Genomic DNA, 43,877 nt, shown 5'->3' with positions numbered 1-43,877 from the left:
GCTGAGGGAGCGTGAACTTCTTCGGGGCACGGTGATGCCAGTAACGACGCACCGTCCGACGACCCAGCTCGTGGGCGGCAAGCAGCAACGCGATGGGAGACTTCGTCGTTCGCACCCACACCGTACGGAAACAACACTACCTACAGTTTAGCTAGCAACGATAAGATTTCTACAGAGCTACTTTTGTCCCTAAAAATCGATAGCGCCAGAAGGGACAAAAGTCGGACAAAAAGGGGAGTGCGACAGGGGAAAGGGGGAAGGCCGGCTGGCGCTTGAGTGCCTGCCGGATCCCTGGCATTCGCCCTGTGGCAGGCTTCTTCCGGACGCTTGTCAGTCGCCGAACCAGGGGCAGGTCTTGCGGCGGAGCAGGATCAGCAGCCAGTCGATCACCAGGCCGGTGGCGCCGAGCAGCGCGAGGTAGGTGTACACGATGTTCATGTTCTGCAGCCGCGACTGCATGCGGAGCGTGTAGCCGAAGCCCTGGTCGGCCAGCGCGAACTCGGCCGCGATCAGGAACACCATCGCCGGGCCGATCTGCAGCCGCGCGTTCTCGATGATGCGGGGCAGGATCTGCCGCAGCACCACCTCCCACACCACCTCGAAGTTCGACGCGCCCAGCGTGTAGGACTTGTACAGGGTGTGCTCGTCGACGTCTTTGTGCGCGGCCTGCGCGATGGACTGCGCGAGCGTGGGGAAGATGCCGAACGCGATCAGCGCGACAAAGATCTTGATGCCCGTGACGCCGAAGAACACGAAGTAGACCGCCAGCATCGCGGTGGGGGGGATCTTGGCGAAGAACGAGATGGGCGGCATCAGCACCGCGTCGACCGACGAGAAGCAGCCCATCGCCAGCCCGACGACAAACGCCAGCAGCACGCCCGCGCCCACGCCGACCGCCAGCCGGCTGGCCGAGGCGCGCACGTCGGCCCAGAAGTCGATGCCGCCCTCGCCGGCGGCGATGCGTGACCAGCCCTCCTGGAACTGCGAGAGGTTGGGCAGGGTCTTGTTGCGGGGGTTCTCGACGTGAGCGCGGTGGGACATCCACGCGTACACGCCGAGCAGCACGGCGACGCTCGCCGCGCCCAGCAGGACGCGGCTCTGGAGGCTGATGGGCCGGCGGATCATGCGGGTCGGCTCGGGCGGGAAGAGGAGCTGGGAGTCAACGCGCGAGGGCACGGGGAAGGTCCCCGTGCCCTGGGCGGTTGGGATTGTAGCGGCGGCGTCGGGCTACTCGGCGGCGCCCGACTTGACCGCCTTCATGTACGACGCGTCGAAGTTGAGCTGCGCGTCGGCCTTGCCGAAGCCGACGGTCGGCTTCTCGGCCACGATGTCGTGCGAGGCGCAGAAGTCGACCACCATGGGCATGGTTTCGTTCTGGAACTTCTGCTGCTCGAACAGGCCGATGCCGGCGTCCGGCGTGGCGTACATCTGGGTCTCCTCGACGACGATCTCCATGTCGTCGACGCCGAGGCTGGAGAACTTCTCGCCGAGCGCCTTGAGCGTGTCGGCGCGGGTGGCGTCGTCGGCCAGGTGGGCGTTGACCTGGTAGAAGGCGTCGATCAGGGCGTGCGCGAACTTGTCGCCGCCGGGCTTGGCGAGCGACGCCTTGCTGACCACCACCATGTCGATGATCTCCTCGGGGATCTTCCGCGAGTCGAACAGCCGCTTGGAGCCCTCGCGGTCACGCAGGGTCTGCAGCACGAACGGGTTCCAGACCATGATGGACTTGATGTTCTCGTCGCCGCCCTGCATGGCCTGCGCGGCCACTCCGGGGTCCATGTTCTTGAACTCGAACTCCGAGGGGTCCTGGCCCTCGAGCTCCAGGCAGCGTTCGAACGCGTACTGCGACACCGACTTCTCCAGGCCGTAGGTGGGCTCGCCCTTGAGCGCGTCGATCGAGTCGACGCCGACCGCGATGCACGCGTCGGCGCCGACGCTGGTGGAGGTCGGCAGGATCGCCACGGAGTCACGCCCGGACGCGGGCGCCAGGCTGTCCATGTTGGTCATGCAGACGGCGTCCACGGTGGAGTTGCCGTACTGGGCCAGGCAGGGGTCGTAGTCGGCCTGGACCAGCACGATGTCGACGCCCCACTTCTTTTCGATCTCGCCGAGCTTGCCCTCGTCCTTGTCGAGCAGGCCCTTCTCGTGGGCCACGCCGAACACGGACCAGCTGGGGTACTCGCTCCAGGCTAGGCTAAAGACGGGGGTGTCTGCGGGTGCGGCGTCGCCGCCGGAGGAGTCGGACTTTCCGCCGGTGCAGCCGACCATCAGCGAGATCAGCGCCAGGCACGCGAGGGGTTTCAAGTTACGCATGGGTTGGTTCCTTTGCCCACGGGGAGTGTGGTGGATGACGAGTGTGATTCGTTACGCCTCGGGGATTCTTGTCGGCTCCGAGCCGTCGGAATCGGATTCGGCGGACTTGTTGGTCAGGCCGATCAGCGCGTCGAACTCGTCGTTGGCCTGGCTCGTGGCGGCGAAGTCCATGAACTCGGCCTCGGCCTGCTTGGTGTCGAGCCCGGCCAGCTCGCGGCTGACGCGAGCCTTGGCGGAAGCCTTCTGTCGCAGCTCGCGGAGCTCGCGGAGCTCTTCGCTGGTGCGGTCCTCGGACAGGCCGGTCATGAGGTCGGCGATCTGCTGCTCCTCCTTGGCCGAGAGGATCGTGGCCACCGCGTCGTGCTTCTCCTCGGCGAGCTTCTCCAGGTCGCGCATCTGGCTCTGGATCTGCAGCTTGTGGCGGTTCACGTTCTCCATCAGCTGCTCGATGTCGCCCTCGATCTCGGTGGCGCGGGCCTGCTTCTCGTTGAGGGTGCTGGTGAAGTCGGAAAAGGCGGTCTGGCACTTCTGGTACTCGGCGTCGGCGCGGGTGGCCTCGACATCGCCGCCGTGCTTCTCGGCCACCTGCCGCGCCTTGGCGGCGGCGCCTGCCTTAAGCTTCTCGAGCCGTTCGATCTCGTCGGTAAGGCCCTTGAGCTTCTCCTTCTTAGACTCCTCCTGCGCGATCATCGCGGCGATGGCGTCCTTGTACTGGTTGATGCGGCTGCGCTTCTCGTCGATGATGCGGTCGTAGTTCGCGGAGACCACGCCCGGGTTCATGCGGAGCGTTTCGCTCGCCTTGTCGATGCGGAACGTGACCAGGTACCACAGGGCCCTGGTCAGCTTGCTGACTGCCTTGAACATCTAAACCCTCGCTTTGCGTTGGGGGCGATTAACGGTTGGCGCGGGAGAGCCGGGTTAGCTCTCGAACTCGGCCTTGTCGTACATGGTTGGGGAATCGAGCGAGTCGATGACCTCGTCCGCGCGGCGAGCGGCCTCGATGGTCTTGCCCAGTTCCTCGCGGAGCGTGGCGAGCTCGTCGTCGGTGTCCTTGAGTTGGTAGGCGTGGAACTGCTCGACGGTGCTGGCCAGGTGATTAACCGTCAGCACCACCTCGTTCACCGCCTTCTTGCGTTCGTCCAGCAGCGGCCGCCCAGTTCCCACGGGCAGGCGTTTGGCCTTCTCCCACAATTCGAGCGAGCGCTGCAGCTGCCGCACGGCCGCGTGGAACAGCTTGTCCACTTTTTGCCGGAACGCGACCGCGGTGTGCCCGGTCGGCGGGTCGGCCTCGAGCGAACCGTACAGCGAGCGGAGCCGCCGCAGGCATTCTTCGGTCCGCGGGTCGTCGTCTTGGCTCAGGCGGGCGGCCAGCTGGTCGAGTTTTTCGGTTTGTTCCCGTTTCTCCTTTTCCGTGAGGTAGCCGTGGGCCTTCTCGGTCAGCTCCTCGACGCCCATGATCAGCCGCGTCGCCTGGATGCCCAGGCCGGTGAGCACCGAGCCGACGCCGAACAGGCTGAGCGCCGTGTTGCCGTCCATCCCCCAGGAAACCAGCAGGGCGCTGAGCCCGCCAACAATCGGCGCCAATGTCCAGGGCGAGACAAACAGATCAAGCAGGACTTTTTTCTTTACGTCGTCCATCTGCCGCCGCGTGGGTCGCGCCGCTTCGCATGCTGGAGTCTAGGTCGCGTACAGGAGTCTAGTAGGGTAGCTCGCCCAGCACAAACGAGACCGAGGTGCTGCCGCTGGGCTCCACGCCGATCGCCCGGATGCGGTTGGCGTCCACACCCTGACCCACCAGGTAGCGTTCGACCTGCTGGGCCCGCTGCTCGGCGAGGCGCTTGTTGGCCTCCGGGTCGCCACGGCGGGACGCGTTGCCCCGGACGATCACATAATAGCGTGTCGACTCGAGCGACGCGGCGAGTTCGTCCAGCAGCGACTGGCTGCGGCCGGTAAGCCGCGCCGTGCCGCGGGCGAACACCAGCGTGGGCGCCCGGGCCGAGCCGACCGTGACCAGCGATCCCCACTGCTGGTCGGACAGCGCCGGCAGCGACACGCCGCGGATCTGCTCGCCGTCCTCGCCGGGGTGGAACGAGGAGAGCTGCTGGAGGATGTTGTCGTTGTACAGGTAGTTGGGGCGGCCGCCGGTGGGGTCGGAATTGATGGCGCCGGACTCCAGCAGCAGCTTCGTCACGCGCGAGATCATGTCCTCGATGTGCGGCAGCCGCGTGCCGGTGCGTACGCCCATGTGTGCCAGGTTCTCCTGGGTGTTCTTCCACCAAACGCCCTCGACCAGGCGGGTGGCCTCCTCCTGGGTGAGCTTGGCACCGGCGTCGGCCGAGTCCTCCACGACCAGCCGTACTCGGTCGCTGTCGGAGCGGTGGTCGTAGTTCGCCTTGAGGTACGACCGCACCACCTGCACCACGGTCTCCGGGTTCTTCGTGACGAAGTCATCGCTGGCGACCAGCACGTCGACGATGGTCGACGGGAACCGCGAGCTGTCGGCCACCACGTGCACGCGGTCATTCTTGAGCATCTGCGTGACGTACGGCTCCCACAGCACGTAGGCCAGGTTGTCGGTGGGGCGCGAGTCCTTGTACTTCTTCACCACCGCGGCCGCGTCGGCCACGGCGATGTACGGGTCGTCGGGGAGCAGGTCGAGCTGGAATCGCGACATCACCACCCGGGCCAGGGTCTCGCTGGGGGAGTCCGGCGTGAGCACGAAGCGGGTGTCGGGGTCGTTGAGCGCGTCGACATTGGGGTAGGTCTGCTTGTACGCGAGCATCGCGTCGGCGCCGGCGGTCTCGTCGATCACGGCGACGATGGTGGCGGGCAGGTCGCCCGCCTGGGCGGACGCCTTGACCAAAGCATCGATGGTGAACACCGCCAGGTCGGCTTGGCCCTCTTTGAGCGACTTGAGCCGGGCGGGGTAGTCGGCGCCGTCGTCGATCAGGTTGAGCCGAATGCCCTGGCGCCGCAGGTCCTCCGCGAACGCGGGCGAGCGGAGCACGGCGTAGCCGCTGAAGCCGTCCAGCGCGATCGTGACCTCGGTGCGGTAGCGGCTCTCGGCGCCGCCGCGGCTCATGCGCTGCTCGCGCTCGAGCCGCGCCTGCTCGGCTTCCTGCCGCTCGCGCTCGGCCTGGCTGACGGCGGCGGCGGGTGCGAAGAACACCTTCCATGTCGCCACCCCGACCGACAGGAGCATCAGCCAGACGACGCAGACGGCAAGCAGCTTGCCCTTCGACACTCCGATGCTCCCTGGGTGATGTGAAGTGGTCCCGCTAGGCCGGCTCACGACCGACCTGCCGGACCCCTATTGTGACTCCGCTAGCGGGCCTTGCCAATCGTCGAGACGACCCTCAGCACAACGAACAGGATGAATCCCGCGATAAAGAGGGTTGAGAGGGAGAACCCATCATCATCGGGCGGCGGTACCGCCTGCCCTTGGGCGTTGCCGGCGTGCTGCGGGCCTGGCGCCGGTGGCGACTGACGGGTCTGTGACTGAGGGCTGCGGTTTCGGCGCGGCGATCCCGAGCCGATCGGCGCGTTCTCAGCGGTGGTCAGGGCGGCGATGACAGCGGTGGCGACCTCGCCCGGGATCGGCGCCAAGAGCTCGAAGTCGCTCTCGCCGGCGTCGTCCGAAGCGCCGCCCGAGCTCTCCCCGAGTACGACTGCGGAGATAGCCTTCTCCAGCGAGGCCGGGTCGTCCGCCTTGCGGTAGGTGCTGGCGCGGGTGGCCAGGCTGTGGCGGTTCGGCATCGCGACGCCGATCACGTCGACCAGCAGCCCCCGCGACTGGATCTGCGGGAGGTACCGTTCAACCAGATTGCCGTCGGTGGCTTCGCCATCGGACACCACCAACAGCTTGTAGTCGCCGTAGCGTTGGCCCTCGCGGACCTTCAGCAAGGCGTCGGCGGCGGTCTTCATGGCCCCGCCCAGCGGCGTGCGGCCGTTGGCTCGCAGGCCGCTTACCGCGGCGCGGGTGGCCTGCTGGTCAACCGGTCCCAGCGGCACGAGCCACGGCCCGCTGGGGCCGGGGTTGAGCAGCAGCACGCCGACACTGGCCCCTTCTGGGGTCTGCTCCAGCACCCGCAGCAACGCCTGCTTGGCGGCCTCGATCCGCGTGCCCCCGGTGGGCATCCGCTCGGCCATCGACCCAGAGTTGTCGAGGATCACCACGATGTTGAGGTCGCCGGCGGCGTGGGCCGTGCTGGTCAGCAGTGCGAGGCCGAGCATCGCTGGGATGTATGTGCGCAACATGCCTTGTCTCCTAGGTACGAATCACCCCGGTCGCCCAAGCCGCTAGAAGTCGAAGTCGGTCTCCGACAGCTCTTCGGGGTTGACCTTCACGATGCGGAACTCGACCCGCATGTTCTGCCGCGCCTCGGCCATGTTGGACGGCTTCGAGATGACCGGGTCGGAGATGCCAGCGCCGACCGGCTGCAGCTGCGACAGGTTGACGCTCACGCCCTCCTGCTCGGCGTGCTTGACGATCGCCTGCTTCACCTGCTCCGCCCGAGCCAGCGATAGATTTAGCGCGGCCTGCATGGTCTGCAGCGGGCTGTCGCTGGCGCCCTCAAAGGCGCCCGACTTGATCAGCCGCACCATCTCACCGGTCTGGCTGAGGTCCAGCTCGCGCGCGCCGCCCTGGGAGTTGAGAAAGTAACGGTAGTTTCCTTGCTGGCCGGTGCGACGGATAATCCCCTTCCCGAGACCCGCCTTGATAGCCTGCACCAGCGTCTTGGTCGGATCGGAGTGTCCGCGGATCACCACCGCCGCGCCGCCGAACGTGCTGGCGGACTGCAGGGCGCGGTCGAACTCGGCGCCGTAGCGGTCTACGGAGAAGTCGGTCTGATTGGGCTCAAACGAGATAGTGAAGCTGACGATGGTGCGGGTGTCGAGGTCGTCGTCCAGGAATTCGCCCAGGCCTTCGCCTTCGACGATGGTCTTGGGTTCCACGTAGGGCAGGCCGGCGCGGCTGGCGATCTTGCGGTAGTCGAACCCGGACGGGTCGAAGCCGCGGCGCCCGTCGGCGTAGCCCCAGTTGGTGGCCAGGTCCAGCGCGGCGGTCATTTTGGGGCCGAAGCCGCTGAGGTTGCCCTGCTGGTTGAAGAACGCAACCTGCCCTGGCAGGCCGACGAATCGGCAGTCGAGCAGCAGCCCGTGCGCGTCGACCTCCAGCGTGGGCAGCACGTCCTCGCCAAAGATCTGTTGGCTGGTGGTCAGCAGCTGGCGGTACTCGCGGGACATCCGCTGAGTTTTCTCGAAGTCGTCGCGGAGCTTGGTGACCTCGGGGGTCGCCTTGAGGTACCCGGCGACAAACTTCTCGACGGTCTCGCGGTTGGCCTTGTACCAGTCGCTCCGCACGGCGTAGACGTCGGCGATCGAGCGGGACATGTTCTGGGTCGAAACAAGCACGTGCGCGCCCTGAACAGTTCCCTCGGCGCCGCTCCCCTCGGAGTCGAGCCCGCCGGTCAGGCCGATCATGTCGGGGGTGATCACGCAGCAGGCGTCGATGGACTTGTCGCTGCGGAACTTCTCCGCGGCGCCGTTGGGGCCGGTCAGGTCGTCGACAAACACGATCTCCACGTCCTGGTTGCTGAGCTTGGCGGCGGCCAGCGCGTCGTACAGCAGGCCGACGTGGGGGCCGCCCTGCTGGCACGCGATGCGGACCTTCTTGCCGTCACGCTTGAGGTCGTTCAGGGTGCGCAGCCCCTTGCGGGCGACAATGTGGTCGCCGCCGCTCCAGGAGAGCTGCAGAATCACCACCGGCTTGGTGCGCGGGTCCTGCCCCAGGACGCCGCTTGCCTGGCCGAGCATGCGGAATGTGCCACGGAGAAACGGCGACTTGCCCGACATGTAGTCCTTGACCTGCTGAACGAAGTCGTCCCCCGGGGTGAGCTTCAGGTCCAGGCCTTCCTGCGCGTAGATTGAACCGGGTTCGGTCTCCAGACCGCCGTTGGCGAAGAAGGTCGTGACATCGCCACCCCAGGTGATGTACGGCACGTTGATCTGCTTGCCGGACTGCACCGGGCGGACGTTTACCGGGCCGGTGAGCTTCGAAAACTGCTCGGCGGGGAGCTGCGTGGCGAGCGACATGAACAGAGTTGTCGCCAGCAGCGCGTATATGCGATTCATGGGGTTCTCCATTGGACTGGTCTGAACGCGTATTCGGCGGATGAAAGCCGATCTTGGGCGGATTGTGATGAGAAACGGCCCGGCCGGTTTGGCTAGCGGATTCCTTCGAGCTCCAACTCGCGGGCGCGGCGGGCCCAGGCTTCGCGCGCCTCGTCGGTCACTTCCGGGTCGGGCAGCAGCGAGCGTCGGGTGCAGTTGAGCAGCGCCTGGAGCGTCTGGTACTCGCGGGTTTCCCCGATGGCGGGCGGGATCTGGTCATGGATCGCAACGCGGACCTCGTCCCAGGTCTTGGGTTCAACGGCCAGCAGCATTGACCGCAGCGACGCGAACGCCGCCGCCGAGTAGATGGCGGGCAGGAGCGACTTGTTGAGCTCCGCCACCAGGTCGTCACGGGGCGTCTGGTCGTCGTCCAGGCTGACGGCGTCGAGCACCCAGCGGATGAACGCCAGGCGGTCATCGCCGGTGGGGTCGAGCACCGGGATAATGAGGTCGCCAACGCGGCCCGGCCGGCGGATGTCGGGCGATAGCAGGTGGATCCGGGCGGTCATCAGCAGCCACAGCACACGGCCGCGGAGCTGCGGGTCGCTCATCATCGCCTGGATCTTGCCGGTCAAGCGGCGCTCAGTCTCGTGGGCGTTGGCGTCGACGCGGCCGAACTGGGTGTCGGCCTCGTCGACAAAGATCACCACCTTGTCCAGGGCGTCGAGCACGCGCCGGAGCCGCTCGAAGATGACGTCGGTCTGGCCGAACCACTGGCTGCGGATGTTCTTCAGAACCAGCACGGGCAGGTCGAGCTCCGCGGCGACCGCTTCGAAGATGAACGTCTTGCCGCTGCCAATCGCTCCCGCGACGCCCGCCCCGGGCAGCGCCTTGGCGCCTTTGGCCTTGAACCGGGGGATCAGCTCGCGGGAGAGGAACTCTTTGAGCGAGGAGAACCCAACCACGTCTTTCAACGCGTGACTGGGCTTCTTGAAGTCCACCACGTCGTCGCCCAGCTGGGAGCGGATGTACTCCTCAACCTTGTCGAACACGCTGTCCGGCGTGACGGCGTCTCCCGTGTAGGCGGCGCCGGCGAGCAGCTGCCGCAGCGCCTGCAGCGATAGTCCGGCCGTGCAGGCGCCAAGCGCCTGCGGCGAGGACCAGAGTTTGGGCTTAGGCGACGCGCTTTCCAGGTAGTGCTCGATGAAGCCGGTGCGGCGTTCCGTCGACGGCGCCGGCACCTCGACGCTGAGCACCTGCGGCATCCGCGAGACGCGGCTGTGGATTAGCGCCCGCGACTCCGCCAGCAGGCAGACCGAGTCGCCCCCCTCGACGAAATCGGGGTCGCCGAACCAGTCGTGGACGATGCTGATGCGGTGCAGCTGCCGGTCGTTCAGCGACGATAGCTGCCCGGCCTCCGGCAGCAGCATATCGGCGGCCTCGACGATGATCATCAGGTTCTCTCGCAACGCCTCCCGCGAGCAAATCGTGAGCTGACGGAGGAATTCGAGCGCCAGCGTGGGGTTGCCGGTCGCGTCGCGGAGGTGCCGGTCGAACTCGTCCTGCAGCTGCTCGAGCCGCGACCCCTTCTCGCGGAGCTCCCGAAGGGCGAGCGTGTTGGCGTCCACGCCCGACTTCCACTCGACCCAGGCGCCGCGCAGCTTGTCGCGTGCCTCCTCGCTCATGCGCACCGGGCCGTTCAGCTCGTAGACCAGCTGCAGCAGGCCGGGGGTGCTGGTCTTCTGCAGCAGGTAGTCGTTTAGCGGGACATACGCGCCACCGTCGAACTGCAGGTCGTAGATGGCGCCGCAGAGGATCACGCTGCGGGATTGGCCTGAGTTCAGCAGCCGCGCTAGACGCGGGAAAAAGTCTTGGCTCTGGCTTGTTGGGTGGGAGCTCATTGCGTGAGGTCGTCCTTGATTTCGTCCCACAGAATGGCGTGGAAGGCGTGCACCGACTTTTCTAGCAGGGAGGAGTAGCGGCCCGAGTGGAACGACATCGACCGCAGCCCCTGCTGGGTGGATTCGCAGATCTCGATGTCTTCTTGCTGAATAACGTGCGACTGGCTAATCGACTTGCGGATGGTGCGCTTGGCCTCCCATTCTTCCGCGTCGTCATAGTCGACGTAGAAGTCGAACACCACCTCGCACGTGTCCACGCCAGTGGGAAGCACCAGGTTGGTGTCCATCATCCGGCCGTAACGGTTGATGAAGAAGTTGGGGTAGAGCCAGGCGTAGGTGACCTTCTTCCCAAGGCGGTCGTCTTCGCCGCTGGCGCCGCAGACCTGGACCGAGCCGCGGTCGAAGATGCTGGTGGCGTAGCCGTCAAACTCTAGGCTGCCGGCGAGCTGCTCGTGCGCGTACGCCACGTGGTAGCCGCCATCTAGCGAATTCTCGACGAACACCTTCCAGTTGCAGTTGATGGTGTAGGTGCGCCGCTCGACCCACTGCATGTGCTGAAACCCCAGTTCGTCCAGCGGCGGGTTCAGCGGCCCGACGTCCGCGGCCAGGTCCCGCGGATTGCCCGGGCCGCCCTGGGGCCCGTCGAGGTCGATCAGCACGAACGGACCCCACTGCTCGACGCTGATCGGCGGCAGGCCGAGGTCGCCGACGTTGACGCCTTCCATCCGGCCCATGTGCGGCGCCCGCTTCAATCGGCCGTCAAGGCGGTAGGTCCAGCCGTGGTAGGGGCATACCAGCTCCGACGCGCGGCCGCACTCCTGCGCCACCACCGCCGCGTGGTGACGGCAGACGTTGTGGAACGCCCGGAGGCCGCCATCGTCGTCCCGCAGCACGATGTAGGGGTTGCCTACCAGGTTGCCGGTGAAGTAGCTGCCGGGCCCGGCGAGCTGGTCGGCCCGGCCCACGGCGATCCACGCGGTCTGGAAGACCCGCCGCTTCTCGGCCGCCAGCACGACAGGCTCGGTGTACCAGGACGAAGGGGGCGTCGGGGCCGACTCGATCGGGATGTCGGGGGCAAATCGGACGTCCATGGCGCCGATTATAGCGGGTGAGCCTCTGGTTCCGGAGAGTCGCCGGGGGAATAATCGACCGCGGCGAACGAAGTACTCGCTCCCCACACCCCGAACTGGCGCCATGTCGAACCTCGAGATTACTGGACTGTCCCACGCGTACGGCCCGAAGCGGGTGCTGAACGACGTCAACCTCCGCGTTGGGGCAGGGCAGGTGGTCGCGCTGGTTGGGCCCAGCGGTTGTGGCAAGTCGACGCTGCTGCGGGCGATCCTCGGTACGCACCCGCCCACGGAGGGAACCGTGATGGTGGGCGACAAACTGGTCGACTGCCCGACCCGCGATGTTGGCATCGTGTACCAGCACTACAGCTTGTACGAGTTCCTCACCGCAAGGCAGAACGTCGCGTTTGGACTGAAGCTGGACCAGACCAGCACCCCGTTCCGGTGGTTCAACCCGCTTGCGTGGCGGAAGCTGCGACGGCGGCACCTGGAGGAAGCCGATGACTTCCTGGCCAAGGTCGGGCTGCTGCCGGCGCGTGACCAGTACCCAAGTGAAATGTCCGGCGGCATGCGGCAGCGGGTGGCGATCGCCCAGGCGCTGATCATGAAGCCGCGGGTGCTGCTGCTGGACGAGCCCTTCGGCGCCCTAGACGAGGCGACCCGCGAGGAGCTGCAGCTCATGCTGCTCCGCTTGTACGCCGAGAATGTGCGTGCGCGGGAAGAGAATCGGGAGCCGCCCTACACCGTGATCATCGTTACGCACGAACTGAACGAGGCGCTGTTTGTCAGCGACCGCGTGATCGGCTTATCGCAGCACCACGCGGACGGCGCCAATGGGGCGACCATCGTGTACGACCGCCCCGCGCCGGTGTTCAAACCAGAAGACCCAAAGGACCTCACGCGGTTTATTGCGCAGAAGGAAGAGCTGATCGGCTGCGTGTTCAGCGAGTCGCAACGCCGCGACCACCGCGACTTCATCACGTTCTGGGAAGAGCACGACAAGGCGCCCGCGGTCGCCGGCGCGCCGATGTGACGCCTGCGTTCAGCGCGTTTCGGCCGAGACGGCCGGCGAGGCGACCTCGGCGCTGGGGCCTTCACCCTCGAGCAACCGAAACTCTGCGTGCAGTGTGGCGTTGCTGTCGCCTCCGACCCAGACGTCAAACTCGCCCGGCTCTATCACGTGGTCGCGTTGGTTGTTGACGAACCCCAGTTCGTCAGCCGCGACCGCGAACTCTAGCACAACCGACTCGCCCGGCTTGAGCGTGACCCGTCGGTGGTCGTGCAGCTGCCTGACCGGTCGGACGACGCTGGCCACGCGGTCGCGCAGGTAGAGCTGAGCGATCTCCGCCGCCTCGCGGTCGCCGGTGTTGGTCAGCCGAGCGCGGACGCCCAGTACGCCGCTGGGCGGCAATTCGTTGTGCGAGAGCTCGATGCTGTCGTACTCGAAAGTGGTGTAGGACAGCCCGAAACCAAATGGGTAGAGCGGCGTTGGCGGTTTGTCGACGTAGTGCGACCGGTACTGAAACTCCTGCGGCAGGTCCTCGGCGCCTGAGCCGACGAGCGGCGCGTAATCTTCAGGGGCGGGCCGTCCCGTGTTGTGCCGCGCGTAATACAACGGCACCTGCCCAACCGATCGGGGGAACGTGATCGGCAGCCTGCCACTAGGGACGTGGACGCCGAACAGCAGGTCGGCGATGGCGGGCCCGGCCATCGAGCCGGGGTGCCACGCGTAGAGCACCGCGTCGACGGCCTCTGCCTCGCGTTCGATCGCCAGCGGGCGCCCGGCCATCACCACCATGACGATTGGTTTATCGAGTGCGGCCATCTCTTCCACCAGTCGCGGCTGTACGCCGGGGAGCGAGAGCTCGGCGCGGCTTCGGGCCTCGCCGCTGAGCACGACTTCTTCGCCGACGAACAGCAGCACTGCGTCCGCCTGTCGTGCGGCCGCGAGCGCGGCCATGATGCCGTCATCGCTTTTGGCGAAGCTGCTTTCGGCACCGGCGGCGTAGACTACCTCGGCTTGGCCCTCCAGCCGTTTGCGGAGGTGCGCCAGTGGCGTGATGCTGTGCTCAGCGTCGGCGTCGAGCGACCAGCACCCCAGCTGGTCCACCGGCTTGTCCGCCATCGGTCCAATCACGGCCACTGTGGCCAGCGACTCCTCGTCTAGCGGCAGAACGCCCTTGTTCTTCAGCAGCACCATGCTCTGGCGGGCGAGGCGGCGGGCAGCTTGGCGGGATTCGGCGGTTGGCGCCGGCTGCCCGGTCGCGCCGCCCTGTAGGGCGACCTTCATCCGCAGCACGCGGCGGACGGCGTCGTCGATGCGCCGCTCAGAAACCTGCCCCTCCGCGACGAGGCCCTTCAGGTGGTCGGCGTAGGCGGGGCTGCACATGTCCATGTCGACGCCCGCGTTGACCGCCGCCCGCGCGGCGGCGCGATTGTCCGGGACGAAGCCGTGATTCACCATCTCGGTGACCGACGCCCAATCGCTTACGACGACACCGTCGAACCGCCACGCGCCCTTCGCAACGCCGTTAATCAGGTCGTCGTGCGCTGTGCCTGGCACGCCGTTGACCTCGCTGAAGGTGGTCATGAGCCCCAGGCATCCGGCGTCGAGCGCCGCCCTGAACGGTGGCAGGTAGGTGTTGAACAGGTCGTACTCGGACAGGCTTACGCGGTTGTAGTCGCGTCCCCCTTCGCTCAGGCCGTAGGCGGCGAAGTGCTTCACGCAGGCCGCCACGCCGTGGATCTTTCCGTCGCGTTCAAGTTGAAAGCCATCGACCATTGCGGCCGCCAGGTCCGAAGCGAGGCGTGGGTCCTCGCCCAACGTTTCCGCGACACGGCCCCACCGCGGGTCGCGGCAGACGTCGACCATCGGCGCAAAGGTCCAGTCCACTCCCTCGGCTTTGGCCTCCAGGGCGGACAGCCGCGCGGCATCGCGGACCAGCTCGGGGTTCCAGGTCGCCGCCTGTCCGAGGGGGATCGGCATGATGGTTCGAAATCCGTGGACGACATCGCGAGCGATGATCAGCGGGATGCCGAGCCGCGAAGCGGAGGCCTCGCGCTGGGCGTCCTCGGCTAGTGACGCCTCGCCGGCGAAGAACACCGACCCGATCAGCCCGCCGCGGATCCGGGCCCGCAGCTCGTCGGTGAGCTGGTCTCCCTCTGGGTAGAGTTGCACAAGCTGGCCAATCTTCTCGTCGAGCGTCATCTCATCGATTAGACGATTGATGCGGTGGTCAATGCCGCCGGCGACCAGGTCAAACCGGATCGCCGCCTCAGCCGGTTCCGCGGTGGGCTCCAGCGCCGCGGCGCGGCTTGCGCCCGTTTGGGGGCCCGTGGCCTGCGCGTACGCGGGGCGACTCGGGAGCATGGCCGTGATGAGCAGCGGCAGAAGGATCCAGGTGCAGTGAGCGGGTCGCATAATCGGTAGCTAGTTCTTACGCGGGGAACGTCCGTAACAGAGTGTGAGTGCTGCCGCGGCAAGCACCGCTAAGCCGCCAGGGGCAGGAACCGTAGCCGTGGCCGAAGATGTGGCGCCGTAGTTCTGCCGCCAGACCACGTAGTCCGAGGCGCCGACCTCACCGTTGCCCGATCCATCGGCGGCCAGTCCCAGGCCCGTTGAGCCCAGCGAGTCACGCCAAACGGTGTAGTCCGTGGCGTCGACCTGCCCGTCGGCGTTGTAGTCGCCAGACAACTCCGCCGCGGTGATGCGGTTCCAGTAGCGGACGTAGTCGACGTACATCGTCTGCGGGAACTCGGTCGACCCGTTGGGGTCGCCGCCAAAGTGCCCGCCCACCGCGACGTTCAGGATGATATTCTTGGCAGTCTCGAAGATCGGCCGGTTGGGCGTCTCGGTGACGGTGAAATGGAGGTTGCCGTCAACGTAGAACCGCAGCAGCGTTGCGTCCCACTCGGCGGCGTAGGTGTGGAACCCGGAGTGGAAGTTAACTGGCTCGCCGCCTTCGGTGGCGGTGTACTCTTCGAACACGTACTGGTGCTGGTTGCAGCAGGGGCCGGGGTTGGTCTGCCAGTGGTAGGCGCTGCTGGTCAGTTCCGGTTGGCTGCCGCGGTTCTCCAGGATGTCGATCTCCCCACCCTTCGGCCAGTCGACGTGGTTGGCGTTGAGCCAGAACGCAGGCCACATTCCCTGGGTCGTGGGCAGGTCCATGCGTGCCTCAAACCTACCCGGGCCGAAGATTTCCCGCGAGGTGATGATGCCCGACTGGTAGTCCTTGCCGTCACGCGGCTCATCAATTGCCGTTATCTGAAGCATCCCATCGGCGACCGCCACCTGGTCCGGGTGGTAGTATTGCTTTTCGTTGTTGTAGCTGTCACGGCGGTTTAGGGCTTCCCATTTGGATTGGTCGAGCGAGTCGCCGTCGAACTCGTCGTGCCACGTAAGGCGCCAGCCAGGCACATCAGTAACGGCGGCCGTCGCATGGGGCTGCGCGAACGCAAGCGCCAGCAAAGCGCCCGCGATTAAGGCGGCGGTCGGTACTAGGTCCGTGCGTTGGCGCATAGAGGTCCGGGCGAAGCTGGTGGTTGTTGCTGTCGTGGGGAGCTAGGGGCAGTCGGCGGAGGGCTTGGAGGCGGTGAGCTGGGCGTCGTCAACAAACAAGGCGCCGGCTTCTTGATTGGGCTGGTGGAACACAATCGCCAGCCGGGCCTCGACCGCCCCCTCCGGCGCGACGGCATCGAGCATGTGGCGGCGCCAGCGGCCCGGCTTCGAGTCACCGGTGGCGATCACCACTTCTTCGACGCCGATCAGGTCGGGGGACTCGAACCGGGCGGCGAACCTCCTATAGAACTCAATCTTTGCCACCGCGGTGTTTCCGCCGCCGGCGATGCTGTCGTCCGGCGAGACAAACGTCTGGACCGACGCCCGTACGTGCTGTCCGGCGGTGACATCAATCCCCTGTGAAACCCCGGAGTACTGTGATCCCGTTCCGAAAGTCCCAAACAGCTTCAGCGCGGCGCCGCCGTCGACGCCGGTTTTCGGGGCGGCGGTCACGTTAGGGTTGTCGCGGAGGTCGACTCCAAAGTTCGTCCAACCGCGGAGCGACCCACCGTCGGCGTCGAAGCTGCCGTTCACTAGAGCCTTCCTCGCGGGGGCGCCATCCCGCTCGTAAACGCGGACCCAGTCGATTTCAAACCGTTGTGGCCAGACGGTCGAGGTATCCGGGTCAGGCAGAAAGTCTCCACCGATCGCGGTATTCAGCACCAGCTGCATCGGCGCGGCGTGCTTCGACAAGAAGTCTTCCACCTGGCTGTCGTCCACTCGGAAGTGGCTGACGCCGTCCACAGAGAAGGTCAGCCCGTGCTCATCCCAGTCGACGGCATAGGTGTGGAAGTCCTTCGTGTAATCGACTAGCTCGCCGTTGCGGCGCGTTTGCTGTTCCTCAAACACGAACTCGTGCCGGTAGGGCGGGTTCGTGCCGTAGTGGAACGCACTGCTGGTGAGGTGCGGCTCGTTGCCGCGGTTCTCCATGATGTCGATCTCGCCGCCGCTGGGCCAGCGATACTTGTCGACGTCGGGCAGCAACCAGATTGCCGGCCAGACGCCGCGTGTGGCCGGCAGCTTCGCCCGCACCTCCCAGCGTCCGTGCTTCCACGCCCGCTTAGAGATCACCTGGCCTGAGCGGTACGGCAGATCCTGTGACGGGACCGCCTCGGAGAGCAGCACCAGACGCCCGTTTTCCACGCTGACCTGACTCGGCAGGTACGCGTGTCGCGAGTTGTTGGTCGGTCTGTGGCTGTCAACCAGCGTCCAGCGGTCCTTGTCGAGCGTCTCGAAGTCTTCGCTCCAAACCAGCTTCCAACCGTTCCCGTCGGGCTCTGCGGCAAGCGAGGGCGTCGGCACGAGCAGCACTAGTGCAGTCGTCAATAGGCGGCTGTACTGCATGCGTTCCTTGGGCGGAATGGTCGGGCGATATGGCATGCGATGCTAGGGACTGTCCGAGCTGAGTGCAAAATCAATCTGATTGCCGCCCGGTTTCACGGTCGCGGTCAATCCGGACTGGTTGGGATCGCCGTAGGCGGCAGGGGTGAGCCGTTTGCCGCTGCGGGGAACGCCTGGCTGCGCATCGCCTACTAGTTGAGACGCCGAGACTGCCACCTTGTACTCGCCGGGCTCGACGCCATCGACGGCGCCGGTGCCGAGCTCAAACTTGCCAGCCTCGTCTACCACGCCGGACGGGGTCGCCCCGGTGCCTCCAGCGGGGTAGAACGTTACCGTGCAGCGAGTGTCCGCATCCGCACGGATCGGAGACCCGTCGAGGGTCACCGTGCCCGAAACCCGGCCCAGGCCGTCGCCGCAGCCGACAAGGAGCATTACGGCTAGCAGGCAGCACGACGCACGACGCCGACTACTGCGAGTCATCCGTTACCTCCTCGCCGTTGCGGGTGCAGCTGGTCCGGTAGAACTCATTGTCGACGCCATCGGCTATAAAGCGGACGGAGCCGTCCGCCGAGCAGAAATTGGCGCCGCCCGGGTGCAGGCTGCGGAACCCACGCTGGTCCCACCAGAAGTCGGCATTGACCGAGTCGGGGGGCAGGTTCATCAGATTATTGATCGGTGTGTTGCAGCTGCACCAGTCGCCGTCGGCGTAGAACGCGGCCGAGTGGTAGTTGTACTTCGGTACGTCTTCGCCAAACAGCAGTGTGTTGCTGGTCCCGTCGGTAACCTTCGAGATCTTGACCGGCCGGCGCCACGCCTGGCGGAAGAAGATGCCGCGGCAGCGGGTGTCGCGGTGACAGTCGCGGGCCGTGGTGCCAACCCCGGCGGGCACGCCTTGGTCATAGTTCCCGCTGGGGAATTGGGAGTTGGAGTTCGTGAAGGTGGTGCCGTCCGATTCGCCGACCACGGTATCACCCAGCACGCCCTTGTAGCTCGTGACCGCCACCTGGCAGCCGCCCCAACCGAACTGCTGGTCGGAGAGCTGTTGGGCGTTGGCGTCGGACGGGCAGGCGAGCACCTCTAGCTGCGATTTCATAAGCTCTGGGACAGAGATCCCGTTGTTCCGCGACGCAAGGCCGCGTTCGCCAGGCAGCCCGCCGCGGAAGCAGACCCCCAGGGTGAATACGCCCTCGAAGGCGCCCGCGTCCTTGAACCGGTCGTACAGCGGCTGCTGCTCGAGCTGCGGCAGCATCTGCGGTATCCAGCCGGCGGCGGGGCCGTCGCCGTCGGAGCCGTCGATCCCGGCGTACATGCCCATGCTGGCGGGGAAGTGCCCGGCGGTGTCGTGATAGTTGTGGGCGGCCAGGCCCAAGTTCTTGAGCTTGTTGACGCAGCTCATCCGCCGCGCCGCCTCTCGGGCCGACTGCACGGCCGGCAGCAGCAACGCGACCAGCACGCCGATGATCGCGATCACGACGAGCAGCTCGACCAGCGTAAACCCGGGCTGCTTGGACGTAGTTGAGGGTCGCATGCTTCAATCGCCTCCAGTGAAGATGAGTGACGCGGTCCGTTCAACGGCGCCGACGCCCGGTCAGCGGGCCCGGCGGACCGACGCTCCCGCCGCCGCCATGGCCAGCGCCAGCAGGGCCGCAGCCGGTTCGGGGACATTTCCGGTCTGCAGCCCTGCCGAGGCGGCCTGGCCGTAGTTGGCGCGCCACAGGTCGTAGTCGGCGGAGTCGACTCCGTCTGCGCCGTTGCCGGCGCCGTTCAACGCAGACTCGTCGGCCGCTCCTAAGTTGTCTCGCCACACGGTATAGTCCGCTGCGTTGACAATGCCGTCCGCGTTGAAGTCGCCGCCCAACACAGTCACCGACTCGGGCATAGGGTTCGTGTTTGGCGTATTGTTAAGGTCTGCCTCAGTCGCAAACACTTCCAGCAGCACATTGTCTACCCACACGCTTCCCGCCCCCGTCAGGTCGGTCCCAGCATAGTCGCCCAGGAACATGACGGCCCGGACCTCCTCGATGTCGGCCGCGGTGAAGATGTCGGAGCCGATGGTCCAGTTGAACCCATCGTCAAGCGGGTCATCGTCAATAACGATGGTGGCCTCGACGAGCCTCCACTCGTCGGCCACAAGGGATTGGGCGACAGGCTTCTCGAAGGAGGTGGTTCCCGAGTTGTTCATGTCGATCCACGATGCCTGGCTCTGGTTGAACCCGTTGAAGGTGGCGTTGCCGGCGTTTTGGTCGGTGTCCCAGATCCGGTCACCGAACGAGGGGAACGCCGCCGGATTGAAGTCCGCGTTTCCAGATCCGGCTTCTTTCCACAGCTCGAACTTCACCACCGGCTCGATCTGGGGCACCGCGCTGACCGGGTCAGCGGGGTCCTGCCGCATCCACATCGACAGCCGGAAGGCATTCCCATTCTGAATCTTGCCGCCGCCGTTAACCGACGCGATTGCGGAATTGACCGGAGCCGCGTTAGGCACGTCCGTATTCGCTCCACCCTCCGAGCTATCGAGACCATTCTCTCCGTTGGAGATCCCAATCGCGAAACCGGCGCCGTTGTTACCGCTTACGCCGTCCATGGTGTAGACGGCGATGTTGTTGCTTCCTTCGAGGGCCGTGACGTCCACGAAGAATGGCGATGCGTCCGCAAAATAGTTGACCTCACCGAAGGCGGTGCCGAGGTCGGTCTCGGGGTTCTCGAACAGCGGGAAGACCTGCACCGCCGCCGCCGGCGAAGCCGCCGCACCAACTAGGAACAACACCGCAAGGTTTCGAAGAGTCATTGAGGTACTCCACTGTATGGGCCGCCCGGAAGCCGCCAAGCTAGGTCATGAAAGATGCTTCAGTGTCAGAACAGAATCGTCACGCCCGCGCCGCCGCTGTTCGCTTGTTGGGTGGCTCCCGCAGCCGCCCGTTCACTCTCGGGAGGCTGCGGGCTGCCCCGCCACCCGCTCCAGTCAATCTCGCCGCGCCGTCCGAGGTCGCTGTCCACCGAGACGGCAAGCTGGCAAAGATGGAGCCAATAGTCAGTCGCCACTCGAGGAGTCTCCGTCGATGGGTATTCGAGCCGTAGCTCGTCAAGGCCCGGGTCTGGTCGATCGCCTCTCTCTTGGCTTCGCCGCGGGGCGAAGGAAAGGGGACGACCGGCAGTTTTGATAAGTAGTCGCCCGGAGAATCGGGCGAACGCCTGGTAACGGATGAGTAACTGTTAATAACGAGTGTCCCCGAATCGGCTGATCGGGTCAAGCAGATTCCTCATGTTTTTCTGCACTTGAGCCGCTCAAGCAGGCTCATGCGAGAATGTTGTTGCATAGATGGGCTGCAGGCGTATACTGAAAGAAACTGTTACTCACGATTTCTCCAATAGCTGCGGGTCCCGAAGAATGGCCTCAATCAGAGATGTCGCCAGGCAGGCGGGGGTTTCCATCGCGACCGTATCGCGCGTTGTAAATGGGGTGGAGACTGTTGCTCCCAAGCTCCGCCGTGACGTGCTTCAGGCAGTGGAGGTATGTGGGTACAAGCCTCCCGAGCAGCGTCGTGCCGGCAATGGCATTGCGTTGGTCTACGCCGGTCCGTTCACGATTGGCTCACCCTACGACTCCGCATGCGTGGAGGGCATCGTGTCGGCGATGCGCGAGTCTCGGTACGATCTATCCGTTATCGACGTGCGTCGCGACAGAACCGACAACGAGTCGATGAAGCAGTTGTTTCAGCGGAAGGGGCTGCAAGGCGCCATTGTGCGATGCACACTGGCGGACCGGCCGCTGGTCATTGAGATGGCGGAAGAAGGCCTGCCGCTGGTGGTGCTCGGGGACCACTTCGATCACCCGTCGATTGCGTTTGCGTACACCGAGTCGGGGCAGGCCAGTCGCGAGGCGATTGAGTATCTGGTGTCTCTTGGGCACCAGCGGATCGCATTTGTGTCGTGCCATCGTGAGGACGGCGACCACGCCGACCGACTCCGGGCGTACCGTGATGTCTTAAGGGAGCATGGCCTGCTGGATGAAACGCTGGTTTATCGTGTTCCACCTTCACGCCGCGACGGCGGACCGGTGCTACGCAAGCTGGTCGGCGGAACCGACCGCCCGACGGCCGTTTACATCGCGGACCCACTGATCGCCGCCGGTGCCATTAACGAGGCGCACCACATGGGCGTCCGCATCCCAGATGATCTGTCGATCGTCGGCTTCGACGACACCGACCTGCGGCACATGATCTACCCGCGAATGTCGGCCGTCTGCCAAGACTCGGAGGAACTGGGCCGGGCCGCATTCAATCTTGTTCGCTCCCTGGTGGAAGGCGACGCATCGAGCAACTCGACGCTCCAGCAGGCCTGGCTAGAGGTGCACGGCAGCACAGGGCCACCACCAGTAAGCGTCGACCGCGTGATGCCTTCTGGTTCAAGGCTTCCCGTAGCGTAACAATTCGCTGTGCCGACTGGCGAACCGTCATTCGATTCTTGCATTAGACGGCCGCTCCGTGAGGTTATTAATTGAGCGGAGCGGGTGCCAACTTTTTCCCAGCCCGTCGTGCCACCAAGCTTGCTCGACCTCTGGCGTCCTGGTGGGCTTTTGGCGAAGGGGACGACACAACTCATCGAGCCGCTTACCGGCGTAGCGATTTGAGTCATTGCAGGGTTAGGGGGCGGCGATCTGCAACTGTCGCGAACAAAGTACTCCGCTGTCGGCGATTGTGCGCCGATAGGCGTGTTATCGTTATTAGCGGTGCCGTTCGAACGGCCAGAGCTTCTGGCGATCTTGGCGTCGCAGCCATCCCCGCGTAAACTGTCGCAGCAGCGTCGTTTGCGCCCATAGCTCAGTTGGATAGAGCAACGGACTTCTAATCCGTAGGTCGCTGGTTCGAATCCAGCTGGGCGTGTTCACTTTACCCGGGGTTTACTGGGTTCTTGCCCGTCGACCTGTGCCTCTTCCGGGCTGGTGTCAACCAAAGTGTCAACCAGCTTGCCCCACAGGGCCGCCGACGTCGCCCGGGCATCGTGCCCCACGTAGTAGGTCATCGTCGTCTCAATGCTGGCGTGACGCATCAGCTCTTTCAGCTCGGCAGGCATGATCCGCCGCGACCACCGAAAGCCGAACGAACGGCGCAGGTCGTGAGCCGTGGCCGTTTTGCCCTTCTCCGTGTCGGTGATGATGCCCGCCTTGCGGCCGATCTTCCCGACCACCTTGCTCACCTTCACGGCGTCCCGAACCATCGGCCCCTCACCTCGCATACGCTTGGGGCTGAACACATAGCCGGACGGCTCGGCGCGCCCCTCAATCAACAACATGGCCTCAGGGGCCAGCGGCACGAGCTCGACCTTGCCTGACTTCTGCGAGCCCGCGTCGAAGGCGAGGACGCTCTGCTGGCCGTCCAGACGCACGGACACGCCGCCAGGCGTCTGATCCCACCGCAGGGCCAACGCCTCGCCGAGGCGCAGTCCTGACGTCCACAGACCCCGGAGCAGGAACTTCCAGGACTCGGCCGCATTCTCGCCGACGACCTTCGGCACGGCCGCGATCATACGGTCGAATTCCTCGCCGGTGATCGGGCGTCCCTTCATGCGGGCCGCGTTGGCCCGCTTGGGCATCTCGAATTGTGGAACTTTCGGCAACATTCCCTGGCGACTCGCCCAACGCGCGACTGCCTTCAGGTGTCGCAGGTGGCGCCCGACGCTCGCCTCGCTCAGGCGGTAGGACTCTTGTACCTCTTCCCCGCCGCGCTTGATGGTGCGGGTCCGCTCTCGTCTCAGGTGGGCCGCGTAGGCCGTGACCCGGGGAGTGGTAAGGTCGCCCACACGTTGAGGGTTGCAGAAGTCCTCGAACGCATTGAAGGTGGCCGCGTAGTTGACCATCGTCGCGGGTGCCAGGTCATGCATGTGGGCATCTTCCCACGCTTCGCGGAACTCGGCCCACGGCATCCGCGCGGACCGCTCGTAGCGCCCCTCCTGGAGCTCCGCCTCCCACTTGGCAGCGACCTTCGCTGCCTCCTTCTTGCTCGCCGTGCCCGTGCTGCGTGCGACCTGCCGATTCGTGATCGGGTCGCGATAGAGCATGTAGAGGTACTTCCGACCCTTGTCGACAACGTGAACTTTGATCTCTTCCATCAGAAGATCGCCTCCGTGAGCAGCTTTGTCAGAAATGAACGAAGCACTGCAAGGGTAAGCCCACCTCCCGCTCCGGCGATTTGCTCTTTCGCCTTCTTCCAACGATCGTCGTCTCTGGCGGAGTCGATGAAATCGTGCCCAGCCCACGTTAAGCCGATGGGGGGGGTGCTATAGATCATCGTAGTCGGGTTGTCGTCGATCGAAGTTATTACCCCTATGCCGTGCACTAGCTCCGATTCGGAAAGGAGGCGAACGTGATATTTGAAGAGTGCGGAATCCGGATCTGCTCCATCAAATCCCTCCAACTTGTCGTGCTCTTCGATGTACAGCAGTATCGATCTGATCAGGTCCCAGTCGCGTTTCATCGCAGCCTCCTATCGGTTTTCGGGAAGGCATCGCCGGTGAGTCCACTCGTCGAGGTCGCCCACGTGAAAGAAGGTGTTTTGGCCGTCGCGCCAGTGAGGGCAGGGCCCGGCCGGGCCGTCGTACTTCAGCCAATGATTGATGATCCAGCGCCGCTCGACCCTGAGATGCTCCGCCAGGGTGTCGATGTGGATCACGGGAAGGCGGCAAGAGTCGAGGACGCGAGTAGTCTGCTGCATGATGACTCCGAGGTCATTGACTAGGCGCGGCCGGCTTCTGAGACCGAACCGCGCGTGACTCCGCTCGGCCCGGCAACGCGTTCAGAAAGGAGGACACGGAGCCCCCCCGCGCAAACCTCGCTCCCCCGCTGCCGGGATCGATGCTTGTGAGTGCGCACGCGCTACCGGGCCGAGAGGCCGTGTTTGCATCCACCGTAGACTCCGTGTTGTTGCCGAGTTTCTGAGGCTCGGGCCGGCCAGGTAGAGACCTCGCGTAGCCAGCGGTAGAAATTGTGCCGGCGGGGCGTCAGCATGTCAACTCGCTATACTGCTAGCCCCACCCATCAAGCTAAGGATTGCAAGCATGCCTGACGACGTCCCCAAAGGGTTGCAGCCAGTCTACGCGAGGAGCCGCCGCGCATCGAAGAACTCTACCCCGCGCATGCTTTCACACGCTACCCTCAGGCTAGTTTGCCAGGGCGAGGATGCGGAGGTGTGGGGAGGCACGGGCTTCCTCTTCGACTTTGCGAAGGATGGGAACGCCGACGGTCTCGCGGTGGTCACCAACCGCCACATACTTGAAGAGGCGGTCCGAGTGACGACAAGGCTTACTCATGTGAAGGCCGGGACCGACGAGGCTGACTACGGAAACATCACGTCGGAAGTCCTCGCGGACGTGGAGGGTGCCTGGATCGACCACCCGGACGATGACATCGACCTAGCTGCATTGCCAATCAGCGAATGCCTACTAGAAGCGCGGAAGCGACGCCTGCCCTATTTCGTATCGGCGCTGACACCCCAAGACATGCTCAGCGATGAGGAACTGAAGACCACCGACGCGATGAGTGAGGTCATCATGGTCGGTTACCCAGACTTGATTGAGGACTCGGTTAACAATATGCCAGTCTTTCGCAAAGGAATCTGCGCTACGCACCCGCATCTCAACTACGACGGCAACCCAGACTTCTTGACAGATATCGCATCGTACCCTGGATCTAGTGGCTCTCCTGTGTTTCTTCATCGATCACTCTGGCCGCTGGCGGGCGGAAAAGCACTCGGCCCGTACACCAAGCTACTTGGGATTCACCACAGCGGGATGGAGTTCACGACATCAGGAGACGTAGACGTGGTGACTCCCGAGGCATTTGTGTCGCAGTCGAAAGTCCCGATGCACATTGGAATTGCGGTGCGCTGCGAGAAGCTTCGTGAGCTTGGAGAGGCGATTCAGAGTCAGTTCGGCTTCGAGCTTGCCTTTTAGTGAGGCGCGACCAGTCGGGAGAATTCCCAACTGGGCGCGCGCCCAGTTGGAATCGATTCCAACTGGCTCCCCCGATACCTCAGGAGGTGTCCACGACCTCGCGCGATCAACTGGGGAATTCCCCAGTTGATCGCCGGCCGCGTCCCGCTCTTCTGGTAATTCACCCAAAGGGTCCTCATCGTCGGCGATCCACAGCCGCCAGCCCTCGTCCCTGGCCGCGGCGGCCACCGCGGCCGCGTCCTTGGTCGACCCGCACAAGGCGACCATCGCCTTCCGCCACCGCTCGAACGCGTCCCGGAACCGCATGGTCAGGACGAGCGTCGCGTAGGGCTTCGCCTTCAGGTCGATCAGGAGCCGCTCGGCGGGGCTCTCCTGCGTCGCGAACTTCAGCAAGCCGCCATGGCTCAGCGGGTCCCGGAGACGCTGACAAGCCGGCTCGAGCATCGCGAGGAACTCCTCCTCGGTGAACTCGTCGAACTTGGGGCAGGTGACCTGCAACCGATTCACCGCGTTCTCGACGGCGACGTGGCTCGCGCGCTGCAGGTGGAAGACGTACTCCTTCAGAGCGGCGACCCCGCGCGGCCCGATCGCCGCGATCGCCTCCGGGCGGCGCCGAACGCGCCTGTCCGTCTCGATCCAGTACCAGACAACAAGGATTGAGGTTGCGACATCGGTGAGGTCGGCCGTCGCGTCCAGGAGCTCCCGGCGACTCCGGAACCCGCGCGACTCTACGCCCACGGCTTGACCTCCCCGGCCGCGCTATCGACGAACGCGTCCGTCTCGAGGTTTTCGAGAATGCCCTCAACGAGGTCCTTCATCTCGCCGGTGTTCTGGCGATCTCGTCCTCCTTGGTCTCTCGGTTGCGTCTGAGGTCCAGAGAGCGTTCCTCACGCGATCCCTCGCGAAGGGCGCCCGACAGCCAGCCGGACGTCGTCTCGGGCCCGAGGCCGTCCTGAAGCGCCTTGATCGCGGCCATGTGCTGCCCGCTGTTGATTAGGCCGGCGTCGCGGACAGGGTCGACCCGCTATTGGCCTGGCACGAGAGCGGTGTCAGGGGCGGCTGCTTAGACTAGCCTCCATCGGATCGAATTTCGCTACTGCCTTCTGCGGGGTCACCGAAGTATGGAGGGGACAGATTCTAAGTCCGTCGACGGATGCCTCCAAGGATACGGCCTTCGGCAGTGACAAACGGAGCTGAGACTCATTGTGTGTTCGCATCGGTGCCTCTCACCTCAGCGACTTTCCGTCGATGCTACGGCCGTTCGGTCGATGCAACTTCGCTCATTTGACGCCGCCGCAGATGCGCCAAGGTTGAGGTGACCGATGAGGAAGCTCAAGGTCTGATCAGCCCCGGAACCCCGCAGAACATGGCGAACGCAAACAATGCCCCAGCGCTTCAATGAGGCCGGGGCTGATTAGCCCCGGAAACGATCGGCGAGTCTGTGGACTGGGCGGCCATGATCGCGCTTCAATGAGGCCGGGGCTGATTAGCCCCGGAAACGATCTCGATGCGGCGGCCGAGCTTGATCGACTCCCACGGCTTCAATGAGGCCGGGGCTGATTAGCCCCGGAAACGTTGCTTGGCCACTGCCTAAAACTTGCGCACTGGCAGCGCTTCAATGAGGCCGGGGCTGATTAGCCCCGGAAACGTGGGGCGTCTCCACGATCCCGTCGATGCACCTGTAGCTTCAATGAGGCCGGGGCTGATTAGCCCCGGAAACGGGAACGCTGATCGTCCCCGGGGGCGACGGTGAACAGCTTCAATGAGGCCGGGGCTGATTAGCCCCGGAAACGAGCTTAAGCGAAGCAGGATCAAACCCATGTCAGACCGGCTTCAATGAGGCCGGGGCTGATTAGCCCCGGAAACTTTGCCGCCCGCGATCTTGTGTTTCATGCCGCGATTGCTTCAATGAGGCCGGGGCTGATTAGCCCCGGAAACGTTCGCGGCGGCCCTGTCACTCGCCAGCTAATCGCGTGGCTTCAATGAGGCCGGGGCTGATTAGCCCCGGAAACCGGCCGGCAGGATGACGCGGCCGTTCGCGAACTGGAGCTTCAATGAGGCCGGGGCTGATTAGCCCCGGAAACGCCCTTGCGACCGACTCCGACGCCGTGGCCGTGCAAGAGCTTCAATGAGGCCGGGGCTGATTAGCCCCGGAAACTTGCAGTCGGCCCACAGGTCGGGCTGGCGGCGGTAGAGCTTCAATGAGGCCGGGGCTGATTAGCCCCGGAAACGACAGCGAGCGACGCAAGAAGGTCGCCGCGTGGGTCGCTTCAATGAGGCCGGGGCTGATTAGCCCCGGAAACGGGCAGCGAAGAGACGTGGTTCGGCGACTTCCAGTAGCTTCAATGAGGCCGGGGCTGATTAGCCCCGGAAACACCCGGGCATCGCGCTGACCCCCGCCGCGGGCGACCTCGAGCTTCAATGAGGCCGGGGCTGATTAGCCCCGGAAACCGCCCGCTTCCCAAGTCGGTTGCGGGCAAAGGGTCGCGACACGCTCTGCGAGAGCTGCCGAGTCGCCGAGCTCGGCTACGATCGAACTCGCTGTGCAGGTTGCCAAAGACCTTGCCTCCCAGTGGGTTGCGTCCGCGAGAGGTCCCCGGAGTTTTCGCATCACCCGAGCACTCGCGGTGCGTCGTTACACGATTGTAGGGCCTCGATCCGGGGCGAGCGAGAGCGGCGCCCCCCAGAACTCGATCGATTCGTCGCCGCGGCCATTGATCGGGCCGAGGTTGGCGATCATCACCCGGTCCTCGTCGTCGTGCAACACGCCCGCCAGCCGTTCTCGGAGGTCATGTAATTCGAGCTTCGTCAGCTCGCAACGGAAGACCGAGAACTGCAGCGGGTCGCCGAACCCCTTCAGCGTCTTGTGGACGATGCGGAGGCGTTTGGGCGTCGCGATGTCGTAGCAGATTAGGTAGGCATGACGCATGGCGACAACCTCAGCGAGTCGTGAACGCGGGGTAGTGTTCGATCTCGCCCGTGACGGCGCGGGCGAGCAGCCGGGCTTGGACCTCCAGCACGCGCCGGTACACGATCCGGTAGCCGAAGATTGGGTGGGTCACCTCCTGGGCGAGGCGACGCTCGAATGCGGCGATCACCGACCGGCGGCCGGCGTCGGTCAGGGCGACGGCGCCGGCTCGGCTCAGGAACGACTCTTCGGATAACTCGCCGTTGTTGAAGAGCATGAGCGTCGCCGAGTCCGCCACGAGCGGCCGGAATTCCTCAGCCAAGTCGAGCGCCAGCGACGGGCGGCCGTAACGCGGTCGGTGGAACACGCCGAGCATCGGGTCGAAGCCGACAGACTGCACCGCGACGTGCAACTCCTTGGTGAGCAGGCTGTAGAGGAACGACAACACGGCGTTCGCCGGGTCGGTCGGCGGCCTGCGGTTGCGGCCGTTGGTGTCGCCGCGAGACCAAGGAGGCAGCAGGCCGAAGAACTCGGCGAAGTAGGTCTTGGCGGCCATGCCTTCCAGGCCGAGAAGCGACCCGGCCTCGGTCGTATGCTCCGCACGCTGGCGGTAGTCGTCCAGGGCCGTAAGGGCGGGGTGGTTGCGGTCGCCCTTGTCTCGCTCCTTGAGCTGACGCCGGAGAAGCGTGCGTTGGTTGCGGACCTTGCCGGCGACGATGCCGCGAGCGATCCCCAGCGAGGCGGCCGGGTCGGCAGCGACCTCAAATTGCCGAATCCGCAGGGCGATGTTTTTGTGGGCGAGGCCGGTTGTGATTGCGTTCAGCCAGCCGCCGTAGCTGAAGTGGCAGATCGGCGTCCCGCGGCGGGCGAGCTCGCTGATCGCCGGCGCCGAGAGCATCACGTTGCCGAACAGGCAGATCTGCGACACGTCCAGGAGCCGGGCGTCGGTGAGCTTTTTCCCTTCGAGCTTGACCGTCAGCCGGTCACCGCTCTTGCCGACGAAGGCGCCTTGCTGCTGCACGTAGAGCGGCAGCGCTTCGGAGAGGGCGGGGAGCAGCTTGCGTGGCTTTCGGTGCAGAGCGCCGCCAGTGTGCTCATCCGCGGCTTCCGCGCTCAGCAGGTTGGTTTCGTCGGGCAGGCAGATGCCGACCAGCGAGCAGCGGGGGCACTTCGGGCTGTCCTTCAGCGGCGGGGGCAACCGGTCGTTGGCGGCGGCCAGGCGGAACGCGGCAGCCAGCTCGCGAGTGCGCTCGACTAGGGCGTCGTCGAAGGGGATCGAGACGCGGCGCCGCGAGCCGGCAAAGTAGAGGACGCCCTCGTCGCAGCGGTAGCCATTCTCGCGGAGGATCAGCCCCTGAGCGCAGAGCTGGACCCGCTCCGGCTCGTAGGCCCCCTCGGGCAGGTCTGGCGCCTTGCCCTTCTTGTAATCGACCGGCGTAGCGACCGGTCCGTCGAGCTCCAAGAGGTCGAGCTTCGCAGTGAGCCCCTCGCCCGGCGCCGAGAGGGATACCGAACGGGCGTGCAGCGGCTCTTCGGGCGGGGCGTCGCTCTCGGGGACCGCCCTGCGGTCCCCCTTGTCGACGCGGCGGTGGGTGAAGAGCCCCTGGCGGGTGTCGAGCGAGGGGGCCCATTCGCCATCGGCCCACATTAGCGTGCCGAGCCGCGGGCAGTAGGCGAACTCGTTGAGCATGCGGACCGGCAAGAGGTCCGGCTGGGCGTCGCCGGCGCCGACCGGCGGATCACTCGACGGCACGGCGGATTCGGTTTCTGCGGCCACGACGCACCTGTCGTGAAGAGTGGAACGGGGGAGTCCTCCGTGCCGGGAAAAGTCGGCTTACTACAGGGTAATTGGGAGTTGGGGGCGACTCAATGAGCAGGAAACACCTACGCCACGCGTTCTGCCGGCGTGAAGTTAGGCGTCTTGCCGACAAGGATCTGCCGAGTGCAACGGCGGACTCCTTGGAGCGTGCTACAAGATCGGCTCTGATTGGCCGAAGGCCCATTTGTAGTTTGCCCCGTCGCCCATCTTCTTCTTCTCCGCCCGCAACACACGTGTGAGACCTCGTTCCTCCGAGTGCTCTCGAAGGTCATCGACGGAGCTGCGGAGAAGCGATTGCATGGTTGAGATGCCCAGGAACCTGTTCCACAAAGGCCAAACTAAGAAGGTCTTGCGATCTGCGCGCGTGAAGCCCATTGTCCGCAGCTGTGTGGCGGACGAGGGTACGCTCGCCAGCATCTGAGTCACGCCGAAGAAGGCCAGGACGTTGGCGCCCCAAACGGTCCGAGTAGTCTCTCCGCCCGGGTCGGCCCAGCGATACGCGTACTCGCGAGCGTCTTCTGGGTCCCATCGAAAAGACAGCTTCTCGTCACGGTAGCGCCAAGGGCCTTCAATGGCTTCTTTCAGGTGTTCGGGGGTGCAGTTAGCAAGCAGCTTGTTAGCCGTTTCGAGGTAATGCTGGTGGCCGGACCCGAAAATGAAGTGCAGTTCGGTCGGTTGGATGCGCGGTAGCTTCTCGTGGACGACGGCGCTGCACCCGAAAGACGCGATCGCATCCGCGGCCGACCGCTGATCCCACGTCGACTCGGAAATGGCTCGCGTTTCGGCCTCGCGAAACACGTTCGGATCAATCGACAGGTTCTTTCCTAGGTGCAGGTAAAACTCGTTACTCGACGGCGGGGAGCCGAGCCGTAGCGCATCCGTTAGAGCGGACACGACTTCATCGACACTATTGAAGCCGGTCACGGCCGGGAAACAGCGATCAACACTGGCCTGCCAGCGAACCCCCACCGACTGCATGCCACGAGCCATCGCCACGGTTGACACGAGCCCCAACGCCGCCAGGAATCCCAGCGGGTTCGTGCCGTCGAGGCCGGGCAGCGCCAGGCCTTCTTGCTCGATGTCGCTCACGATCGGTCCTCCGCGGCGCTGGCTTGCTGATCGGCCAGTCGGAGCGTCGCCTCGAGGTACGACAGGCCCCACCAGCCGTGCCGCCGCACCAGCCGCCAGAAACGGTCGACAACTCCCGAGTCGAGCCGGTGCGGGGGGACCGCCCCGGCGCGATCGGCCGCCGAGAGCTCGGTTCCGCCGATCCGGAGCCCCGGAAGCTCGGGATCAACGACCACCGGGACGAACGGCGCCGCGTGGCCGTGGTGCGAGGCGACGAGGTGCAGCACAAGGTCGCGCAAGTGCGGGTCGTCGGGCAGGTCGTCGCGACGCTCGGCGAGTTGGAGCGAGAGCAACTCGTGGCGGAACCCCTCGGGGAGCCCCGCCCGCTCACGCGCGACCCGGTCCTCCCATCGTGCGCGGCGGACGCCCCCCGACTTGGCGAACGGGCTGTTAAGGTCGCGAGCGGTCCGCGGCTTGCCTTGCAGGTAGGCCTGGAACCGGGGGTCCGCCTTGCCGTCGTCGTGCAGTTCGGCGGCTCGCTCCAAGGCATCGGCGACGTCGCCTAGCGGCAGCGTGCCGAGCGTCTGCTTCAAGAACTTGACGACGTGTCGGACATGATCTTCGAGCGAGACGGGGTCGCGGCTGCGGGACGGGTCGTCTTCACCGTCGTCCAGAGCGGGGAGAGCGTTCTGCTCGCCGAGCCGGTTCTTTGTGCGTAGCACCAGGCCTTGCGGCTTGCCCCCCTTGGGCGGGTAACGATCGATCCACAATTTCTGCGAATCCTGATCAGCCAAACGACAGAAGCGCTCTTTCCAGTCCTCGTCGCCGATCGTGTCGGCCGCGGCGGCAAGCAACTCGAGCAAGCCCTGGTCGGAGGTTGCGTGCTCTTCGGGGTCGGCGGTCGCATAATCCATCAACGCTCGGATCGCCTCCGCGGCCGGTTCCACGTCACCGTCGGGCTCTGGGGCTCCCCATAGCGGTCGTGTGCTAGGGTGGAGCCGCAAGAGGGCCCGGTGGTTGGCGAGCGAGTAGGCTTGTTCTGCCACGTCGATCGTCTGCTCCGTGGCGTCGGGGACGTGGCCCAGCACGTCCCAGCCGCCCGCCGCGGCGGGCAGAACTAGCGTGTCGCCCGGCCGCAGGTCCTTGAGCGACTGCAGCGCCTCACTCCCCTCACGCCCCCGCCACAGCACCGCGGCCCGCTGGACCGATGACGACGCGATGGGCGCGTCGTCCGTCGCGGTGACGCCGAGTAGGTCGGTTTCGATGGCTCTATCGGGTTTGTCGTCCTCCAGACGCTCGCCCGCGAGCCAACGCTTCAGCCTGCCGATCGGCACGCTCAGGCACTCGGGCGACGTCGGGGGCACGAGGGACACAATGTCTGCCCACTCTTCCTGGGCGCCTTCATCAAGGTCAGCCCGCCAGCAGACGCGGACGTCGGTCGCGGTTCGCTCCGGCCCATGCAGGAAGAGGCCCACGTCCGGGTCGGGCGTCGGCCGGGGCGAAGTCTGCCGCCAGAAATCGACGTAGACCGGCAGCATCACCGGCGCGTCAGCGTGCGCGGACGGAGCGAGCAGCTCCGGCGGGATCACGGCCGCCTCGCCCTCGCTACGCAGAAGGTTGTTGAACGCGTCGATCCCGAAGTCGACGACTCCGTCGTCGTTCTTTCGCTCGTGGAGCCAATCCCAGGTCGCCTTCTGAGCGTCGCCGTAGATGGGGTCGTCCTTCTTGGCGCCACCGGACAGGATCGTCGCGCGAGCCTCGATCAACCGGCCGCCGCGATTGAGACGGCCGAACCGTTGCCGCAGCGCGTCGAGCGACGCGCACTCGGTCACCAGGACGTCGAAGTCGTAGTCGGCGCCGACTTCAAGACACTGCGTCGAAACGACGATCGACGCATGCGGCGTGTGACCGCCTTCTCTACGGTCTAGGAAGCCATTGATGCGTTCAGTCTGGGCGTCTCGGTCGATCGGCCGCATCGAGCCGATGACCAGCTCAAGCGGGAACGCTTCGCCGAGCTTCTTTCGTAACTCCGCGTGGATCGCTCGGGCGGTGGCGACTCGGTTGACCATCACGGCGACGGCGGTGGGCGTATCGCCTTCGGCCAACTTTTTGGCCCTCTCGATCGCTTTCCCGACGGTGTCTTTGGCGTTCTTCGTCGCAACGAGTTCCGCCGGTTTGAGAGCCTCCAGGCGTCGGGCGAGCCCCTTGTTCCCTCGATCTTCGAGCGTCAGCGCGAAGCCCTCGGCGCCATCCGCGGGCGGCGTCGCGGTCATCGGGACGACTCGCATTGGCGCGACATCGATCGGCTGCTCGTTCCACTCTTTGGAGAGATAGCCCCCGACCCCCTTGAGTGTCTGCGAGAACGGGCGGCTGATGTGGGCCTCGTCGAGCAGCACGAGGCTGTCATAGGCGATGAGGGCTGCCTGGATCGGGGCCGCCGAGTTCGAGACGCCGTACCCGCGGAACAGCAGCCGCGAGCCGAGCTGATCGACCGTCGTGGTGACAATCGTGGGCTGTGTGACCGACCGGGCCCACCGGTTGTCGCGGTAGGCGCCGCCGCGGAGTTGAAGCACGTCGAGCGCGGGCGCCGTCGGGTTGCTTCCCTCACCGGCAATCCGTCGTAGAGCTGCGGCGACCTGGCCGAGCGGTCCGGGGTTCCCCTCGGCGTCGGCGAGCTTCTTGGCGATGTCGAGCGACCGACGGTACGCCTCGTCGACGATGACGCGGCGGTTGACGCAGAAGAACAGCCGGCGGGGCGCCCTGCGTTCGGCGGACGGCAGTTCGGCCTGCCGCGCCAGGGCGTAGACGGCGATGTCCAGGCAGGCCGTCTTGCCAGCGCCGGTGGGCAGGTCGATGTAGTCGGGCCATTCGCCTGCCACCGTCGACTCGGCAAGCCGGGTCTGCCAGTCGTAGGGCTCGCAGCCGTCGTGCAACGCCTTGAAGAACTCTCCAAACGTACCGGCGCCCATTAGCCTCCCCCCGCGAGCGGCTTGAAAAGGCCGTACCCAAGGAATCGACCGGCGCCGAGCAGCACCGGGCCGACAACGGGCTCGGCGAACTCGACCCGGGCGTGGACCTGGGGACGCGAAGCCGACCCGGTCTTTGCTGGGAAGAAGGGATAGCCGTCGCCGAGTGGAGCGTCGCGATCGACGCCAGGCTGCCCGCGGAGCGATCGCCGCTTGGAGTACGCCCGGGGGGCGCCACTCAGCCAACTCGTGGTGTCGATCTCGACGCTCAGCGGGGGGGGCAACTCGATACGCTCACAGGCGGAGATGATCAGTGCAGCGACTTCGTTGGTCCAGCCGACGCGGTCTTTCGATCGCTCTGCCTTCGGGAAACGGTCGAGCACGACCGGCGTCGCCGACGCCCAGACCCGGGCGCCACGGGGCGACGACGTCCACGCTTCGGGAGCTAGCGTCCAACGCGTTTCGTTGAAGTCGATCGGCTGGAGAGTCGCGACGCGCGGTCCCTGCTTGACCTTCAAGACGATGCCCGCGTCGCTGCCCAGCAGAGGGCTGAACACCTCGTCACGTTCCTCCAGGTTCTTCCAGGCATTTGGGAAGACAATGGCTATGCCGAGCAGCGCGCCGTCGGAGTGCTCGTGGCCGACGTTCACCAGCGGTGCGTAGGCGACGTGGCCGTCGTCGCCGGTCTGTTTGCCGCCATTAGGGTCGTGGCCGTTGATCCAAGCCAGCTTCCTGTGTTTCTCCTCGACCCTCTTGATCACGGTCTTGCGGAGCAAAGACGTGACGCGTAGCGTGGCGGCGGCGGGGAGCATGCCGGAGGTGACCCGCAGGATGGCGAGGTGGTGATCGAAGCCGGAATGTTCGGCATCGGCCGGCGGCTGCCGCTGCAGTGTATAGGCCGACTCGGTGCGGACGTTCGGGCGCCCAAACGGTGGCGGTTTCGTCGCCGACCGCCAGGGCTCGCCGAAAGCCGCCTCGAACTCTGCTTTGGCGGATTTCTGCTCCTTGCCTCCGCCGCTTCGGATGGCCAGGTCAAGTTCCGCGAAGCGTTCGATCTCACGCACGCGGGTTTGCGCGGGCAAGCTGTCCAGAAGCCCCGCTGAAGCAACGCGGAGATGGCCGAGGGCCGCGCCGCGATTGGTCGTCGGGGCGTAGTGGTCAGATTGTTCATCCAGACCTAGGGCGTCACTTGGCTCAATCCACATCCGGACCAGAGACGATGAGTGCCCAAGGCGAGTCACCTTCGCACACAGCCGATCGAGGGCTTCAACATGCGGTCCGATTGCGTTGGCGACCGGCCACTTAGCGCGGCAGGGGAAATGGCCAATCCAGTTGCGGGGCAGTGTTCGAGCCTGCTTGTTGCGAGTGACAGCCGGCGCCGACTGCAGCTTCGCCGCGGACGCCTCATTCTTATCATTGACCGGTACGTAGAGGGTGACGCTCGACCTCTCGAAGACATTGCTCCGCGCCGGCAGGATCAACTCCGGCGGGCCGAGCCGCTCCAGCTCGCGTAGCGCCGCGCCCTCGTCCTCGGGCTCACCGGTCTCGAACCAGGCGGCGGCAAGCGCCATGAAGACCCGTGCCGGGTGGGGTGGCCACTCCGGTCGGTTGCGGTCCACTGGGTCGGTCGAGACGGCGTAGCCAGTCAGATACTCCCAGGCGATCGTCAGGCCCGCCATCACTCGGCCTCGCTGCCTTCGTCCACCGTGAGCCGTTGGCTATTGGCGACCAACTGCACCAATTGCTCCGACGGCTGAAGTACCAAGGGATCGTCACGCCACGGGAGGCCCTCGTTCTTGGCGGCTTCAACCGACTGGTTGAACAACTCGACCGCCTCGTCCGCCGTGAGCGAAACCGCCTCGGCCTTGCCTCGTTGGAGCAGTTCCCACGAGAGGGACTCTTGCGTTGGCCATAGCAGGCAGCGGCTCCGTAGGTCGAGCCCCGACTCGTCGGCCAGCGCCGCCGCACAGAGTCCGAGCGCCGCAAGCACGGTCCGCGCTGCCGCGTCGCGTTCCGGCATGCAGTCGCCATTCACCGGAAACTTCAGGCGGCGCAATGCGGGGAGTGAGAGGACGATAGATTGCTCTGCGCAGTCAATCGTGACGCCACCCGGAGCAATCTGCCCTTGCCGTGCGTCGGTATCCGTGAGTGGGTTCAAACCTTCGGCACCCTTCGTAAACTTTCCGAAAGATGGCGTGACGTTACTGTGATTCGCTTTTGATGGATTGCCTGGAGTGCCTTCGCTGTTGCCGCTTCGATTGTACGGAACAGGATTACCCTTTTTGTCTTTCACTACCGCCGGGTCGTCAGTGTCGGACGTCCAGTCCAATCCACCGTCCGCATTTCGGTGGTAGATCGTTGCCCCAGCCTTAATCGACAATGGATCGAGACGGCTGCTCGTCTTCACTCCGAACACGGCGTTGAGGCCGACGATCTCGCTGACCATCGCCCGCTCGAACTTGGCCCCAAGGCCCCCTTTCGGTCCAGTCGAGTCCCACATGCCGAAGAGTAATGCCGTCGGGCAGAGCTCGAACAGCACGGTCGCGTCTTGGGCGGAGACACGCCGCAGCCGCTGACCGTAAGACGACTCTTTCTTGAGGTCCTTGTGGCGGAACTGCTTGTCTTCTTCGGTGACCACGCTGTCACGCAAGATCGCGTCGGCGATCCGGTGCGGCACCTGAAGCGAGGTCACCTTCCCGATCGGGTCGAGAAGCGGCTGCTCGTCGGTGGGGTCGCCATCCCTGGAGAACCGATCGGAGAAATCGACCTCGATCACCGGCAGGCGGATTCGCCCCTCATCTACAGCCGTCTGGAGGGCCTCCTCCATCCGGTTTGCTTGGCTCTGAACGCTGTCAAGCAAGACGCAGGTGATCGGCTCAACTTTGTCGGGAAGCCGTCTCTTCTCGACCGCGTAGACGGCGCCCGCATAGGTAGGCGGAAAAACCTTGGTTCCCGGCCCTCCGGCCGGCTGCAGCTCGACCTTCGTCCGGAATGCCGCGGCCCGACCGGCGACGGCTTCGCGTAACTGCTGCAATCCGAAGTCGCCCATCGCCCGTGCCTCCGAAAAAGTGCTGAGTATACTCGTTCCCGACCGAGAAATGCGATACCCCGTAACGCCGAAAGCGGCACTCGACTAGCGTTGGCGCCCGTCATCTCGGCAGGAGTCGGCCTTTCCAAAGCTGGACCATCCACAGCTGCTTTGGTTCCGACCCTATCCGCAGAGGTCACCTGCACCGCTGCGCAATGGCCCCACGGCCGGAATCGCTCCCGCCACAACCCCCGATCGATGTAACCCGCCGGCGGCCGCGTACGCACTGACCCGACGGGCGCCGACTAAGTTGCCAAAGACCCAGCACGTCAGGGCGTCGTCGAGTACGCCGCGGCGAACTCCTCGACGGATTGCCAATCGGCCCAATATCGCTAGCAATTCATCGCCGCCGCGAGGTACTGCTCGAATCGGTTCCCCGTCTCGACCGTCGAGGTCTTGGCCGCGACGTCCAGGCGGTCCCGCGCGACCGGGTTCATCCCGTAGTCGCGGGCGATGTCGAGGATCATCTTCTCCGCCCCGTTCAGTTGCCCTACCGCCGGATGCTGGTAGGGCGCGCCGTTCTTGCTCTCGCAGGTCCGGCCCTCCTTCTTGAGGATCTTCCGCAACTCGTTGCGCTCGGCGACCTTCTCGCAGAGCAGGCCGAGAACGAACGCGTCGACGTCGGCGAGCAGGCCCGGGACCGAGTCGAGCAGCTCGACGACCTCCCGGAACACCGCCTTCTCCGCGGCCGTCAGCTTCAGGCAGCGGGGAGGCGAGAGCGTCGCCACGGTCCGCGGCGCCTTCACGCCGCCCCCGTGGCGGTCCTTCCTCGCCGTCCCTTGCATCTCGTGAACCGCGGACGGCTTAGCCCGCGGACCTGATCGACCTTTAACCCCCGCCATGCGGAAACCCCCTCGCCCCATTTAGTGACGGAAAATCTACACGGTGGGGGAAACGGTCTAGCGTTTCTCAATATGAGAGAATCCGCCCGCCCCCCCCTCGGGTGGCCACGGTGGCCACTTCACCCGCCCGCCGCCGCCGGCGCGCTGGCCACGGTGGCCATTCCTCGCCGCTGGCCTAGCGACGTGGGCGCTGCGCCCACGTCTCTGCTCGCCCGGAGACGTGGAATCCGATTCCACGTCTCCGGCCTCAGGTGGATCCGACGCCTCCGATCCACTGCTCTGGCGACGTGGGAACCGTTCCCACGTCTCCGGTCTCAGGTGGCCGCCGCGGCCACTTCCTCGGCCGGCTCGGCACCGCTGGCCGCCGCGTTTCGGAAACGAAACGTCTCTCCGCTACTCGTCGCCCGCCTCGGCCGATCCCAGAGCGCACGACGGCCTCCCCCTGTGAGAAATAACCGTTTCGCTGCACGCGATGGGCGTTCTCGCTAGGAAGGTGTCTGTCGCGGGAGTCTTGGTCGCTTTTCGTTGGCCGAAGTATCGACGTCTTGTGATCGAACGCCGCGTCGCTTACCCGAGTTAATTCGACTCTCACAATTGCCCAGGGCGTTGCCGTCATGCGGGATCGCCACCCGCCCGTTGCCTGGAAAACCCTTTCGGGGAACTCGGTTCGCTGTCTCGACCGCGCCGCCAGGAGCTTCTAACTGGCGGAGTCGCTTTGCACGGCCCTTTTTGGTCCCGGGGAAGCGCCGTCGCGGCATAACCGGCTGTCGAGGTTCGACAGAAGACTCCTCGTGCTCTTACGCGTCTCTAGTGGTTGTTGTGTTCGGCGTGCTACAATGGCGACGCTCTTACGTGAACCCTCGGCCGAGTAGCTTCGCGGCCGGGGGTTCTTTTCTTAGCCCCAAGATTCCTTGGCGTGCTGGGCGATCTCGTCGTTGCAGTGGTTCAACAGTTCGGCCAAATCCTGCGAGACGTTGCCCTTTGAGATCCAGTCGTCGACCGAGCGAACCCACGCCCCGAACGCCGCTCTCGCGGCCTTGCGATACCTGACAGGGTCTACCTCCTGCCCAGTCTTCTTCCGCTTGCACGGCTTCTCGGTGGCCCGCTCGCGGATCTGATCGCACTCCTTGAAGAACGCTTCGTCCTCGTCGGAAGTGCTCTGTGGCTCGGTCTTGGGCTTTGGGGTGGCCCTTTTGCGCGCTGGCTGCTTGCGGCCGAGTGAATCCTCGCGTTTCGTTTCCGAAACGTCGCCTAGTTCACCCCGCTCGCCTCGCACGCGGATCACTAGGTCGACGCTCACCCGTGCGGCCTGCGCGATCATGTTCGAGGACTTCTGGCCCCACTCCTCGTCATCGAGGAGGATCTCGACCGAACGCCGCTTGTCGGCGTTGGTCCGACGGACGCCGTGCGCCGCGTTCGCCTGCGCGGCGTGGATCCGGGCGTCCCGCTCCGTTCCCGAGCGCACGTCGCAGGTCACGAGGATCCGTCCGATCCGCTCGTAGGCCTCGAGGCGGTGCCACCCGTCGCCGATAAAGTACCGCCCGTCGGGACTCGGCCCGAACACCACCAGCGGCGGAAGGACGACGTCGGAATCCGCGGCCGCGGCGTAGTCGTCGATCGCCGCCGGATCGACAGAGGCCCGCGCCTGCGTGTCGGCGTCCTTGTCGAGGAGCTCGATCGCTAGATTCTCCAGGGCCATCAGTCCTGCTCCTGCGGGCTAGTGGCCGCCGCGGCCAGATGCGCCAGGTTCTCGATGTAGGCGATGCCGTCGCTACCGCGGACGTACTTGCGGCGGCCGACGCACAAGGTCTTGAGAACGACGCCGGCCAGCCGAGCGTTGCGAATACTGGTGTCGCCGAGGCCGGCCGCCCGCTTGAACTCGGGCAGCGTGTAAAGAGTGGCCGGCTCGATAACGCCGGCGGGTTGGGGCTTCGCCCGCCTCTGAGTCTTCATTGCAGTCTCTCCGACGGTTGGTCGTCGGCCTGAACTGCAACGAAAAAGCGGCAGTGCGAACCGACGACGTGAATGGATAAATCCACATCGTTGGTAGGCACAGCCGCACTGGCTTCGCTCGTCAACGTCCCGTTGGCAGCCCAGTTGGGCCGCAGCTCCCGCGGAGCTGGAGACGCGGAGACTGTCCTAACCTTGCCAACCGCCGCGCTCGCTTCGCAAACGACGCTCGATCAGCACTGTTTAGGTCTAGGCTGTTGGTCGCGACAGGGCACTAATAGCCGTTTGGTCGGCGACTCTTGGCGGATTATTACCACGAGCCCCGATAAGGTCAACTACATGATATCGGGGCGTTAAAGAAACGTCGCGCGAGGTGTCAACACAAGTGTCAACCAAACCTCGGTTTCAACTAGCGAGGACCGCTTCGCGCGCGTTCGTCGTTCCCGATGAAAACGAATGTTAGCGCGATGTTAGACGCGCTATCGGCGAACTTCTAATCCGTAGGTCGCTGGTTCGAATCCAGCTGGGCGTGCTCCGAAAAACCCCTACAAAACAAAGGGTTTCTCGAGTTTCTCGCCACTCTGGCGGCATTGCCGGCGCCAGCGCGTACACCCGGTAGTACACCTGTTAGGGCCAAGCGGCCCTCCCGGATGCGCTGGATGCCCGTCCTACGCAAGGCCTTACCGATGGCGACAGCTGCCCCTGCAAAGAAGAAGACCCAACCCAAGAAGCCGTACCCCGACTTCCCCCTGTTCCCGCATGCGCGCGGCTACTGGGCGAAGAAGATCCGCGGCAAGCTCTACTACTTCGACCGCTGGGAGAACCCCGACGCGGCGCTGCAGCAGTACCTCGACCAGCGCGACGACTTGTACGCCGGCCGCAAGCCCCGCGCGGTTGGGGAGGACGGCGTGTCGCTGCGTGAGCTCTGCAACGTCTTCCTGACCGCCAAGCAGTCGATGGTCGACAGCGGCGAGCTCTCCAACCGCCACTTCCAGGACCTCCACCGGACCTGCGGGCGGCTGATCAAGGCGTTCGGGAAGCACCGGCTGGTCGACGACCTCCGGGTGGACGAGCTGGCCGAGTACCGCGCGGACCTGGCGAAGGGCTGGGCGCCCACGACCCTGGGCCCCGAGCTTGCCCGCACCCGCTCGGTGTTTAACTTTGGCTACAAGGCCGGCGTGCTGGACAACCCGGTGCGGGCCATCTCGGCCCTGGCGGCGCCGTCGAAGAAGTTGCTCCGGTCGCACCGTCAGTCCCTGCCCAAGAAGCTATTTTCGGCCGAGGAGGTGCGGGCCCTAATCGCCAGCGCCGACGACCTGCAGTTCGCGGCGATGCTGCACCTGGCGATCAACACTGGCTTTGGCAACCGCGACTGCTCGTCCATCACGCCTGATGCGTTCGACCTGGAGCAGGGGTGGGTGACCTTCCCCCGGGTAAAGACGGCGATCGAGCGGCGCTGCCCCCTCTGGCCGGAGACGATCGAGGCGATCAAGCGGGCGGCGGACGCCCGCGCGGACATCAAGCCCACCTCCCCGGAGCTGCGGGAGCTGGCGTTCCTGACGCCAGCGGGCAATTCGTGGGGCGGCGACGAGGTGGGAAGCCAAGTCTCCAAGAAGTTCTCGAAAATCGCCAAGAAGGCGGGCTGCTACCGCAAGGGCGTAGGTTTCTACGCGCTGCGCCACACGTTCGCGACCATTGGCGGCGACACGGGCGACCAGGTCGCGGTCCGCTACATCATGGGGCACGTTGACAACTCGATTGACGCCGTCTACCGCGAGGGCGTGATGGACGATCGGCTCCGGCGGGTCGTAGGGCATGTAAGGGCGTGGCTCTTCAAAGAATGTACGAATAGATGTGCGTCGCTCGCGCCAAACCATTAATGCGTGACCTAGCCCACTACGTTACCGCCGCCTATTTCGGCTACAACCCGATAGATTCAAAGCTGCGTGGGCTGTATTAGGGCAGTTCACGTCCTTCTCGAAGGTACGATGCCGAGCAGGCCTCTCTGAAGGTCGAGCTCCGGGCGCAGGAATTCCCCCCGCGGGGAAGGAGAACCTGTGCGCCCGTACCTTACTCCAAACGACGTCGCGAAGCAGCTCGGCGTCAGCACTAGCCATGTGTCGCGCCTGATCGCATCCGGCCAGATTAGCGCGACCAACGTCGCCGTTAATGGCGCCCGGCGTCCAACGTACCGAATCGACCCGGCGGACGTCGACGCGTTCCTGACGAAGGCCCTCGCTCCTTCGAACTCTTCCGCCACGACAACGCGACGGCGCCGCAGTCAACCTGGCGTTAGTGCGTTTTTCTAGTCTTCCGCGCTAAGCCGTTGTGCCCGGTAACGGGCGTGCGTCTTGCGCCACCTTGAGCAGTGCGAAGGGCGAACCCTTCGCCGTTTTCCGTAGCCGCGGTCGAGTGCGACCACGGCACATCATCTCCCAACATGGAGAAAATCGATAGAAGTAGTGTCGCAGCAAGTGGTTCGAGTACGTGGAGTCGCGTTCCGACGAAGACTGAAGTGAGTGCTTCCTACGGTTCTGTAGACCCTCCTGAGAAGCTGGTCTCTCGGGACGCATGGGTCGCTTGGTGCTTTCTGGACAACTGGGGCAACCGCGACGAGTTTGCCCCCGGGCCTTATCTCAACGCCTGCTTTGCCCGCGAGGTTGAGGGATACGACGGTATCGCAATCGATATCAATGAGAACGACAGTCTTGTAGCAATTCGGCTCACCGATTGCCGCGACGCGGAGACTGGCGAGGTCGAGAGCTGGGCCCAGGAAGTCTTGGACGAGTTCGGATCGTACGCCTACTCCAGCACCAACGGCACCTCGGTGATGATCGTCTGCGAGGGAAAGCTCCCTGACGGCTGCCCCAACAACTTTTCGGAAGTCGGCGAGTCGGGCAACTGGGTGATCTTCGATTACCTTCGTCGTATTCCGGTAACGGGCGTGAACGTCAGCTGCCGCGCTAACGGCGAGATGAAGGTGATGGACGACGTGCGTCGCCCTGGTCGTGGTCGCCCTGTTGCACGGAAGGAGGGGCCGATGATGCTGCTCCGCACCAACGCCAAGCTGGCCAAGGCCGGGCCGGACCGCTACCTGCTAGCGGGCCTCACCATCGCGCCGCACCGGCTCTCGGGCCACGAGGTCTGCCCGGCCTCGACCGTCGGCTGCCGCGCGGCGTGCAACCTGTGGTTCTCCGGCCAGCGGGTGCTGCCCGCCGCGCGGAACCGGGCCCGGCTGGACACCCGGTGGCTTCACGAGGACCGTACGGGCTTCCTGGCGCAGCTGGACCGCGACCTGGCGGCCCATGCCCGCCGCGCCGAGCGGCTTGGCCTGCGCCCGCTGGTCCGGCTCAACGTGGCGTCCGACCTCGACTGGTCCGAAACCATCGCCCGCTGGCCCGGAATCCGGTTCTACGACTACACCAAGGTCAGAAGCCGGTTCCGCGCGTACCTCGACGGCCGGCTGCCGGAGAACTACACGCTGACCTTCTCGGCTTCAGAGTCGTCGCACCCGGCCACGCTGGCCAGCTTCCTCCGCCGAGGGGGCAACGTGGCGGCCGTGTTTGCGGTAGACTACCACCCGGCTTGCGGCCGGATCGGCGCTGCCGCGTTCGGTTAGGTACTGGGGCGCGGAGTGGCCGGTGATCGACGCCGACAAGCACGACGTCCGACTGCCCAGCGTCGACGGGTGGGGCGTGGTCTGCGGGCTGCGGCTCAAGGGGACCAACGCCGCCAAGGCCCGCGGACGCGCAACCGGTTTCGCGGTGCGATGCTAGAACTGCAACAACGCGTGGCGGCGCTGCTGCTGGCGATCCTGGATCGCCAAGACGAACTGCCGCCCCAGATTGTCGAGGCGGCTCGGGACTGACCCAGCCCCTTCAAATAAGTCCACGCCGTTTGGGATAATCCCGGGCGTCGAGGACATGACCTTTGAGGAGGTAGAAGGATGCCGAAGGGTAAGAAGCACGGTCCAGAAGAGGTGATCCCGAAGC

Annotated in this window: 35 protein-coding genes, 1 tRNA gene and 1 CRISPR repeat array; of the genes, 8 read left to right on the top strand and 28 right to left on the bottom strand. The window is 65.2% G+C overall.

Features of this window, described 5'->3' with window-relative positions:
• Window positions 1-330 precede the first annotated feature (330 nt).
• From KOR34_RS26320 to KOR34_RS26280, 9 genes are all read right to left on the bottom strand, one after another.
• On the bottom strand, window positions 331-1,176 hold the full coding sequence (locus KOR34_RS26320) for an ABC transporter permease (RefSeq protein ID WP_146569138.1): 846 nt from the start codon (window positions 1,174-1,176) through the stop codon (window positions 331-333).
• Between the two features lie 51 nt (window positions 1,177-1,227).
• Window positions 1,228-2,313 (bottom strand): hypothetical protein, encoded by a 1,086-nt coding sequence (locus KOR34_RS26315; protein ID WP_146569136.1) that lies wholly within the window; start codon window positions 2,311-2,313, stop codon window positions 1,228-1,230.
• Window positions 2,314-2,364: 51 nt separating this feature from the next.
• Entirely contained in the window at window positions 2,365-3,177 is an 813-nt protein-coding gene (locus KOR34_RS26310; RefSeq protein WP_146569134.1) for a PspA/IM30 family protein, read from the bottom strand.
• A 54-nt stretch (window positions 3,178-3,231) separates the two neighbouring features.
• Entirely contained in the window at window positions 3,232-3,951 is a 720-nt protein-coding gene (locus KOR34_RS26305; RefSeq protein WP_146569133.1) for a hypothetical protein, read from the bottom strand.
• A 58-nt stretch (window positions 3,952-4,009) separates the two neighbouring features.
• Window positions 4,010-5,557: a phosphate ABC transporter substrate-binding/OmpA family protein gene (locus KOR34_RS26300; protein ID WP_146569132.1), complete on the bottom strand. Its 1,548-nt coding sequence runs from the start codon at window positions 5,555-5,557 to the stop codon at window positions 4,010-4,012.
• 80 nt (window positions 5,558-5,637) lie between these two features.
• Window positions 5,638-6,570 (bottom strand): vWA domain-containing protein, encoded by a 933-nt coding sequence (locus KOR34_RS26295; RefSeq protein ID WP_146569131.1) that lies wholly within the window; start codon window positions 6,568-6,570, stop codon window positions 5,638-5,640.
• Window positions 6,571-6,612: 42 nt separating this feature from the next.
• Window positions 6,613-8,448, bottom strand: a complete 1,836-nt coding sequence (locus KOR34_RS26290) for a hypothetical protein (RefSeq protein WP_146569130.1) — start codon at window positions 8,446-8,448, stop codon at window positions 6,613-6,615.
• Between the two features lie 92 nt (window positions 8,449-8,540).
• Entirely contained in the window at window positions 8,541-10,328 is a 1,788-nt protein-coding gene (locus KOR34_RS26285; protein WP_146569129.1) for an AAA family ATPase, read from the bottom strand.
• Window positions 10,325-11,419 (bottom strand): aromatic ring-hydroxylating oxygenase subunit alpha, encoded by a 1,095-nt coding sequence (locus KOR34_RS26280; RefSeq protein ID WP_197531771.1) that lies wholly within the window; start codon window positions 11,417-11,419, stop codon window positions 10,325-10,327. Before KOR34_RS26280 ends, KOR34_RS26285 begins: the two co-directional genes overlap by 4 nt.
• A 103-nt stretch (window positions 11,420-11,522) precedes the next feature.
• Between KOR34_RS26280 and KOR34_RS26275 the strand changes: the two genes are divergently transcribed.
• The gene (locus KOR34_RS26275; protein WP_197531770.1) at window positions 11,523-12,431 is read left to right on the top strand and encodes an ABC transporter ATP-binding protein; all 909 of its coding nucleotides are present in this window, start codon (window positions 11,523-11,525) and stop codon (window positions 12,429-12,431) included.
• A gap of 9 nt (window positions 12,432-12,440) precedes the next feature.
• On the opposite strand, the gene bglX is transcribed toward KOR34_RS26275, so the two are convergent.
• Genes bglX through KOR34_RS26245 form a run of 6 tightly spaced genes read right to left on the bottom strand, consistent with a single transcriptional unit; the run spans window position 12,441 to window position 20,085 of the window.
• Window positions 12,441-14,819, bottom strand: a complete 2,379-nt coding sequence (gene bglX / locus KOR34_RS26270; protein ID WP_197531769.1) for a beta-glucosidase BglX — start codon at window positions 14,817-14,819, stop codon at window positions 12,441-12,443.
• A gap of 9 nt (window positions 14,820-14,828) precedes the next feature.
• Window positions 14,829-15,917, bottom strand: a complete 1,089-nt coding sequence (locus tag KOR34_RS26265; RefSeq protein WP_146569126.1) for a family 16 glycosylhydrolase — start codon at window positions 15,915-15,917, stop codon at window positions 14,829-14,831.
• A 42-nt stretch (window positions 15,918-15,959) separates the two neighbouring features.
• Complete coding sequence (locus KOR34_RS26260; protein ID WP_146569125.1) at window positions 15,960-17,336, bottom strand: glycoside hydrolase family 16 protein; 1,377 nt, start codon at window positions 17,334-17,336, stop codon at window positions 15,960-15,962.
• Between the two features lie 6 nt (window positions 17,337-17,342).
• A complete protein-coding gene (locus KOR34_RS26255; protein ID WP_146569124.1) occupies window positions 17,343-17,777 on the bottom strand; it encodes a hypothetical protein in 435 nt (144 codons plus the stop codon).
• Window positions 17,764-18,825 carry a DUF1559 domain-containing protein gene (locus KOR34_RS26250; protein WP_146569141.1) on the bottom strand — a complete coding sequence of 354 codons (1,062 nt, stop codon included), beginning with the start codon at window positions 18,823-18,825 and terminating at the stop codon, window positions 17,764-17,766. Before KOR34_RS26250 ends, KOR34_RS26255 begins: the two co-directional genes overlap by 14 nt.
• A 60-nt stretch (window positions 18,826-18,885) precedes the next feature.
• Window positions 18,886-20,085: a hypothetical protein gene (locus KOR34_RS26245; protein ID WP_146569123.1), complete on the bottom strand. Its 1,200-nt coding sequence runs from the start codon at window positions 20,083-20,085 to the stop codon at window positions 18,886-18,888.
• Between the two features lie 531 nt (window positions 20,086-20,616).
• Here KOR34_RS26245 and KOR34_RS26240 point away from each other — a divergent pair.
• Both KOR34_RS26240 and KOR34_RS26235 read left to right on the top strand, forming a co-directional pair.
• Complete coding sequence (locus tag KOR34_RS26240) at window positions 20,617-21,723, top strand: LacI family DNA-binding transcriptional regulator (protein ID WP_146569122.1); 1,107 nt, start codon at window positions 20,617-20,619, stop codon at window positions 21,721-21,723.
• A 383-nt stretch (window positions 21,724-22,106) separates the two neighbouring features.
• Window positions 22,107-22,180: transfer RNA gene (locus KOR34_RS26235), tRNA-Arg, on the top strand.
• Window position 22,181: 1 nt separating this feature from the next.
• Here the strand turns inward: KOR34_RS26235 and KOR34_RS26230 are convergent.
• The 3 genes from KOR34_RS26230 to KOR34_RS26220 are packed head-to-tail and all read right to left on the bottom strand — an operon-like array spanning window position 22,182 to window position 23,965.
• Window positions 22,182-23,405 carry a tyrosine-type recombinase/integrase gene (locus KOR34_RS26230; RefSeq protein ID WP_146569121.1) on the bottom strand — a complete coding sequence of 408 codons (1,224 nt, stop codon included), beginning with the start codon at window positions 23,403-23,405 and terminating at the stop codon, window positions 22,182-22,184.
• Window positions 23,405-23,770: a DUF2513 domain-containing protein gene (locus tag KOR34_RS26225; RefSeq protein ID WP_146569120.1), complete on the bottom strand. Its 366-nt coding sequence runs from the start codon at window positions 23,768-23,770 to the stop codon at window positions 23,405-23,407. The genes KOR34_RS26230 and KOR34_RS26225 overlap by 1 nt, the downstream gene beginning before the upstream one ends.
• 9 nt (window positions 23,771-23,779) lie before the next feature.
• On the bottom strand, window positions 23,780-23,965 hold the full coding sequence (locus KOR34_RS26220) for a hypothetical protein (RefSeq protein ID WP_146569119.1): 186 nt from the start codon (window positions 23,963-23,965) through the stop codon (window positions 23,780-23,782).
• A gap of 385 nt (window positions 23,966-24,350) precedes the next feature.
• Here KOR34_RS26220 and KOR34_RS26215 point away from each other — a divergent pair, with 385 nt between their 5' ends.
• Complete coding sequence (locus KOR34_RS26215) at window positions 24,351-25,244, top strand: S1 family peptidase (RefSeq protein WP_146569118.1); 894 nt, start codon at window positions 24,351-24,353, stop codon at window positions 25,242-25,244.
• A gap of 1,392 nt (window positions 25,245-26,636) precedes the next feature.
• A CRISPR array of direct repeats spans window positions 26,637-27,695; the repeat unit is 36 nt; unit sequence GCTTCAATGAGGCCGGGGCTGATTAGCCCCGGAAAC.
• 184 nt (window positions 27,696-27,879) lie between these two features.
• Here KOR34_RS26215 and cas2 read toward each other — a convergent pair.
• The 9 genes from cas2 to KOR34_RS26170 form a co-directional block, all read right to left on the bottom strand.
• The gene (cas2, locus tag KOR34_RS26210; RefSeq protein WP_146569117.1) at window positions 27,880-28,173 is read right to left on the bottom strand and encodes a CRISPR-associated endonuclease Cas2; all 294 of its coding nucleotides are present in this window, start codon (window positions 28,171-28,173) and stop codon (window positions 27,880-27,882) included.
• A gap of 10 nt (window positions 28,174-28,183) precedes the next feature.
• Complete coding sequence (cas4g/cas1g, locus tag KOR34_RS26205; protein ID WP_197531766.1) at window positions 28,184-29,929, bottom strand: CRISPR-associated endonuclease Cas4g/Cas1g; 1,746 nt, start codon at window positions 29,927-29,929, stop codon at window positions 28,184-28,186.
• Window positions 29,930-30,121: 192 nt separating this feature from the next.
• The gene (locus KOR34_RS26200) at window positions 30,122-31,060 is read right to left on the bottom strand and encodes a type I-G CRISPR-associated protein, Cas3-extension family (protein ID WP_146569116.1); all 939 of its coding nucleotides are present in this window, start codon (window positions 31,058-31,060) and stop codon (window positions 30,122-30,124) included.
• Window positions 31,057-34,008 carry a type I-G CRISPR-associated helicase/endonuclease Cas3g gene (cas3g, locus tag KOR34_RS26195; protein ID WP_146569115.1) on the bottom strand — a complete coding sequence of 984 codons (2,952 nt, stop codon included), beginning with the start codon at window positions 34,006-34,008 and terminating at the stop codon, window positions 31,057-31,059. The genes KOR34_RS26200 and cas3g overlap by 4 nt, the downstream gene beginning before the upstream one ends.
• Complete coding sequence (gene csb2, locus KOR34_RS26190) at window positions 34,008-35,684, bottom strand: type I-G CRISPR-associated protein Csb2 (RefSeq protein ID WP_146569114.1); 1,677 nt, start codon at window positions 35,682-35,684, stop codon at window positions 34,008-34,010. Before csb2 ends, cas3g begins: the two co-directional genes overlap by 1 nt.
• Window positions 35,684-37,054, bottom strand: a complete 1,371-nt coding sequence (gene cas7g / locus KOR34_RS26185) for a type I-G CRISPR-associated RAMP protein Csb1/Cas7g (RefSeq protein ID WP_146569113.1) — start codon at window positions 37,052-37,054, stop codon at window positions 35,684-35,686. The genes csb2 and cas7g overlap by 1 nt, the downstream gene beginning before the upstream one ends.
• Window positions 37,055-37,425: 371 nt before the next feature.
• Window positions 37,426-37,878 (bottom strand): phage terminase small subunit P27 family, encoded by a 453-nt coding sequence (locus KOR34_RS26180; protein ID WP_197531765.1) that lies wholly within the window; start codon window positions 37,876-37,878, stop codon window positions 37,426-37,428.
• Window positions 37,879-38,830: 952 nt separating this feature from the next.
• On the bottom strand, window positions 38,831-39,634 hold the full coding sequence (locus tag KOR34_RS26175; protein ID WP_146569111.1) for a ParB N-terminal domain-containing protein: 804 nt from the start codon (window positions 39,632-39,634) through the stop codon (window positions 38,831-38,833).
• Window positions 39,634-39,888 (bottom strand): hypothetical protein, encoded by a 255-nt coding sequence (locus tag KOR34_RS26170; RefSeq protein WP_146569110.1) that lies wholly within the window; start codon window positions 39,886-39,888, stop codon window positions 39,634-39,636. Before KOR34_RS26170 ends, KOR34_RS26175 begins: the two co-directional genes overlap by 1 nt.
• Before the next feature lie 683 nt (window positions 39,889-40,571).
• Between KOR34_RS26170 and KOR34_RS26165 the strand changes: the two genes are divergently transcribed.
• The 4 genes from KOR34_RS26165 to KOR34_RS27365 all read left to right on the top strand — a co-directional run bounded on the left by KOR34_RS26165 (window position 40,572) and on the right by KOR34_RS27365 (window position 43,661).
• Window positions 40,572-41,765 (top strand): tyrosine-type recombinase/integrase, encoded by a 1,194-nt coding sequence (locus tag KOR34_RS26165; protein ID WP_197531764.1) that lies wholly within the window; start codon window positions 40,572-40,574, stop codon window positions 41,763-41,765.
• Window positions 41,766-41,942: 177 nt separating this feature from the next.
• Window positions 41,943-42,194, top strand: a complete 252-nt coding sequence (locus KOR34_RS27620) for a helix-turn-helix domain-containing protein (RefSeq protein WP_146569108.1) — start codon at window positions 41,943-41,945, stop codon at window positions 42,192-42,194.
• A 206-nt stretch (window positions 42,195-42,400) separates the two neighbouring features.
• Entirely contained in the window at window positions 42,401-43,504 is a 1,104-nt protein-coding gene (locus tag KOR34_RS26155) for a GP88 family protein (RefSeq protein WP_146569107.1), read from the top strand.
• A gap of 22 nt (window positions 43,505-43,526) precedes the next feature.
• Window positions 43,527-43,661: a hypothetical protein gene (locus tag KOR34_RS27365; RefSeq protein ID WP_261342708.1), complete on the top strand. Its 135-nt coding sequence runs from the start codon at window positions 43,527-43,529 to the stop codon at window positions 43,659-43,661.
• Here KOR34_RS27365 and KOR34_RS27275 read toward each other — a convergent pair.
• On the bottom strand, window positions 43,658-43,877 hold a 220-nt coding region (locus KOR34_RS27275), incomplete at its 5' end, for a hypothetical protein (RefSeq protein ID WP_228714772.1). The genes KOR34_RS27365 and KOR34_RS27275 overlap by 4 nt on opposite strands.

Source organism: Posidoniimonas corsicana, from assembly GCF_007859765.1.
Lineage (GTDB): Bacteria > Planctomycetota > Planctomycetia > Pirellulales > Lacipirellulaceae > Posidoniimonas > Posidoniimonas corsicana.
Note: the sequence above shows the minus strand (reverse complement) of the source record. Positions and strands in the feature narration are given on the sequence as shown.

What these genes read in the sequence shown, in the direction of transcription:
- KOR34_RS26315 (WP_146569136.1), bottom strand. Translation starts at nt 2,313, where the DNA reads ATGCGTAACTTGAAACCCCTCGCGTGCCTGGCGCTGATCTCGCTGATG.
- KOR34_RS26310 (WP_146569134.1), bottom strand. Translation starts at nt 3,177, where the DNA reads ATGTTCAAGGCAGTCAGCAAGCTGACCAGGGCCCTGTGGTACCTGGTC.
- KOR34_RS26305 (WP_146569133.1), bottom strand. Translation starts at nt 3,951, where the DNA reads ATGGACGACGTAAAGAAAAAAGTCCTGCTTGATCTGTTTGTCTCGCCC.
- KOR34_RS26295 (WP_146569131.1), bottom strand. Translation starts at nt 6,570, where the DNA reads ATGTTGCGCACATACATCCCAGCGATGCTCGGCCTCGCACTGCTGACC.
- KOR34_RS26290 (WP_146569130.1), bottom strand. Translation starts at nt 8,448, where the DNA reads ATGAATCGCATATACGCGCTGCTGGCGACAACTCTGTTCATGTCGCTC.
- KOR34_RS26285 (WP_146569129.1), bottom strand. Translation starts at nt 10,328, where the DNA reads ATGAGCTCCCACCCAACAAGCCAGAGCCAAGACTTTTTCCCGCGTCTA.
- KOR34_RS26280 (WP_197531771.1), bottom strand. Translation starts at nt 11,419, where the DNA reads ATGGACGTCCGATTTGCCCCCGACATCCCGATCGAGTCGGCCCCGACG.
- KOR34_RS26275 (WP_197531770.1), top strand. Translation starts at nt 11,523, where the DNA reads ATGTCGAACCTCGAGATTACTGGACTGTCCCACGCGTACGGCCCGAAG.
- bglX (WP_197531769.1), bottom strand. Translation starts at nt 14,819, where the DNA reads ATGCGACCCGCTCACTGCACCTGGATCCTTCTGCCGCTGCTCATCACG.
- KOR34_RS26265 (WP_146569126.1), bottom strand. Translation starts at nt 15,917, where the DNA reads ATGCGCCAACGCACGGACCTAGTACCGACCGCCGCCTTAATCGCGGGC.
- KOR34_RS26260 (WP_146569125.1), bottom strand. Translation starts at nt 17,336, where the DNA reads ATGCCATATCGCCCGACCATTCCGCCCAAGGAACGCATGCAGTACAGC.
- KOR34_RS26255 (WP_146569124.1), bottom strand. Translation starts at nt 17,777, where the DNA reads ATGACTCGCAGTAGTCGGCGTCGTGCGTCGTGCTGCCTGCTAGCCGTA.
- KOR34_RS26250 (WP_146569141.1), bottom strand. Translation starts at nt 18,825, where the DNA reads ATGCGACCCTCAACTACGTCCAAGCAGCCCGGGTTTACGCTGGTCGAG.
- KOR34_RS26245 (WP_146569123.1), bottom strand. Translation starts at nt 20,085, where the DNA reads ATGACTCTTCGAAACCTTGCGGTGTTGTTCCTAGTTGGTGCGGCGGCT.
- KOR34_RS26240 (WP_146569122.1), top strand. Translation starts at nt 20,617, where the DNA reads ATGGGCTGCAGGCGTATACTGAAAGAAACTGTTACTCACGATTTCTCC.
- KOR34_RS26230 (WP_146569121.1), bottom strand. Translation starts at nt 23,405, where the DNA reads ATGGAAGAGATCAAAGTTCACGTTGTCGACAAGGGTCGGAAGTACCTC.
- KOR34_RS26225 (WP_146569120.1), bottom strand. Translation starts at nt 23,770, where the DNA reads ATGAAACGCGACTGGGACCTGATCAGATCGATACTGCTGTACATCGAA.
- KOR34_RS26215 (WP_146569118.1), top strand. Translation starts at nt 24,351, where the DNA reads ATGCCTGACGACGTCCCCAAAGGGTTGCAGCCAGTCTACGCGAGGAGC.
- cas2 (WP_146569117.1), bottom strand. Translation starts at nt 28,173, where the DNA reads ATGCGTCATGCCTACCTAATCTGCTACGACATCGCGACGCCCAAACGC.
- cas3g (WP_146569115.1), bottom strand. Translation starts at nt 34,008, where the DNA reads ATGGGCGCCGGTACGTTTGGAGAGTTCTTCAAGGCGTTGCACGACGGC.
- csb2 (WP_146569114.1), bottom strand. Translation starts at nt 35,684, where the DNA reads ATGGCGGGCCTGACGATCGCCTGGGAGTATCTGACTGGCTACGCCGTC.
- cas7g (WP_146569113.1), bottom strand. Translation starts at nt 37,054, where the DNA reads ATGGGCGACTTCGGATTGCAGCAGTTACGCGAAGCCGTCGCCGGTCGG.
- KOR34_RS26180 (WP_197531765.1), bottom strand. Translation starts at nt 37,878, where the DNA reads ATGCAAGGGACGGCGAGGAAGGACCGCCACGGGGGCGGCGTGAAGGCG.
- KOR34_RS26175 (WP_146569111.1), bottom strand. Translation starts at nt 39,634, where the DNA reads ATGGCCCTGGAGAATCTAGCGATCGAGCTCCTCGACAAGGACGCCGAC.
- KOR34_RS26170 (WP_146569110.1), bottom strand. Translation starts at nt 39,888, where the DNA reads ATGAAGACTCAGAGGCGGGCGAAGCCCCAACCCGCCGGCGTTATCGAG.
- KOR34_RS26165 (WP_197531764.1), top strand. Translation starts at nt 40,572, where the DNA reads ATGGCGACAGCTGCCCCTGCAAAGAAGAAGACCCAACCCAAGAAGCCG.